Annotated in this window: 57 protein-coding genes and 1 pseudogene (2 of these 58 only partly in view); 27 read left to right on the top strand and 31 right to left on the bottom strand. The window is 71.9% G+C overall.

The window, feature by feature from the left end:
• The 5 genes from LV457_RS10545 to LV457_RS10525 form a co-directional block, all read right to left on the bottom strand.
• On the bottom strand, positions 1–319 hold the beginning of the coding sequence (locus LV457_RS10545) for a peptidoglycan D,D-transpeptidase FtsI family protein (protein ID WP_374198808.1). 1,502 nt of this gene lie to the left of the window's left edge; 319 of the gene's 1,821 nt are visible here — the first part of the coding sequence; its start codon is at positions 317–319; its stop codon lies beyond the left edge, outside the window.
• 89 nt (positions 320–408) lie between these two features.
• On the bottom strand, positions 409–1,473 hold the full coding sequence (locus LV457_RS10540) for a hypothetical protein (protein ID WP_232170788.1): 1,065 nt from the start codon (positions 1,471–1,473) through the stop codon (positions 409–411).
• Positions 1,470–2,657: a 16S rRNA (cytosine(1402)-N(4))-methyltransferase RsmH gene (gene rsmH / locus LV457_RS10535; protein ID WP_232170786.1), complete on the bottom strand. Its 1,188-nt coding sequence runs from the start codon at positions 2,655–2,657 to the stop codon at positions 1,470–1,472. Before rsmH ends, LV457_RS10540 begins: the two co-directional genes overlap by 4 nt.
• Entirely contained in the window at positions 2,632–3,063 is a 432-nt protein-coding gene (mraZ, locus tag LV457_RS10530; RefSeq protein WP_232170978.1) for a division/cell wall cluster transcriptional repressor MraZ, read from the bottom strand. Before mraZ ends, rsmH begins: the two co-directional genes overlap by 26 nt.
• Positions 3,064–3,374: 311 nt before the next feature.
• A complete protein-coding gene (locus LV457_RS10525; RefSeq protein ID WP_232170783.1) occupies positions 3,375–3,782 on the bottom strand; it encodes a DUF3040 domain-containing protein in 408 nt (135 codons plus the stop codon).
• A gap of 241 nt (positions 3,783–4,023) precedes the next feature.
• On the opposite strand from LV457_RS10525, the gene LV457_RS10520 reads away from it, so the two are divergent.
• The 4 genes from LV457_RS10520 to LV457_RS10505 all read left to right on the top strand — a co-directional run bounded on the left by LV457_RS10520 (position 4,024) and on the right by LV457_RS10505 (position 8,089).
• Positions 4,024–4,632, top strand: a complete 609-nt coding sequence (locus tag LV457_RS10520) for an N-acetyltransferase (RefSeq protein WP_232170780.1) — start codon at positions 4,024–4,026, stop codon at positions 4,630–4,632.
• A gap of 117 nt (positions 4,633–4,749) precedes the next feature.
• Positions 4,750–5,379 (top strand): DUF3153 domain-containing protein, encoded by a 630-nt coding sequence (locus LV457_RS10515; protein ID WP_232170976.1) that lies wholly within the window; start codon positions 4,750–4,752, stop codon positions 5,377–5,379.
• A gap of 135 nt (positions 5,380–5,514) precedes the next feature.
• A complete protein-coding gene (gene idsA2 / locus LV457_RS10510; protein ID WP_374198806.1) occupies positions 5,515–6,570 on the top strand; it encodes a bifunctional (2E,6E)-farnesyl/geranyl diphosphate synthase in 1,056 nt (351 codons plus the stop codon).
• 4 nt (positions 6,571–6,574) lie between these two features.
• Positions 6,575–8,089, top strand: coding sequence for an alpha-(1->6)-mannopyranosyltransferase A (locus LV457_RS10505; RefSeq protein WP_232170777.1), 1,515 nt, complete (start codon positions 6,575–6,577; stop codon positions 8,087–8,089).
• Positions 8,090–8,118: 29 nt separating this feature from the next.
• Here LV457_RS10505 and LV457_RS10500 read toward each other — a convergent pair whose 3' ends face one another.
• Positions 8,119–8,523, bottom strand: a complete 405-nt coding sequence (locus LV457_RS10500) for an Rv2175c family DNA-binding protein (protein ID WP_232170775.1) — start codon at positions 8,521–8,523, stop codon at positions 8,119–8,121.
• A 41-nt stretch (positions 8,524–8,564) separates the two neighbouring features.
• Here LV457_RS10500 and LV457_RS10495 point away from each other — a divergent pair, with 41 nt between their 5' ends.
• A complete protein-coding gene (locus LV457_RS10495; RefSeq protein ID WP_232170772.1) occupies positions 8,565–9,824 on the top strand; it encodes a protein kinase in 1,260 nt (419 codons plus the stop codon).
• Here LV457_RS10495 and LV457_RS10490 read toward each other — a convergent pair whose 3' ends face one another.
• The 3 genes from LV457_RS10490 to LV457_RS10480 form a co-directional block, all read right to left on the bottom strand.
• Complete coding sequence (locus tag LV457_RS10490) at positions 9,825–11,213, bottom strand: class II 3-deoxy-7-phosphoheptulonate synthase (RefSeq protein ID WP_232170769.1); 1,389 nt, start codon at positions 11,211–11,213, stop codon at positions 9,825–9,827.
• Between the two features lie 61 nt (positions 11,214–11,274).
• Positions 11,275–11,772 (bottom strand): polyadenylate-specific 3'-exoribonuclease AS, encoded by a 498-nt coding sequence (locus LV457_RS10485; RefSeq protein WP_232170766.1) that lies wholly within the window; start codon positions 11,770–11,772, stop codon positions 11,275–11,277.
• A gap of 10 nt (positions 11,773–11,782) precedes the next feature.
• On the bottom strand, positions 11,783–12,655 hold the full coding sequence (locus tag LV457_RS10480) for a hypothetical protein (protein ID WP_232170973.1): 873 nt from the start codon (positions 12,653–12,655) through the stop codon (positions 11,783–11,785).
• A 121-nt stretch (positions 12,656–12,776) separates the two neighbouring features.
• Between LV457_RS10480 and LV457_RS10475 the strand changes: the two genes are divergently transcribed.
• Positions 12,777–14,063 (top strand): glycosyltransferase 87 family protein, encoded by a 1,287-nt coding sequence (locus LV457_RS10475; protein WP_232170764.1) that lies wholly within the window; start codon positions 12,777–12,779, stop codon positions 14,061–14,063.
• Positions 14,064–14,065: 2 nt separating this feature from the next.
• Here LV457_RS10475 and LV457_RS10470 read toward each other — a convergent pair whose 3' ends face one another.
• From LV457_RS10470 to LV457_RS10450, 5 genes are all read right to left on the bottom strand, one after another.
• Positions 14,066–14,788, bottom strand: coding sequence for a 1-acyl-sn-glycerol-3-phosphate acyltransferase (locus LV457_RS10470; protein ID WP_232170761.1), 723 nt, complete (start codon positions 14,786–14,788; stop codon positions 14,066–14,068).
• Positions 14,789–14,901: 113 nt separating this feature from the next.
• On the bottom strand, positions 14,902–15,288 hold the full coding sequence (locus LV457_RS10465) for a hypothetical protein (RefSeq protein WP_232170759.1): 387 nt from the start codon (positions 15,286–15,288) through the stop codon (positions 14,902–14,904).
• On the bottom strand, positions 15,285–16,541 hold the full coding sequence (locus LV457_RS10460) for an ArsA family ATPase (RefSeq protein WP_232170971.1): 1,257 nt from the start codon (positions 16,539–16,541) through the stop codon (positions 15,285–15,287). The genes LV457_RS10465 and LV457_RS10460 overlap by 4 nt, the downstream gene beginning before the upstream one ends.
• Positions 16,534–16,971: an SRPBCC family protein gene (locus tag LV457_RS10455; protein ID WP_232170757.1), complete on the bottom strand. Its 438-nt coding sequence runs from the start codon at positions 16,969–16,971 to the stop codon at positions 16,534–16,536. Before LV457_RS10455 ends, LV457_RS10460 begins: the two co-directional genes overlap by 8 nt.
• A gap of 95 nt (positions 16,972–17,066) precedes the next feature.
• A complete protein-coding gene (locus tag LV457_RS10450) occupies positions 17,067–17,456 on the bottom strand; it encodes a polyketide cyclase / dehydrase and lipid transport (protein WP_232170755.1) in 390 nt (129 codons plus the stop codon).
• Between the two features lie 130 nt (positions 17,457–17,586).
• Here LV457_RS10450 and LV457_RS10445 point away from each other — a divergent pair, with 130 nt between their 5' ends.
• Positions 17,587–19,386, top strand: a complete 1,800-nt coding sequence (locus tag LV457_RS10445) for a long-chain fatty acid--CoA ligase (RefSeq protein WP_232170753.1) — start codon at positions 17,587–17,589, stop codon at positions 19,384–19,386.
• Here LV457_RS10445 and LV457_RS10440 read toward each other — a convergent pair.
• The 4 genes from LV457_RS10440 to LV457_RS10425 all read right to left on the bottom strand — a co-directional run bounded on the left by LV457_RS10440 (position 19,374) and on the right by LV457_RS10425 (position 22,863).
• A complete protein-coding gene (locus tag LV457_RS10440) occupies positions 19,374–20,516 on the bottom strand; it encodes a glycosyltransferase family 4 protein (RefSeq protein ID WP_232170751.1) in 1,143 nt (380 codons plus the stop codon). The genes LV457_RS10445 and LV457_RS10440 overlap by 13 nt on opposite strands.
• Complete coding sequence (locus LV457_RS10435) at positions 20,513–21,280, bottom strand: hypothetical protein (RefSeq protein WP_232170750.1); 768 nt, start codon at positions 21,278–21,280, stop codon at positions 20,513–20,515. The genes LV457_RS10440 and LV457_RS10435 overlap by 4 nt, the downstream gene beginning before the upstream one ends.
• A 71-nt stretch (positions 21,281–21,351) precedes the next feature.
• Positions 21,352–22,479, bottom strand: a complete 1,128-nt coding sequence (ripC, locus tag LV457_RS10430) for a peptidoglycan hydrolase RipC (protein ID WP_232170748.1) — start codon at positions 22,477–22,479, stop codon at positions 21,352–21,354.
• A gap of 156 nt (positions 22,480–22,635) precedes the next feature.
• Entirely contained in the window at positions 22,636–22,863 is a 228-nt protein-coding gene (locus LV457_RS10425) for a hypothetical protein (protein ID WP_232170968.1), read from the bottom strand.
• A 78-nt stretch (positions 22,864–22,941) separates the two neighbouring features.
• Here LV457_RS10425 and LV457_RS10420 point away from each other — a divergent pair.
• A pseudogene (locus LV457_RS10420) lies at positions 22,942–24,735 on the top strand (DEDD exonuclease domain-containing protein); the annotation flags it as partial.
• On the opposite strand, the gene trpD reads toward LV457_RS10420, so the two are convergent.
• Positions 24,673–25,743, bottom strand: coding sequence for an anthranilate phosphoribosyltransferase (gene trpD / locus LV457_RS10415; RefSeq protein ID WP_232170746.1), 1,071 nt, complete (start codon positions 25,741–25,743; stop codon positions 24,673–24,675). The pseudogene LV457_RS10420 and the gene trpD overlap by 63 nt on opposite strands.
• Positions 25,744–25,844: 101 nt before the next feature.
• On the opposite strand from trpD, the gene LV457_RS10410 reads away from it, so the two are divergent.
• From LV457_RS10410 to LV457_RS10395, 4 genes are read left to right on the top strand one after another with little or no spacing between them, the layout of a single operon-like run.
• Positions 25,845–26,456, top strand: a complete 612-nt coding sequence (locus tag LV457_RS10410; RefSeq protein WP_232170744.1) for a heme-copper oxidase subunit III — start codon at positions 25,845–25,847, stop codon at positions 26,454–26,456.
• Entirely contained in the window at positions 26,453–27,322 is an 870-nt protein-coding gene (locus tag LV457_RS10405; RefSeq protein WP_232170742.1) for a c-type cytochrome, read from the top strand. The genes LV457_RS10410 and LV457_RS10405 overlap by 4 nt, the downstream gene beginning before the upstream one ends.
• Entirely contained in the window at positions 27,319–28,560 is a 1,242-nt protein-coding gene (locus LV457_RS10400) for a ubiquinol-cytochrome c reductase iron-sulfur subunit (RefSeq protein ID WP_232170740.1), read from the top strand. Before LV457_RS10405 ends, LV457_RS10400 begins: the two co-directional genes overlap by 4 nt.
• Positions 28,557–30,272: a cytochrome bc complex cytochrome b subunit gene (locus LV457_RS10395; RefSeq protein WP_232170738.1), complete on the top strand. Its 1,716-nt coding sequence runs from the start codon at positions 28,557–28,559 to the stop codon at positions 30,270–30,272. Before LV457_RS10400 ends, LV457_RS10395 begins: the two co-directional genes overlap by 4 nt.
• A 209-nt stretch (positions 30,273–30,481) precedes the next feature.
• On the opposite strand, the gene LV457_RS10390 is transcribed toward LV457_RS10395, so the two are convergent.
• The 4 genes from LV457_RS10390 to LV457_RS10375 all read right to left on the bottom strand — a co-directional run bounded on the left by LV457_RS10390 (position 30,482) and on the right by LV457_RS10375 (position 33,580).
• Positions 30,482–31,024 carry a DUF2561 family protein gene (locus LV457_RS10390; protein ID WP_232170735.1) on the bottom strand — a complete coding sequence of 181 codons (543 nt, stop codon included), beginning with the start codon at positions 31,022–31,024 and terminating at the stop codon, positions 30,482–30,484.
• Between the two features lie 2 nt (positions 31,025–31,026).
• On the bottom strand, positions 31,027–31,914 hold the full coding sequence (locus LV457_RS10385; RefSeq protein ID WP_232170733.1) for an MmpS family transport accessory protein: 888 nt from the start codon (positions 31,912–31,914) through the stop codon (positions 31,027–31,029).
• Positions 31,915–32,107: 193 nt separating this feature from the next.
• Positions 32,108–32,527: a cytochrome c oxidase subunit 4 gene (locus LV457_RS10380; protein WP_232170731.1), complete on the bottom strand. Its 420-nt coding sequence runs from the start codon at positions 32,525–32,527 to the stop codon at positions 32,108–32,110.
• 9 nt (positions 32,528–32,536) lie between these two features.
• Positions 32,537–33,580, bottom strand: coding sequence for a cytochrome c oxidase subunit II (locus LV457_RS10375; protein ID WP_232170729.1), 1,044 nt, complete (start codon positions 33,578–33,580; stop codon positions 32,537–32,539).
• Positions 33,581–33,737: 157 nt separating this feature from the next.
• Here LV457_RS10375 and asnB point away from each other — a divergent pair, with 157 nt between their 5' ends.
• Positions 33,738–35,705 (top strand): asparagine synthase (glutamine-hydrolyzing), encoded by a 1,968-nt coding sequence (asnB, locus tag LV457_RS10370; protein ID WP_232170727.1) that lies wholly within the window; start codon positions 33,738–33,740, stop codon positions 35,703–35,705.
• On the opposite strand, the gene LV457_RS10365 is transcribed toward asnB, so the two are convergent.
• A complete protein-coding gene (locus LV457_RS10365) occupies positions 35,706–36,677 on the bottom strand; it encodes a carbohydrate kinase family protein (RefSeq protein ID WP_232170725.1) in 972 nt (323 codons plus the stop codon).
• Between the two features lie 197 nt (positions 36,678–36,874).
• Between LV457_RS10365 and LV457_RS10360 the strand changes: the two genes are divergently transcribed.
• Positions 36,875–37,507, top strand: a complete 633-nt coding sequence (locus tag LV457_RS10360; protein WP_232170723.1) for a hypothetical protein — start codon at positions 36,875–36,877, stop codon at positions 37,505–37,507.
• A 4-nt stretch (positions 37,508–37,511) separates the two neighbouring features.
• Here the strand turns inward: LV457_RS10360 and LV457_RS10355 are convergent, their stop codons facing one another.
• Positions 37,512–37,871 (bottom strand): iron-sulfur cluster assembly accessory protein, encoded by a 360-nt coding sequence (locus tag LV457_RS10355; protein WP_232170720.1) that lies wholly within the window; start codon positions 37,869–37,871, stop codon positions 37,512–37,514.
• 52 nt (positions 37,872–37,923) lie between these two features.
• On the bottom strand, positions 37,924–39,009 hold the full coding sequence (locus LV457_RS10350) for a glycerate kinase (RefSeq protein ID WP_232170718.1): 1,086 nt from the start codon (positions 39,007–39,009) through the stop codon (positions 37,924–37,926).
• A gap of 84 nt (positions 39,010–39,093) precedes the next feature.
• On the opposite strand from LV457_RS10350, the gene LV457_RS10345 reads away from it, so the two are divergent.
• Genes LV457_RS10345 through LV457_RS10330 form a run of 4 tightly spaced genes read left to right on the top strand, consistent with a single transcriptional unit; the run spans position 39,094 to position 42,127 of the window.
• Positions 39,094–39,765, top strand: a complete 672-nt coding sequence (locus LV457_RS10345; RefSeq protein ID WP_232170715.1) for a DUF3043 domain-containing protein — start codon at positions 39,094–39,096, stop codon at positions 39,763–39,765.
• 9 nt (positions 39,766–39,774) lie between these two features.
• On the top strand, positions 39,775–40,326 hold the full coding sequence (locus LV457_RS10340) for a bifunctional adenosylcobinamide kinase/adenosylcobinamide-phosphate guanylyltransferase (protein WP_232170966.1): 552 nt from the start codon (positions 39,775–39,777) through the stop codon (positions 40,324–40,326).
• Positions 40,323–41,384: a nicotinate-nucleotide--dimethylbenzimidazole phosphoribosyltransferase gene (gene cobT, locus LV457_RS10335; protein ID WP_232170712.1), complete on the top strand. Its 1,062-nt coding sequence runs from the start codon at positions 40,323–40,325 to the stop codon at positions 41,382–41,384. Before LV457_RS10340 ends, cobT begins: the two co-directional genes overlap by 4 nt.
• Entirely contained in the window at positions 41,381–42,127 is a 747-nt protein-coding gene (locus LV457_RS10330; protein WP_232170710.1) for an adenosylcobinamide-GDP ribazoletransferase, read from the top strand. Before cobT ends, LV457_RS10330 begins: the two co-directional genes overlap by 4 nt.
• Here LV457_RS10330 and LV457_RS10325 read toward each other — a convergent pair.
• The gene (locus LV457_RS10325) at positions 42,124–43,230 is read right to left on the bottom strand and encodes a branched-chain amino acid aminotransferase (protein WP_232170707.1); all 1,107 of its coding nucleotides are present in this window, start codon (positions 43,228–43,230) and stop codon (positions 42,124–42,126) included. The genes LV457_RS10330 and LV457_RS10325 overlap by 4 nt on opposite strands.
• A 53-nt stretch (positions 43,231–43,283) precedes the next feature.
• Entirely contained in the window at positions 43,284–44,387 is a 1,104-nt protein-coding gene (gcvT, locus tag LV457_RS10320; protein ID WP_232170705.1) for a glycine cleavage system aminomethyltransferase GcvT, read from the bottom strand.
• 47 nt (positions 44,388–44,434) lie between these two features.
• Between gcvT and LV457_RS10315 the strand changes: the two genes are divergently transcribed.
• The gene (locus tag LV457_RS10315) at positions 44,435–45,949 is read left to right on the top strand and encodes a leucyl aminopeptidase (RefSeq protein ID WP_232170703.1); all 1,515 of its coding nucleotides are present in this window, start codon (positions 44,435–44,437) and stop codon (positions 45,947–45,949) included.
• 7 nt (positions 45,950–45,956) lie between these two features.
• On the opposite strand, the gene LV457_RS10310 is transcribed toward LV457_RS10315, so the two are convergent.
• Together LV457_RS10310 and LV457_RS10305 are read right to left on the bottom strand one after the other, a co-directional pair.
• Positions 45,957–47,714: an SDR family oxidoreductase gene (locus LV457_RS10310; protein ID WP_232170700.1), complete on the bottom strand. Its 1,758-nt coding sequence runs from the start codon at positions 47,712–47,714 to the stop codon at positions 45,957–45,959.
• 30 nt (positions 47,715–47,744) lie between these two features.
• Positions 47,745–48,086 carry an oxidoreductase gene (locus LV457_RS10305; protein ID WP_232170698.1) on the bottom strand — a complete coding sequence of 114 codons (342 nt, stop codon included), beginning with the start codon at positions 48,084–48,086 and terminating at the stop codon, positions 47,745–47,747.
• Between the two features lie 227 nt (positions 48,087–48,313).
• Between LV457_RS10305 and sucB the strand changes: the two genes are divergently transcribed.
• The 5 genes from sucB to LV457_RS10280 are packed head-to-tail and all read left to right on the top strand — an operon-like array spanning position 48,314 to position 53,591.
• A complete protein-coding gene (gene sucB, locus LV457_RS10300; protein WP_232170695.1) occupies positions 48,314–50,221 on the top strand; it encodes a 2-oxoglutarate dehydrogenase, E2 component, dihydrolipoamide succinyltransferase in 1,908 nt (635 codons plus the stop codon).
• Positions 50,222–50,225: 4 nt separating this feature from the next.
• Positions 50,226–51,137 (top strand): TIGR01777 family oxidoreductase, encoded by a 912-nt coding sequence (locus tag LV457_RS10295; protein ID WP_232170692.1) that lies wholly within the window; start codon positions 50,226–50,228, stop codon positions 51,135–51,137.
• A gap of 25 nt (positions 51,138–51,162) precedes the next feature.
• The gene (gene lipB / locus LV457_RS10290; protein ID WP_232170689.1) at positions 51,163–51,882 is read left to right on the top strand and encodes a lipoyl(octanoyl) transferase LipB; all 720 of its coding nucleotides are present in this window, start codon (positions 51,163–51,165) and stop codon (positions 51,880–51,882) included.
• A gap of 10 nt (positions 51,883–51,892) precedes the next feature.
• Entirely contained in the window at positions 51,893–52,831 is a 939-nt protein-coding gene (gene lipA / locus LV457_RS10285; protein WP_232170687.1) for a lipoyl synthase, read from the top strand.
• Between the two features lie 7 nt (positions 52,832–52,838).
• Entirely contained in the window at positions 52,839–53,591 is a 753-nt protein-coding gene (locus LV457_RS10280; protein ID WP_232170685.1) for a DUF4191 domain-containing protein, read from the top strand.
• 39 nt (positions 53,592–53,630) lie between these two features.
• Here the strand turns inward: LV457_RS10280 and LV457_RS10275 are convergent, their stop codons facing one another.
• A complete protein-coding gene (locus tag LV457_RS10275) occupies positions 53,631–54,128 on the bottom strand; it encodes an RDD family protein (RefSeq protein ID WP_232170683.1) in 498 nt (165 codons plus the stop codon).
• Between the two features lie 127 nt (positions 54,129–54,255).
• Here LV457_RS10275 and glnA point away from each other — a divergent pair, with 127 nt between their 5' ends.
• The 3 genes from glnA to LV457_RS10260 all read left to right on the top strand — a co-directional run.
• Positions 54,256–55,692 (top strand): type I glutamate--ammonia ligase, encoded by a 1,437-nt coding sequence (gene glnA / locus LV457_RS10270; protein WP_232170681.1) that lies wholly within the window; start codon positions 54,256–54,258, stop codon positions 55,690–55,692.
• Between the two features lie 89 nt (positions 55,693–55,781).
• Positions 55,782–56,213, top strand: a complete 432-nt coding sequence (gene dtd / locus LV457_RS10265; RefSeq protein ID WP_232170680.1) for a D-aminoacyl-tRNA deacylase — start codon at positions 55,782–55,784, stop codon at positions 56,211–56,213.
• Between the two features lie 47 nt (positions 56,214–56,260).
• Positions 56,261–56,519, top strand: partial view of a DoxX family protein gene (locus tag LV457_RS10260; protein ID WP_232170678.1) — the 5' portion only. The gene runs 299 nt beyond the window's last position; 259 of the gene's 558 nt are visible here — the first part of the coding sequence; it begins with the start codon at positions 56,261–56,263; its stop codon lies off the right edge, out of view.

Here is a 56,519-nt window from a genome sequence, read left to right as displayed (position 1 = left end):
GATCGGGGGCGTCGGGCTTCTTCTGCTTGGCCGCGGCGAGCTCCTCGCGCACCCGGACGGGCTGGAACGTCAGCGCGCGCGCCTCGGTGGTGTAGGCGAGTTTGGCGTTGTTCCGGTCGACGATCGCGCCGCGCACCGCTTTCTCGACCTCGGTGACCTTGAGCTGGCTCGCGGCCTCGGCGCGCAGCTCGGCGGCCTTCGGCCCCTGCAGGTTGAACAGCTGGCCCGCCGCGAGCAGCAGCAGCGCGAAGATGACGGCGTTGCCGGCACGGTGGCGGGCGACGAACGAGGCTCCGCGGCGGCGGCCGCCCTCGACCACCGGCGCGCGGGTGCGGCGGGTCTTCGCCGGGTGCGGCCCGTCGACGGTGGTCGTGCGCCGCGGGGTGCGCGGCCTTCGGTCACGACCCGTCACGCCGGGGCGCCTGGAACGACTGCAGCCACGGCTGCGGATTCTTCTCCCGCCGGCGCGATCTGCGGCGCAACCGCGGCGCCCGGCGCGTCGCCGACGGGCGCCGGGGGCGCAGGAGCCGCCGGGGCCGCGGGAGCCGTGGGAGCGGGAGCCGCCGGGGCCGCCGGGGGCACGGGCGCGTTCACGGCCGGTGGTACGGGACCGGGCAGGGCGGGCTCGGGCAGCCGGACGAGGGCCTCCGGACCGGCCGCCGGTCCGTGTGGCGTCGCGCCCGGTGCCGGCGCGGCGCCGGGCGCGACGAGCACCGGCACCTCCACCGGCGGGCGTTCGGGCCGGGGCGGCGGCGCCGGCTCGGCCGCGGCCACCGGCGTGTTCAGCGGCGGCGGCGGAACCCCTTCGGCGGGCTTCGGCGTGCCGACGACGATCCAGGCGCCGGCGGGGTCTTGCACCAGGTGGGCGGTGTCGCGGGTGGGGATCATGCCGAGCTGGCGGGCCGCCTCGGCCAGCGCCGGCGGCGCCTGCGCGGCCAGCACGTCGCGCTCGAGCGCCTCTTTCTGCTGCGACAGCGCCTCGTTGAGCTCGTGCGCGCTGCCCAGCTGGTAGGAGCGCTCCGCGGCGTCGGTGGAGAGCCACAGCGTGACGCCGAGGCCGACGCCGAGCGCCCCGATGACGAGCACGACGAACGGGATGCGGGCGACGAGCGCGCGCGGCCGCAGGTCGATCGCGGCGATCCGGGCGGCGAGCCGTTCGCGCAGCGGCGGTCTGACGACCTTCGGTGCCTTCGCCTTGCGCGCCTTGGTGCGCGCCTTGGCCTGCTCGCGGGTCGCAGGCCGGCCGGGATGCCGGCGGGGCTCGGAGGTGCGCCGCCGGGTTCGCGGCTCGTGCGGCGGGGCGGCCGGCGCCGCCGACGCCGGCCGCTGGCGGCGCGACGCCGCGTCGGGCTCGCGCCGCCGGGCGTCCCGGGTGGGCCGGGTACCGGTGCGCCGGTCGGCGGCCGCGGCGGGGCGCTGGCGCCGCGGGGCGTCTTGCGGACGCGCCTTCGATGCGCGTGATGTGACCTTCATGAGTCCCCCTCCGACCGGCGGTGCACCTTTTCGAGCGCCCGCAGGCGCACGGGCGCGCTGCGGGGATTGCGTTGTCGTTCGACGTCGTCGGCCTGCTCGGCGCCCCGGACCAGCGCGGTGAACAGCGGTTCGTGCCCGGGCAGCTCGACCGGCAGACCGGGCGGGGTGCGCGACGCCGTGGCGGCGGCGACGGCGTTCTTGACGATGCGGTCTTCCAGGGACTGGTAGGCCATCGCGACCAGCCGGCCGCCGGGTCGCAGCGCCGCCATCGCGGCGGGCAGCGCGGCTCGCAGCGCGTCGAGCTCGCGGTTGACCTCGACCCGCAACGCCTGGAACGTCCGTTTGCCGGGATGCCCGCCGGTGCGCCGGGCGGGTGCGGGGATCGCCGCGTACAGCAGCTCGACGAGCTCGCCGGTGCGGGTGAACGGGCGCGTCGCCCGCTGCCGGATCACCGCGGAGGCGATGCGTGCGGCGAAGCGCTCCTCGCCGTAGTCGCGCAGCACCCGGGTCAGCGCCGCGTGGTCGTAGGTGTTGAGGACGTCGGCGGCCGTCAGCTCCTGGTCGGTATCCATCCGCATGTCGAGCGGTGCGTCGGCGCTGTAAGAGAAGCCGCGCTCTGGGCGGTCGAGTTGCATCGAGGAGACCCCGAGGTCGAACAGGGCGCCGTCGATCGACTCGGTGTCGGTGAGTCCGGCCGCCGCCAGCGCCGCGGCCAACCCGTCGAAGCGGGTGTGCACCAGGGTGACGCGATCGCCGAAGGGGGCGAGCCGCTCACCGGCGATGCGCAGCGCGTCGGGATCGCGGTCGAGGCCGATGAGGCGCAGTGCGGGCAGCTCGCGCAGGAAGCGGTCGGCGTGCCCGCCGGCGCCCAGGGTGGCGTCGACGAGCCAGGCGCCGGCGCCGTCGGAGCTTCGCCGGGTGAGCGCCGGCCGCAGGAGCTCGACGCAGCGGTCGGCCAGCACGGGGACGTGCCCGTGGCGGGCGTCGTCGCCGGGTTCGAGTTGCGATTGGTTCGGTGTCACCACGCCTCCGAAAGTGCCGGCGGCCGGTGCACCGAGGTCCCTGTCCGATATGAACCTGGCGTTGGGGAAGTACGCCAGGGTCAGCTCGGGCAGAGGCCACGGGGCACGGGCCGCCCGCCGGTGGGCCGCCTGCGGATCAGAAGATGTCGCGCAGGGTCTCATCGGTGGCCGCGGAGAAGTCTTCTTCGTGGGCCTCTTGGTAGGTGTTCCAGGCTTGGGCGTCCCAGATCTCCAGGAAGTCGACCGATCCGATGACCACGCACTCCTTCGAGAGGTTCGCATAGCGGCGGTGTTCGGACGACAGGGTGATCCGGCCCTGGGCGTCGGGGCGCTGTTCGTCGGTGCCCGCGGCGAGGTAGCGCAGGAAAGCCCGGGCTTCCGGGCTGCTGCGGGACGTGTTGGCCGCGCGGCGGGCCAACTGCTCGAACACGTCGCGCGGATAGACCGCGAGGCTGTGGTCTTGACCTTTGGTCACCATCAGTCCTCCTGCCAGCGCGTCGCGAAACTTGGCGGGCAGCGTGAGCCGCCCCTTGTCGTCGAGCTTGGGCGTGTAGGTGCCGAGGAACATCTCGACACCTCCTGCCACCCGCGCCGGAGTCGCCTGCCCTCCGACGAACGCCACCATACCCCACAATCCCCCACAGCGCCCCCCATTCTGCCACCAGCGCGCCCCCGGCGCGCCAACGCAGCGCACGAACGCGCGCTCGACAGCGTCGAAGGCGTCCCCGCGATCAGCTGAATTCGCAGCTCACCGCCAGCGCACCGCCCGGTGGGGCGAAGTGGGGGATGAAGTAGGGGATTTCGGCGAACCCGGCGGCCGACGGGCACAAAAAAGGGGCAACCCAAAGGCTGGGCTGCCCCGCGGAAAAGCCGGTGACGCTACTCGTCGAAGCGACGGCGGAACCGGTCCTCCATCCGACTGGTGAACGAGCCGCCGCCGCCGGTCTTGGAACGGCGCGACTTGGCGGCACCGCCGCCCGGGGCGGCGGTATCGAGTCCGGTCGAGGTGCGCGGACCGGTGATCGCGAAGATCACCCCGCCGAACATCACGAGGAAACCGACGACGGAGAGTACCGGCAGGCTGCCGATCCAAGTCGCCCGGAGGGCCACGCCGGCGACGAGCAACGCCAGACCGACGACGAACAGCGCTCCGCCCTGCACCCGGCGTCGCGTCGAGGGGGCACGCAGGTTCCCCCCGCGGACGCTCGACGCGAACTTCGGGTCCTCGGCATAGAGCGCGCTCTCGATCTGGTCGAGCATGCGCTGCTCATGATCGGAGAGTGGCATTCCGTCCCTCCCTCTTGCCGATACGGCCGTCAGTCCGGTGGCCCGTGGGTTACGGGCATTCGACGACCATGATACGAGCACTCACAGTGCCGTACCACCTATTCACCACCGGATTGTATCCGCCCGCGCGCGCGGGCAAGCGCGTCCGCGGATCTATGCCGCGGGCGTTTCGCGGGCGGCGGAATAATGGCGGCAACAGCGGCCGGCCACCGGGTGCGCGAGCCGACGGGAAAGGGGACGCGTGACCGCAGTTCTCGTCGATCTGACGCCCGAGGACATGCACCGCCGGCTCGGCGACGCCCTGGCGGTGTACGTCGACGCGATGCGTTACCCGCGGGGCACGTCCGAACAGCGAGCGTCGATGTGGGTGGAGCACAGCCGGCGGCCGGGGTGGCGCGCCGTCGCCGTCTTCGACCTCGGCGGCGCGCAGCGGCCGGCGCCCGAGGTGCTCGCGGGCGCCCCGATGCTCGGCGTCGCCTACGGCTACGGCGGCGGACCGGACCAGTGGTGGCAGCAGCAGGTGGTGGCGGGGCTGCGGCGCGCCGGGCTGCCGGCCGGCGACATCACGGCGCTGATGTCGAGCTATTTCGAGCTGACCGAACTGCACATCCACCCGCGGGCGCAGGGACGCGGACTCGGCGAGGCCCTGGCGCGGCGCTTGCTCGCCGGCCGCGCGGAGTCGCACGTGCTGCTCTCGACACCGGAGATCTCCGGCGAGGACAACCGGGCCTGGCGCCTGTACCGGCGGCTCGGCTTCTTCGACGTCATCCGCGGCCACCACTTCGCCGGGGACCCGCGGCCCTTCGCCATCCTGGGCCGGCGACTGCCGCTCGACGACGCGGCGGGCTAGCGGCTCGTCGGCACCGCGGCGCGGACGGGGGTCTGGCACCATCGAGGCGTGCTGAACCCGCAGGTCGCCTCGCCCCGGACGCGGCGAACCCGTCTCGTCGCCACCGCGCTGCTGCTGATGCTGGTCCCGTTGGCCGCCGGCTGCGTGCGGATCGACGCGAACATCACCATCTCCCCCGACGACCTGGTGTCCGGCCAGATCACGGCGGCCTCCAAACCACGCAACGCCGACGACACCGGGCCGCAGTTCAGCCCGAACCTGCCGTTCTCCCAGAAGGTCGCCATCTCCGAGTACGAGCGCGACGGCTACGTCGGCTCGTCGGCGGTGTTCTCCGACCTGACGTTCGCCGAGCTGCCACAGCTGGCCAACATGAACTCCGACGCGGCCGGGGTCGACCTGTCGCTACGCCGGGCCGGCGACCAGGTGGTGCTGGAGGGTCGCGCCGATCTGACCGCGCTGACCGACGCGAGCGCCGACATCGGCCTGTCGGTGGCCTTCCCCGGTGAGGTGACCGCCACCAACGGCAACCAGGTGGCGCCCGAGGTCGTCGAATGGAAGCTGCAGCCCGGCGTCGTCAGCACCATGACCGCCCAGGCCCGCTACACCGACCCCAGCGCCCGTTCCTTCACCGGCGCGGCGACCTGGATGGCGGTGGGGACGTTCATCGTCGCCGGCGTGATCGCGCTCCTGGCGTGGTCCAACCGGGACCGCTCGCCGAAGGTCGGCGACGAGGCCGACGCGGGCTGAGAGTCCGGCTGCCGCCCGCCCGCCACCGGCCTCTACGCTGGCCTGTCGAATGAGCTTCACGTGCACCGGGCGAACAGAGAGGGGCGTGCGCTGAGCCTCGAAGCAACAGCACCGGCCGCGCCGTCCGCGACGGAGCTGGCGGGCGCCGTCACCGAGCAGCTGCGGGTGTACCTGCGCGGCCGGCGGGCTGACGCCGCCCCCATCGGCACCGACTACGCCGAGCTGACCGAGGTGCTCGAAGGGTTCGTGCTCACCGGCGGCAAGCGGCTCCGCCCGGCGTTCGCCTACTGGGGATGGCGCGCCGTCGCGCCGCCGGACCGCGCCGACGACCCGGCGGCCCTGCGGTTGTTCGCCGCCCTCGAGCTGCTGCACGCGTGCGCGCTGGTGCACGACGACGTGATCGACGACTCGGCCACGCGGCGGGGCCGGCCGACCGTGCACCGGCACTTCGCGGACCTCCACCGCAGCCGCGGCTGGCGGGGCGACAGCGGCCAGTTCGGGCTGTCGGCGGCCATCCTGCTCGGCGACCTCGCGCTGGTGTGGGCCGACGACATCGTCGGCACCTCGGGCCTGCCGGCCGACGCGCAGCACCGGGTGCAGCGGGTGTGGGCCGACATCCGGACCGAGGTGCTCGGCGGCCAGTACCTCGACATCGTCGCCGAATCCAGCGGCGCCGACTCCATCGAGTCCGCCCTGCGCGTCAACACCTACAAGACCGCGTCCTACACCGTGTCCCGGCCGCTGCAGTTCGGTGCCGCCGCCGCGGCCGACCGGCCCGACGTGGCCGAACTCTTCCACCGCGTCGGCACCGACCTCGGGATCGCGTTCCAGCTGCGCGACGACGTGCTCGGCGTGTTCGGCGACCCCGCCGTCACCGGCAAGCCGTCCGGCGACGATCTCCGGTCGGGCAAGCGGACGGTGCTGCTCGCCGAGGCGGTCGCCGCGGCCGAACGCACCGACCCGGCCGCCGCCGAGCGGTTGCGGTCACACGTCGGCTCCGAGCTCACCGACGACCAGGTTCGCGAGCTCTGCGGCCTCATCGAGTCGGTCGGGGCGCTGGCCGCCGTCGAGGACCGCATCGGCACCCTGACGCGCCGGGCAGTCGACGAGCTGACCGCCGCGCCGATCACCCCGCAGGCCAAGGCGGGTCTTGGCGAACTGGCCCGATTGGCGTCCAACCGGTCCGCCTGAAGACATGTCGACCTCCACTCCGACGCCGGACACGACCCCGCAGGTCGCGCCGCTGCAGCGGCTGGGCGCCTTCCTGCACTGCGGGGCCGGGCGGCCGGCGCTCCTGGGGTGCGGCGGTGCAGTGTTCATCACCGTCGGCGGCCTCGGCGCGGGCAGCATCCGGGTGCACGACCCGCTGCTGGAGTCCCTGCACCTGTCGTGGCTGCGCTTCGGGCACGGGCTCGTGCTGTCGTCGGTGGTGCTGTGGCTGGGGGTGCTGACCCTGCTTACAGCGTGGATCTGGCTGGGCCGGCGGGTGCTGCAGCGATCCGCCGACGAATACACGATGCGGGTGTGCACCGCCTGCTGGCTGGCGCCGCTGCTGCTCAGCGTGCCGGTGTTCAGCCGCGACACCTACTCCTACCTGGCGCAGGGCGCGTTGCTGCGCGACGGCTTCGACCCCTACGCGGTCGGCCCGGTGGAGAACCCGAACGGTCTGCTCGACGACGTGAGCCCCATCTGGACGACCACCACCGCGCCCTATGGCCCGGCGTTCATCCTGGTCGCGAAGCTCGTCACGATGGCCGTCGGGGACAACGCCGTCGTCGGCACCATGGTGCTGCGGCTGTGCATGCTGCCGGGCCTGGCGCTGCTGGTGTGGGCGGTGCCGCGGATCGCGCGCAGCATCGGCGCGGACGGCGCGACCGCGCTGTGGATCTGCGCGCTCAATCCGCTGGTGATCATCCATCTGATGGGTGGCGTGCACAACGAGATGCTGATGGTCGGCCTGCTCGCGGCCGGGATCGCGTTGACGCTGCGCCACCGCCCGGTGGTGGGTTTCGCGGTGGTGACGGCGGGGGTCGCGGTCAAGGCCACCGCGGGGATCGCGCTGCCGTTTTTGGTGTGGGTGTGGGCCAACCAGCTCCGCGACCGCCGCGACATCCGTCCGCTCGCGGCGTTCGCGCGCGCCACCGCCGGCTGCGTGGCCACCTTCGTCGCGGTGTTCGCACTGTTCTCGCTCTTGGCCGGGGTCGGGCTGGGCTGGCTCACCGCCATCGCCGGCTCCGCGGTGAAGATCATCAACTGGCTGACCCTGCCGACGGCCACCGCGAACCTGGTGAACGTGGTCGGCGGCCTGTTCGGCGGCGTCAACTTCTATGCGGTGCTGGAGGTCGCGCGCATCGTCGGTATCGGGGTGATCGTGGTGGCGCTGCCGCTGCTGTGGCTGCGGTTCCGGCACGACGACCGCGAAGCGCTCACCGGCATTGCGCTCGCCATGGCCGTGGTGGTGCTGTTCGTCCCGGCGGCGCTGCCCTGGTACTACACCTGGCCGCTGGCGGTGCTGTCGGCGCTCGCGCAGTCACCGACGGCGATCGCCGTGATCGCCGCGTTCTCCACCTGGATCATGGTGATCTTCAAGCCCGACGGCTCCCATGGCATGTACTCGTGGCTGCACGTCGCGCTGGCGACCGCCGCTGCGGCGCTGGCGTGGTACGGCCTGCGGCGCAGGACCACTCCGGCGCCCGAGCCGGTCGACTGACGCCTCAGCAGGCCGCGACCGCCTTGCGGTCAGTATGCCGAAGCCTGCGCGCGGCGCAGCACCTCGCGCGCCTGGTGGGAGTGCAGCGCATCCACCGGCCGGGCGCCGTCCACCGGCTCGCGGCGGCCGTCGAAGGTGATGGTGAGGGACGGGTCGGGCGTGAACAACCACCGCAGGATCTCCGGGTCGCGGTAGCCGCCGTCGCGCAACACGGCGAGCAGCCCCGGCAGCGCCTTGACGACCTGGCCGTCGGCGGTGAAGAACACCTGCGGCACCACGAGGATGCCCCCGCGGCGGATCGCGACGAGTTGGCCGTCCTTGAGCTGTTGGTGCACCCGCGTGACGGGGATCCCCAGCAGTTCGGCGACGGTCGGGAGGTCATGGACCGGCTCGTCCGGCGCGAGGACATCCTCAGCTGCGGGAACGCTGCTCACCGCGTCGATTCTAGGGCCTGCGGCTGGCTACCATGAACGCGATGGACGCCCCGCTGCACCGGACGGCCGCCGCGCTCGATCCGCTGGTGGGTGCGGCGCTCGACGGCCGCTACCGCGTGGACACCGTCATCGCGACGGGCGGCATGTCGGCGGTGTACCGCGGCCTCGACCTGCGGCTGGACCGGCCGGTTGCGATCAAGGTGATGGACCGGCGGTACGCCGGCGACCGGCAATTCCTCACCCGCTTCCAGCGGGAGGCGCGCGCCGTCGCGCGATTGAAGGATCCGGGGCTGGTGGCCGTCTACGACCAGGGCCTGGGAACCCCGGGCGGGTGGCCGCCCTATCTGGTGATGGAGCTCGTCGAGGGCGGGACGCTGCGCGAGCTGCTCGACGAACGGGGCCCGATGCCGCCGCACGCCGTCGCCGCGGTGCTGCGCCCGGTGCTGGGAGGGCTGGCGGTGGCGCATCGCGGCGGGTTGGTGCATCGCGACGTCAAACCCGAGAACGTGTTGATCTCCGATGACGGCGAGGTCAAGATCGCCGACTTCGGCCTGGTGCGGGCGGTCGCGGAGGCGCAGATCACCTCGGCCAGCGTCATCCTCGGCACGGCGGCGTACCTGTCGCCCGAGCAGGTCAGCACCGGTGAGGCCGACCCGCGCAGCGACGTCTACGCGACCGGCATCATGGTGTTCGAATTGTTCACGGGCACGGTGCCGTTCACCGGCGACACCCCGCTGTCGGTGGCCTACCGGCGGCTCGAGGCCGACGTGCCGCCGCCGAGCACCCGGATCACCGGCGTGCCCACCGCATTCGACGGCTTCGTGCTGCGCGCCACCGCCCGCGAGCCCGGGCGGCGGTACGCCGACGCCGACGCCATGGCCGACGACCTGGACGCGATCGTCGACGACCTCGGGCTGCCGCCGTTCCGCGTTCCCGCGCCCCGCAATTCGGCGCTGCACCGATCCGCGGTGGCGCCGCGCCCGGACGCGACGACGGCAATGCCGGTGCCGATCGGGCCGCAGCCGGCACCGCCGCGCGGACCGCGGGCCACCCGGCAGTTCACCCGCGGCCCGGCCGACTGGGAACCGGAAGATGGGGAACCGGAAGACTCGGACGACGAATGGCCCGGCGGCACAGCGACGTTCGCGGGCATCGGCATCGAAGAGTTCGCCTGGGATCGGCAACGCAGCCGCCGGTCGGCGCTACTGTGGCTGGCCGTCGTGCTCGTCCTCACCGGCGCCGTGGGCGCGGGCGGCTGGTTGGTGGGCAGCAACCTCGACGGGCTGCTGACGCTGCGCTGATCAGTCGCGCAGCATCTCCGCGACGAGGAACGCCAGCTCTAGGCTCTGCTGGGTGTTGAGCCGCGGGTCGCACGCCGTCTCGTAGCGGCCGGCCAGGTCGGTGTCGGAGATGTCCTGGGCGCCACCGAGGCATTCGGTGACGTTCTCGCCGGTGATCTCGACGTGGATGCCGCCCGGATGGGTGCCCAGCGCGCGGTGCACCTCGAAGAAGCCTTGCACCTCGTCGACGATGCGGTCGAAGTGCCGCGTCTTGTAGCCGGTCGACGATTCGTGGGTGTTGCCGTGCATCGGATCGCACTGCCAGATGACCTGGTGGCCGGTGGCCTGCACCTTTTCGATGATCGGGGGCAGCAGGTCGCGCACCTTGCCGTTGCCCATCCGGGTCACCAGGGTCAGCCGGCCGGGCTGGTTGTGCGGATCGAGGCGCTCGACGTACTCCACCGCGAGCTCGGGTGCGGTGGTCGGGCCCAATTTCACGCCGATCGGGTTGGCGATGGTCTCGACGAACGCGATGTGGGCGCCGTCGAGCTGGCGGGTGCGCTCCCCCACCCACACGTAGTGCGCAGACAGGTCGTAGAGCGCGGTGTCACCGGCGCCGTTGTCGGCGAGCCGCAGCAGGGCGCGTTCGTAGTCGAGCACCAGCGCCTCGTGGCTGGCGAAGATCTCGGCGGTCTGCAGGTTGCGGTCGTTGACCCCGCACGCGCTCATGAAGCTCAGCGCGCGGTCGATCTCGCCGGCCAGGGCCTCGTAGCGGGCCCCGGCGGGCGACGTCCGGACGAACTCCCGGTTCCAGTCGTGCACCAGGTGCAGCGACGCCATGCCCGACGACGTGAGCGCGCGCACCAGGTTCATCGCGGCACTGGCGTTGGCGTAGGCGCGCACCAGCCGCGACGGGTCGTGCTGGCGGACCGCGGCGTCCGGCGCGAAGCCGTTGACCATGTCGCCGCGGTAGGACTTCAGGCCGAGCGCGTCGACGTCGGACGACCGCGGCTTGGCGTACTGGCCGGCGATGCGGGCCATCTTGACGACCGGCATGCGGGCGCCGTAGGTCAGCACCACCGCCATCTGCAGCAGCGTGCGGATGTTGGCGCGGATGTGCGCCTCGGTGTTGTCGACGAACGTCTCGGCGCAGTCGCCGCCCTGCAGCAGGAACGCCTCACCGCGGGCCACCTGCGCCAGCAGCTCCTGCAGCCGCGCCACCTCGGCCGACACCGTCACCGGGGGCACGCTCTCCAGGACCGTCCGCATGGCCTGCGCCTGATCGGCCGGCCAACTCGGCTGCTGGGCGGCCGGTTTGGCCAGCGCAGCGTCCAGCTGCGCACGCAGGTCCGCGGGGAGCGGGGGAAGCGGCGGCAACTGGTCGATGGGTACGTCTACGGTCCAGTTCACCTCTTCATGGTAACCGGGCAAGCCTCGTGCTCCTGACCGCCCGAAGTGCCTGCGCCGCAGCTCACGGCGTTGCGGCCGGCGTGCGGCCGGTCATCAGTTGCCATCGGAGCAGGTTGTGCCGGGCGTCGACGAGGGCGTCGTGGGTGTCGCGCGGCCGCGGCGGCATGCGGGGCGACCCGTGGTCCTCCCAGAACTGCCGCAACTCCCGGGTGAACCGCGGGATCTGCGGCGGGAGGTCCGTCATCGGTCCCCACAGCTGGCACAGCGCGACGTGGTCGTAGGCGGCCACCCAGGCCCACAGCTCGATCGGTTCCTCGGAGTCGACACCGAAGAAGTCCTCGAGCTCCTCGCGGATCTGCCGCCGGGACCGCCACCGCTGCGACGACGGCGGCGGCAGCTTGGGCAGCACGTGCTTGCGCACCCAGGGGCCGGCCTGGTCGGGATTGAACTCGGTGGACACCGCATAGTATTCGCGGCCGTCCTCGGCGACGACGCCGATGGAGATCAGTTCGATGGTGCGCCCGTTGTCGATGAACTCCGTGTCGTAGAAGAAGCGCACGCCCGCGACCTTACGCAGCGGCGCCGTCGGTGACCGGCTGGCGCTCCGGCGGCGGCGCCGGACGGATCTCGGCGTCGAGCTGCGCGTCGACCTCGCGGTCGTCGGGGAACTGCGGCTCGCCGGCGACGACGTGTTGCAACCAGAGCTTCGCCTGCACCACGGGCCGGCGCAGCCGGCGTTCCCGTTCCAGCGCGCGGTGCATGCGCTTGGGCTTGTCGGTGTAGCGCCACCGCGCCCACGGCGCGTGCGGACGGGACAGTCGCAGCGCGCCCACCACCAGCAGCGGGGTGACGAACATGCCGACCAGCCCGGTCCACACCTTGCCCTTGAGCAGCACGACCACCGCCAGCGCCAGCGTCGCGGCGGCCATCGCGAGCACCGTCGCGCGGGCGACGACGCTGTGGTCGTCCCGCCAGATCCCGACGTCGAAGAACGACAGCGGGTTGAGCCCGAGCACCAGCAGCCCCGCCACCGCGACCGCCGCGAACACCGCGTCCACCGAGGTCCGGCCGTCCTCGGCCCAGTACACGTCCTCCAGGTGCAGGATCAGCGCGAACTCGTCGAGCACCAGCGCCGCCCCGACGCCGAAGAACACCGCCGCCACGGTGAACTCGGCCAGGCCGCCGTCGACGGCGAGGGTGACCATCGTGACGCCGGACAGCAGCACCAGGATGACCCCGAAGACCACATGGTGGATGTGGGTGTCCCCGTGCCCGATGTTGCGCGGCTGGTACCACTTGCGGGGGGCGTCGCTCCCGGCGTGGGCGCGGATGTAGCGGACGATGGTGCGGGTGACGAAGAAGGTCGCCATGAAGGCGACCAGGCAGCACAGCAGCGGAATCCGGCTGCGGCTGACGAAGTCGAGGTGGATGGTGAGCGGCAGCCCGGTGTCCAGCTCGGTCGCCACAGCGGAGGTCACGGCGCAGAACTTACGCCCACGCCGTCACCGGGGCGCCGGTACGCCGCCGGTGGCCCGGGAACGACCCCGTTAGTCTGACGGCACCATGAGCAAGCGGCGATCGCCCGACGGCGGCCGACGGGCGGATCGCGCCGGGTCACGGGCCTGGTGGCGGGTCTTCCAGGTGGCGGTGCTGGTCGGCTGGCTGTGGAGCGGCTGGCAGGTCGTCATGCGCGCCGGCTACCGCATCGACATCGACGTCTACCGGATGGGCGGCCGGGCGTGGCTGGCGGGCGTGCCGCTCTACGGCGGCACCACCTTCCCGACGCCGCTGGGTCTCGACCTGCCGTTCACCTATCCCCCGCTGGCGGCGGTGCTGTTCGCGCCGTTCGCCTGGCTGTCGCTGCCTGCCGCGAGCGCGGCAATCACCGTCGTCACGCTGGCGCTGCTCGTGGTGTCGACGGCCGTGGTGCTCACCCGGCTCGACGTGTGGCCGGCCTCGGAGGCGGCGCCCGGCCCGGCGTGGCGGCGGCGGGCGTGGCTCGCCGCGGCGCTGGTGCTGCCGGCGATGTGGCTGCTGGAGCCGGTCCGGTCGAATCTGGAGTTCGGGCAGATCAACGCGGTGCTGATGACGCTGGTGGTCCTCGACTGCGTCCCGCGCCGCACCCCGTGGCCGCGGGGGCTGCTGGTCGGGCTGGCGATGGCGCTGAAGCTGACGCCCGCGGTGTTCCTGCTGTACTTCCTGCTGCGACGCGACGGGCGGGCAGTGCTGGGCGCCGTCGCCGGGGCGGCGGCCGGGGTGGTGGCCGGCTTCGCGGCGGCGTGGTCGGATTCCTGGACCTACTGGACCGAGACCGTGCACCACACCGGCCGGATCGGCAGCGCCGCCCTCAACACCAATCAGAACCTCGCCGGCGCGCTGGCCCGCCTCGGGCTGCCCGACGGCGTCCGGTCCGCGCTGTGGGTGCTGGCCTGCGTCGGGGCGCTCGCGTTGACCAGCTGGGCGGCGCAGCGGCTGCTGCGCGCACGCCACGAGCCGGCCGCCGTCAGCTGCGTCGCGCTGCTCGGCCTGCTCGTGTCACCGGTGTCGTGGTCGCACCACTGGGTGTGGGTGCTGCCCGCGCTGCTGGTGCTGGGCGTCACGGCGTGGCGGGCGCACCACCGCACGCTGCTGACGCTCACGCTCGCCGGCGCGGCGCTGTTCGTGGTGGAGCCGCTGCAGCTGTTGCCGAAGAACGGCGAGGTCGGCGCGGACTGGTGGCGTCAACTCGTCGGGATCTCATACGTGTGGTGGGCGCTCGCGGTGATCGCCGTCGCGGGGGCGATGGCCGCGGCCGGCGACCGGGCCGACACCGACGCGCGCGACGCCGAACTCGCGGTGCCGGCGCGCTGAGGTCAGCCGGCCGCGCGGTCCGGGAGCCGAGCCGGCGGTTGCGCCGCGGCCTCGTTGCGCTCCTTGACGTCGGCCGCGTAGAGGTCGACGTACTCCTGGCCGGACAGCTCCATCAGCTCGTACATCACCTCGTCGGTGACCGCCCGCTCGATGAAGCGGTTCCCGGCGAGCCCGTCGAACCGCGAGAAGTCCAGCGGCGCACCGATGCGCACCGTCACCGACCCGAAACGCCACATCTTGCTGCCGGGCGGGTTGACCACGTTCGTGCCGATCATCGCGACGGGGATCACCGGCACGCCGGTCTCCAGCGCCAGCCGGGCCAGCCCGGTCTTGCCCTTGTACAGCCGGCCGTCGGGCGACCGGGTGCCCTCGGGGTACATGCCCAGCAACTTGCCTTGGTCGAGGATCCGCTTGGCGGTCTCCAGCGCGGCCTGGGCGGCGTCGGCGTTAGAGCGGTCGATGGGCACCTGCCCCGCGACCGTGAAGAACCACCGTTTGAACCAGCCCTTCAGGCCGGTGCCGGTGAAGTACTCGGCCTTCGCGAGGAAGGTGATGCGGCGGCGGACCACCAGCGGCAGGTAGAAGCTGTCGGCGACGGCGAGGTGGTTACTGGCCAGGATCGCCGGACCGGAGTCCGGAATGTGTTCCAGCCCTTCGACTTTCGGCCTGCCGAGCAGCGACAGCAGCGGGCCCATGAAGATGAACTTGAACAGCCAATACCACATGGACCCTCCTGATTCGGGCGCCTCGCCGAATGCGTCGCCCCGACTCTACCGACCCCCGGTGGGCGCGACCACACTTCGCGGTGGGCGTGACGCAGCACGCCCGCGCCGCCCGCTCACTCTTGCACAGTGACCGGAATGTGCTGATATCTGCCCCGCTGCGGCGGGGTCGGCTCGGGCGCCGGACCGGCCGGATCGCCCCCGGGCGGGGGCGGCGGGGTCGCCGCCGGCGGCGGCTGCCCGGCGCTGTCGAGCAGCGCCCGCACCACGGCCAGCAGGGTGACGCTGTGCTCGGCCACCACCGTCAGCAGCGGATGCTGCTCGCCGCCGATGAGCGCTGCGAGAGCGCACACCGGACACCACACCTGGGTGCAGCGCCCGGATCCCTCACCGCCGCGCACGGCGGCCGCCGCGGCGGCACGCACCGCGGGATCGAGCGTGTCCAGAATCGCCTGCGCCAGGGCACGGAGCTCGGGCCCCAGGTCGGAGTGGGCGCCGGTCATGTCGGCCACACCATCGGATCAGGTCGGAATCGCACGGTCAGCTCGGTACCACGGAGCCGGGCGTCTGAAACGACGCATCGGCGCAACACCGATGCCAGCCGGACCCGCCGGCGCTGGCCGCCGGCACCGATGATCAGGTCGTCGTCGACGCGGCCCAGGGTCAGCGTCCCGGGGTCGACGTGCGGCAGCTGCACCCGCAGGCGATAGACAGCCTCCAACCCGGTCCCGCCCTCACGGTCGACGACCGGACGCAACGGTCCCGGCGGTGGGGTGCCGTCCTGGTGTCGCACCGTGTCGAGCAGCGCGGCGAGCGCCTTGGGGCCGACCGGCTCGCGGGCCAGGTGCGGCGCGAGCAGCAGCTCCACATCACCGATCCTGCCGCTCAGCTCCCCGAGGACGGCCTCCTGCTCCCGGATGCGTTCGGTGTACCAGTCGAACGCGGGATGCTCGGGCAGGTTCGTGTAGGCGAATGAATCGTCGTGTACCAGCACCTTATTGACAATCAGCTCGGCCACCCGCACGCCCATCAGCGCCAGCGAGCCGAGTGTGCGCACGGCTTCGGCGGCCACCACCCGCTCCGCGGTGAGCACCAGGTGGGTGCTCACGCGCCGGCCGTCGCCCAGCAGCGCACCCAGCTCCTCGACGCCGCACGCGATGCGCTCGAAAAGCGCGACGACGGCGGCCGACCGGGCGTCGTCGGACGCGGCGACCAGGCGGCGGTGCCGGGGCCAGGCGCGCTCCAGGTACAGCCCGAAGGTGTGCGGCAGCGTCAGCATCCGCAGCGCGTCGGCGGTCGACGCGCAGTCCACGACCACCAGGTCCCACGCGCCCGCGGCGGCCAGCGCGCCGACCTCGTGCAGGCCCAGCACCTCCTGCACGCCCGGCAGCGCCGACAGCTCCTCGGGCGCCACGTCGCCGAGGTCGGAGGACTCGAAGCGGTCGGCCAGCACGCCGGCGACCTGCGCCCAGCGCTCCTCCAGCACTGCCAGCGTGTCCAGGCACAGCGCGTCGAGGAAGCCGCCACCGGCGTCGGCGGCGTCCGACAGGATCCGGGTCGGGGCCCGCTCGCCGGTCGGCGGCACCGGCGTGCCCAACACGTCCCCCAGGGAGTGCGCCTGGTCGGCGGAGACCGCGAGCACCCGCTGGCCGGCCCGCGCGGCCCGCACCGCCGTGGCGGCCGCCAGCGTGGACTTGCCTACCCCGCCCTTGCCGACGAACAGGCTGATCCGGGCGGGTGCACCGCTCTCACTCAGCCTCGACTCGTTTCTTCAGGTCCTTGAGCGCGGTGTCGGTGAGTTTGCGCTCCGCCTTGCGCTTGAGCAGGCCGATCATCGGGATGTTCAGGTCGACCGACAGCTCGTAGGTGACGTCGGTGCCCGCGCCGTTGGGCTCCAGCCGGTATGCGCCGTGCAGCGATCTGAGCAGTGAGCTCGACACCAGGCTCCACCGCACCGAGGTCCGATCCGCGGGCCAGTCGTAGGCCAGCACCATCGTGTCCTTGAGCACCGCCGCCTCCAGCACCAGGCGGGCCTTGAGCGGATAACCCTGCTCGTCGGCCTCCAGGACCTCGGTCTCCCGGTACTCGGACACCCACTGCGGATAGGACTCGATGTCGGCGATGACGTCCATCACCGTGGCCGGATCCGCGGCCATGAAAATGGTCTGCGTCGTACTGTCCGCCACGTCGTCGCTACCTTCGATCGTTGTCGTCTCGCCCGAGCGTCTGCCTGCCAGAACGGTACCGTGCCCCGGCGGCGAGTCCCAGGGGCAGCGGCCGGTCAGCCGCTGCGCGACACGCCGATCGGTCGGCCCCGCTCCAGCCGCTCCTTGACCTCGAACGTCATCGCCCGGCCCGCGGCCCGCCGGCGGTGCGTCAGCTTCGGCAGGTCGAGTTTGGCGAGCTGCCACGCCGCGATCCCGGACGGTTCGGCATGCAGGAAGTAGTGCGCGACGACGCCGTCGAGCATCGGCTCGAGCCACACCTCCATCGTGCCGGTCAACGCACCGGTCACGGTCCACCGGATGCCCTTATGGCCGCGGTCCTCGACGACCGTGAGGTGCAGGTCGGGCCACCACCGCTGCCAGCTCCCCGGATCCGCGATCGCCCGCCCGACGTCCGCCGCGTCGGCGGCGATGAACGTCATGTCGGCGATCTGGATGCTGTTCATGACCTCACAGCTTCACACACGGCGGAGGCAGGCCGCCTTGGACCGCCGGTACCGGGTTCCTGACCGGTGATCGGACGCTGCCACTAGGCTGTGCCTCACCATCAGCGACCATCTGAGAGGTCAAACACACGTGCGTGAGTTCAGTGTTCCCGCGTCCTTCACCGTCGGCGAGCACGACACCATCGTCAGCGCAGTCTTCGACCACGAGCGCGACGACCCCGACCATGTGAGCTTCCAGCGGCTCGTCGACGGCGAGTGGAAGGACGTGACCGCACGGCAGGCGGCCGCCCAGATCCGCGCCGCGGCGCTCGGCCTGATCGCCGAGGGCGTGCAGGCCGGCGACCGGGTGGCCATCTTTTCCGCCACCCGCTACGAGTGGGCGATCCTCGACTTCGCGATCCTGGCGATCGGCGCCGTGACCGTGCCGATCTACGAGACGTCCTCGGCCGACCAGGTGCGGTGGGTGATGCAGGACTCCGGCGCGGTGATGCTGTTCGCCGAGACCGACGAGCACGCCGCGACGGCCGGGAAGGTGCGCGACGATCTGCCCGACCTCCGCCGGATCTTCGTCATCTCGGGTGCGGACGGCGAGGCGCTCGACGAGCTGGGGACGCTGGGTGAGGGCACCGACGCCGGCGAGGTGACCGCTCGGCTGTCGGCCATCCGGTCCGCGGACCCCGCGACCCTGATCTACACCTCGGGCACCACCGGGCGGCCCAAGGGCTGCCAGCTGACGCATTCCAACCTGGTCTACGAGACCCGGGGCGCCAAGGCCGCCTTCCCCACTCTGCTGGACTCCGACGAGCGGATGCTGGTGTTCCTGCCGCTGGCCCACGTGCTGGCCCGCGCGATCACGATGGGCGCGGTGATCAACAAGGTGACGCTCGGGTTCACCTCCGACGTCAAGAACCTCGTGCCGATGTTCGCGGTGTTCAAGCCGACGCTGGTGGTGTCGGTGCCGCGCGTGTTCGAGAAGGTCTACAACACCGCCGAACAGAACGCCCGCAACGACGGCAAGGGCCGCATCTTCGCGATCGCCGCCGAGACGGCGATCGACTACAGCAAGGCGCAGGACGACGGCGGGCCGGGACTGCTGCTGAAGGCCAAGCACGCGGTGTTCGACCGCCTGGTCTACGGCAAGTTGCGGGGCGCGCTGGGCGGCGACTGCCGGGCCGCGATCTCCGGCGGCGCGCCGCTGGGCGCCCGGCTCGGCCACTTCTACCGCGGCGTCGGGCTGACCATCTACGAGGGCTATGGGCTCACCGAGACCAGCGCCGCCATCACCGTCAACAAGGTGGGCGACGTCAAGATCGGCACCGTCGGCAAACTGCTGGAGGGCAACAGCATGCGCATCGCCGACGACGGCGAGCTGCAGGTGCGTGGCGGCGTGGTGTTCAACGGCTACTGGAAGAACGAGGAGGCCACCGCCAAGGAGTTCGTCGACGGCTGGTTCCGCACCGGCGACCAGGGCCAGGTGGACGAGGACGGCTTCTTGACCATCACCGGTCGCATCAAGGAGCTCATCGTCACCGCCGGCGGCAAGAACGTCGCGCCGGCGGTGCTCGAAGACCAGCTGCGGGCGCATCCGCTGATCAGCCAGGCCATGGTGGTCGGCGACAACCGGCCGTTCGTGGCGGCGCTGATCACCATCGACCCGGAGGCCTTCGACGGCTGGAAGGAGCGCAACAGCAAGGACTCCGGCGCGTCGGTGGCCGACCTCGTCGACGACTCCGACCTGCGGGCGGAGATCGAAGGGGCGGTCAAGCAGGCGAACCAGGCGGTGTCGAAGGCGGAATCGATCCGCAACTTCCGCATCCTGGGCGCCGACTTCACCGAGGAGACCGGCGAGCTGACGCCGTCGATGAAGATCAAGCGCAAGGTGATCGCCGAGAAGTTCGCCGACGACATCGAGGCGCTCTACTCGAAGTGAGCGGCCAGCAGCTCCCCGAGCCGGGCGCCGTGGTGTTCCCACCGCCAGCGCTCGCTCACCCAGCGCCGGCCGGCGGCTCCCAGCTCGGCGGCGCGCACCGGATCGGCGAGCAGCTCTGACACCGCCGCGGCGATCGCCGGTACCGCGCGGCCGTCGACCACGGTGCCCGTGACACCGTCGCGGACGCTCTCCGGGGCGCCGCCGGACCGTCCGGCGACCACCGGCACACCGGTTGCGGACGCCTCGAGGTAGACGATGCCGAGGCCCTCGACGTCGAGCCCGGCGCCGCGGGTGCGGCACGGCATCGCGAACACGTCGGCCATCGCGTGGTGGGCGGGCAGCTCCTCGGACGGCACGCCGCCGGTGAACACGACGTGATCGGCGACGCCCGCGCCCGTCGCGAGCTTGCGCAGCGTGGGTAGGTACGGACCGCCCCCGACGATCACCAGCGCCGCCCCGGTCACGCGGCGGCGGATCTCCGGCAGCGCGCGGATCAGCATGTCCTGCCCCTTGCGCGGCACCAGCCGCGAGATGCACACGACGAGCGGACGGTCGCCCAGGCGGTAACGGGCCCGCAGCTCCGCGCGCGCCGCGGCGTCGGGTGCGAAGCGGTCGGTGTCCACGCCCGGCGGCAGGTGTTCCAGCGCGGCGTGCGGCCCGAAGGCGGCGGCGAACCGGTTGCGGGTGTAGCGGCTGACGTAGGTGAGGACGTCGGTGTGGTCGCCGATGCGGCGCAATGCCCGACGAGCCACCGGGAGCATCGACCAGCCGACCTCGTGGCCGTGGGTGCTGGCCACGATCCGGGCGGCTCCGGCGCGCCGCGCCCGCGGCGCCAGCAGGGCCAGCGGAGCCGCGGCGCCGAACCAGACCGTCTCGACGTCGCGCTCGGCGACGAGGCGCCGCATGCGGGCGTCGACGCCGGGTTCGGGCACCATCAGCGTGCCCGGATGCCGGACGATCTCGACGCTCGCGGCGCGGTCGTAGGCCTGCGCGCCCTTCCAATCTGGGGCGTACACCGTCAGCGTGTGGCGGCCTGCGCGCTCCAGCTCGCCGACGAGCGCCTCGAGGTAGGACTGGATGCCGCCGCGGCGTGGCGGAAAGTCGTTGGTGACGAGCAGGATTCGCGTCACGTCGAGGCTCCGGCGAGCGCCCATTGCCGTTGCAGTCCCGCGGCGTCGGTGTGCAGCACGTCGCGGGCCGCGGCGTCGAGCGGCTGCCGGGCCGGCCCGGCCATGTGGACGTACAGCGCCCGCAGCGCGGGCGGGCCGTACCGGTCGGCGACGAAGCATGCGAACCGCCAGGCCCGGTCGTAGGCCGCGGACCGACCGGGGCCGGCGAGCTCCGCATCCGAGGGCAGCGTCGGCGCCGTGTCACCCGTCGGCTCGTCGTCGCGCGCTTCGTCGGCGCGCGCCACGAAGTCGGCCACCCCTTCGGTCAGCCACTGCGGCGCGTCGGCCGCGGTGTCGGCGCGGGCGGCGTAGTGGAACAGCTCGTGGCGCAGGACGGTGCGCAGCGCGGTGTCGGACATCGCGGCCGCGCCGGGGGCGAACAGGATTCGCCGCGCCGTCGCGACACGGCCCACGGGATCGACGCGGTCGGCCAGCGTGACGGCTGCGACCCCGGTCCACCGCGACACCGGCCCGCCCGCCGACGCGGCGAAGGCGGCGTCGTCCGCCGCGATCTCGATGGCGACCTCGCGGGGCCAGTCCGCACCCCAGAACGCGGTGACGGCGGCCACGGCGGGATCGAACTGCGCGCGGATGCGGCCGACGAGCACGACGGCGCGGGGATCCGACGCGGTGATGCGGGCGGTGTGTGCCGCGGTCACGGTCACCCGGTCAGGCGGCCGGACGTCCGATGCCACCACGCCGGCGCCGACCACCGCCTGCGCCACGAGGACGCCGGCGAGCGCAGCGGTCAGCCGGGCGCGCCGGGCGGTGGGCGTGACGCGCAGGAGCGGCGGACTCAGTAGCGGCGAATGTTGTAGATCGGCGCGTTGGCGACGGGCGCCACCTTGACCGGTGTGCCGTAGGTCGAGGCGTGCACCATCATGCCGTCACCGATGTAGATCGCGGTGTGGGAGGCGTCCGAGTAGTAGTTCACGACATCGCCGGGCTGGATCTGGTCCATCGAGACCGGCTGACCGCCGCGGGCCAGCGCTTGGCTGGAGTGCGGCAGGCTGATGCCGGCCTGCTGGAACGACCACATGACGAGCCCCGAGCAGTCGAATTGGCCTGGTCCGGAGCCACCCCACGAGTAGGGCGACCCGATCCGGGTCAGCGCGGCCTGCACCGCGATCGCGCCGGCGGGGCTACCGCCACCGGTGGGCGGCGGCGGCGCCAGGTCACCCGGCGGCACCGCGTTCGGGGCGGCCGCCAGCACGGCGGGGTCGCCCGGCGGCGGCGGTGGCGGGCCGGGCAGCGGGCCCGGTTCGGCCAGCGCGGTGCGCTGCTGCGGGGTCAGCGCCTCGTATTGCGCGCGCACGATCGCAATCTTGCGCTGCAGTTCGCTCTGCTTGCCCTGTACGTCGGCACGCACCGCGGCGGCCTGCTCGGCGGCGGTGCGCGCGGCGGCGGCGGACTCGGCGGTGGTCTTCTCCGCCGCGGCCGCGCGGGCGGACAGTTCCCGGAACCGGGTCATCTGGTCGACCATCTGCGTGCCCATGGCGTCCTGGGCGGACAATTCGTCGATGAGACGCTGCGGGGAGTCGGCGGTCATGATGGCGCTCAGGCCATCGGTGCGACCACCCATGTACATGGCGCCCGCGAGCTTGTCGACGCGTCGCTGATAGGTGGCCAGCTGACCCTTCGCCTCGTCGAGCTCGGCGCGGGCGGCGGCGCTGCGGTCCTCCGCGGCCTTCTGCTCGGCGAGCTTCTTGTCGAGGTCCAGCTCGGCGGTGTGCATGAGCTCGGTGGTCTGTTCGGCCTGCCGCGACAGCTCGTTGAGCTTTGCCAACGCGTCGTCTGCAGGATCGGCCGCCACGCTCGCGGCGCCCGCCCCGAGGATCGCCGCCAGCATCGCCAATGTTCCGACCACACCTATTGCCTTGCGCCGCAGGGTGCGGGTGAGCAAGTGAGCGCGGTCTGGAGTCAAGACTCTGATCCTCTTACTGCCGTGGTGGTTCTGGAGAACCCGGCCGTGCCGCCGAAGGTCTCAGATAGGTTACGAAATGGCATCGGCCTTGTCCAACACCGGCGCGGAATTAACCAGATTCGCGGCGCCCGGGCCGGACAACGGCTGACCGGTGACTCACGCTACACCGGGATCCGCCCGCCGACGGACAGGAACGAGCCGTAAGCGTGGCGCCAGCCCGACCTCCGCGAGCGCTTCGAGCGCCGCGCGTTCGTCGTCACGCAAAGTCTTCGGGACCCCCAGCAGCACGCTGACGACGCAGTCGTCGCACGCCGGTCCACGCACCGCACAGTCGTTGCAGTCGATGATCACGCCGCGTCCGTCCTCTCCAATGTCTGGAGCGATCCGCTCCTGCGGTGGACGGTAACGCGGGGTCCCGACAAGTCGGCCGGGCTGTCGGTGGGGGTCCCTACGGTGCTCACCATGGCGACCGCGCAGCAGCTGACGTTCGGCGACGCCGATCCGGCCGCCGAGGTGTCGCTGCGGGAGACGACTTTCGTGGTGGTCGACCTGGAGACGACGGGCGGGCGCGCCAACGGCGAGGCCGGCCGCGCCGACGCCATCACCGAGATCGGGGCCGTCAAGGTGCGCGGCGGGGTGGTGCTCGGCGAGCTCGCGACGCTCGTCGACCCGCAGCGCGACATCCCGCCGCAGATCGTCCAGCTCACCGGCATCACGTCGGCGATGGTGCACGACGCGCCCACCATCGACGCCGTCTTGCCGGCGTTCCTCGAGTTCTCCCGCGGCGCGGTGCTCGTCGCCCACAACGCCCGGTTCGACATCGGCTTCCTCAAGGCTGCGGCACGGCGCTGCGACATCAGCTGGCCGCGGCCGCCGGTGCTGTGCACGGTGCAGCTCGCGCGGCGCGTGCTGTCGCGCGAGGAGGCGCCGAGCGTCCGGCTCGCGGCGCTCGCGAAACTCTTCGCCGTCGCCACCCAGCCGACGCACCGCGCGCTCGACGACGCGCGAGCCACGGTCGACGTCCTGCACGCGCTCATCGAGCGGGTGGGCAACCAGGGCATCTCGACGCTGAACGACCTGACCGCCTACCTCCCGGACGCGACCCCGGCGCAGCGCGAGAAGAAGGTGCTGGCCGCCGGGCTTCCGCACCGGCCCGGCGTCTACCTGTTCCGCGGACCGGGCGGGGAGGTGCTGTACGTCGGCACCGCGGTCGACCTCAAGCGGCGCGTCGGGCAGTACTTCACCGGCGCCGACCCGCGCACCCGCATGAAGGAGATGGTGGCGCTCGCCGAGGGCGTCGACCACGTCGAGTGCGCGCACGAGCTGGAGGCGGGGGTGCGCGAGCTCCGGCTGCTGGCCGCGCACGCGCCGCCGTACAACCGGCGGTCGAAGTTCCCGCACCGCTGGTGGTGGGTCGTCCTCACCGACGAGGCCTTCCCCCGCTTCTCGGTGGTCCGCACCCCCCGCCACGACCAGGTGATCGGCCCTTTCCGGGCGCGCGCGGATGCCGTGGAGACCGCCGACCTGCTGGCTCGGTTCACCGGGCTGCGCACCTGCACCACCCGGCTCGGCCGCCGCGCCGTCCACGGCCCCGCCTGCCCCGAACGTGAGCTGTCGCCCTGCCCGGCCGCCCGCGGCTGCAGCGCCGACGACTATGCGGCGGCACCCGCGCTGGCACGCGACCTGATGGCCGGGCGCACCGCGGCGCCGCTGTCGGCGGCGGTGCGCCACCTGGCCGAGCTGGCGGAACGCCGCCGCTACGAGACGGCCGCCCGGCTGCGCGACCACACCGCCGCGGCCATCGACGCGCTGTGGCGTGGGCAGCGGCTGCGGGCGCTGTGCGCGGTCGGCGAGCTGGTGGCCGCCGCACCCGACGGCCGCGGCGGCTGGCACCTCGCCGTGGTGCGGCACGGCCAGCTGGCTGCCGCGGGGACGGCCCGGCGCGGCGTGCCGCCCATGCCGGTGGTCGACGCGCTGTGTGCGGCCGGACAGCGCGTGCTGCCGGCCGACGCGCCGATGGGTGGCGCGCTCGTCGAGGAGACGGCGCTGATCGCCCGGTGGCTGGCGCAACCCGGGGTGCGCATCGTCCGGTCGGAACCGGGCTACGCCACGCCGCTGGCGGCGGCCGGCCGGTGGACCGCCTGGGCGGCCGCCGCCCGATCGGCACGGCTGGCCGCCGCGCAGCTCGACGACTCAGCGCTGCTGGGTGAACCGCACCCAACGCGAGAGCAGCTGTTCGGCCGCTCCGGAGTCGATGGCCGTGGTGGCACGCTGCAGCGCCGACTCCCAGGCCGGCAGCCACTTGGCGTCGCTGGCTAGGCCCGCGTGGGCCACCATCGCACCGGCGGCGTTGAGCAGGACGGCGTCGCGCACGGCGCCCTTGTCGCCGGCGAACACCGACCGTGCCTCGGCGGCGTTGGCCTCGGCGGTGCCGCCGACCAGCTCCTCGATGCGGGCGCGGGCGAACCCGAACGCCGCCGGGTCGAAGGTCAGCCGGTCGACCGTGCCGCCCTGCACCCGCCAGATCGTGCTCGTCGTGGTGGTGGTGAGCTCGTCGAGGCCGTCGTCGCCGTGGACCACCAGCACGCTGGAGCCGCGCGCCGCGAACACCCCGGCCATTACTTCGGCGAGGTCGGCGAACGCGCAGCCGATGAGGCCGGCGCGCGGCGACGCCGGATTCGTGAGCGGGCCGAGCAGATTGAACACCGTCGGGATTCCGATCTCGCGGCGCACGCCGGACGCATAGCGGTACGACGGATGGAACTGCGGCGCGAAACAGAAGCCGATGCCCACCTCGGTGACGCTGCGCGCGACCTCGTCGGCCGACAGGTCGATCCGGACGCCCAGCGCCTCCAGCGTGTCGGCGCCGCCGGACAGCGAGGACGCCGCGCGGTTGCCGTGCTTGACCACCGGCACACCGGCCGCCGCGACCACCACCGACGCCATGGTCGACAGGTTCACGGTGTTGGCGCCGTCGCCGCCGGTGCCGACGATGTCGACCGTGGCGGTGCCGATGACATCGGTCGGCACCCGCCGGGCGTGCCGGAGCATGGTGTCGGCAAGCTCACGCACCTCGCCGGAGGTCGGCACCTTCATCCGCATCGCCACGCCGAACGCGGCGATCTGCGCCGGCGTCGCGGCACCGGTCATCACCTGGTCCATGGCCCACGCCGCCTCGCCCGGGCGCAGCTCGACGCCGCTGGTCAGCCGGCCCAGGACCTGCGGCCAGGTGGGTTCCTCGGGGCGTGGGGAGATGTCGGGCACGCGCCGATGCTGCCACGCGCGCGCCCGCCCGCGAGATCCGGCGTGACGAAGTCGTGACCCCGGGTGGCTTCGACCAACTACAAAGCGTCATACTTCTAGATGTGACGAGTGCTGTAGGGACCTCGGGAACCGCGATCACGTCGCGAATCCATTCGCTGAACCGTCCCAACATGGTCAGTGTCGGCACCATCGTGTGGCTGTCGAGCGAGCTGATGTTCTTCGCCGGGCTGTTCGCGATGTACTTCACCGCGCGGTCGCAGGCCGGCGGGGTGTGGCCGCAGCCGCCCACCGAACTGAACCTGGCGCTCGCCGTGCCGGTGACGCTGGTGCTCATCGCGTCGTCGTTCACCTGCCAGATGGGGGTGTTCGCGGCCGAGCGCGGCGACGTGTTCGGGCTGCGCCGCTGGTACCTGGTCACCCTGGCGATGGGCGCCTTTTTCGTCGGCGGCCAGCTGTACGAGTACTCGCACCTGGTCCACGACGGCACCACGATCTCGAGCACCGCCTACGGCACGGTCTTCTACCTGACCACCGGGTTCCACGGCCTGCACGTCACCGGCGGCCTGGTGGCCTTCGTGTACCTGCTGCTGCGCACCCGGATGAGCAAGTTCACCCCCGCCCAGGCGACGGCGGCCATCGTCGTCTCGTACTACTGGCACTTCGTCGACATCGTGTGGATCGCGCTGTTCGCGACCATCTACTTCGTCCGATGAGCAACCGTCGCGTCGGCGGTGAAGGGAGCAAGGGCTTGTCCAGTCCGGGTTCGCAGGACAGCAGCCGGTCGCGCCGGCGGCTGCGGCGCCGCCTCACCGGCGGTCTGCTGCTGCTGATCGCGTTGGCGTTCGCCGGCGGCATGGCCGCGGTGTTCACCCCGACGCCGCAGGTCGCGGTGGCCGACGAGAACGACTCCGCGCTGCTGCGCACCGGCCAGCAGCTGTTCGACACCTCCTGCGTGACGTGTCACGGCGCCAACCTGCAGGGTGTGGCCGGGCGCGGACCGAGCCTCATCGGTGTCGGCGAGGCCGCCGTGTACTTCCAGGTGTCGACGGGCCGGATGCCCGCCATGCGCGGCGAGGCGCAGGCGCCGGACAAGCCGGAGAACTTCGACGAGGCGCAGATCGACGCGCTCGGCGCCTACGTGCAGGCCAACGGCGGCGGCCCGACGGTGGTCCGCAACGCCGACGGCACCATCGCCCAGGAGTCGCTGATCGGTGACGACGTGGCGCGCGGCGGCGACCTGTTCCGGTTGAACTGCGCGTCCTGCCACAACTTCACCGGCAAAGGCGGCGCGCTGTCGTCGGGCAAGTACGCGCCCTACCTCGGTGACGCGAACCCGCAGCAGATCTACACCGCGATGCTCACCGGGCCGCAGAACATGCCGAAGTTCTCGAATCGCCAGCTCGACCCGGAGGAGAAGAAGGACATCATCGCCTACGTCCGGATGTCGAACGAGTCGCCGGATCCCGGCGGCTACGGGCTCGGTGGTTTCGGGCCGACCTCGGAGGGCATGGCCGCGTGGATCATCGGCATGGTGGGCATCATCGCGGCCGCGTTGTGGATCGGAGCACGCGCATCATGACCAGCGGCGGACCGCAGCACACCCCGGGCACCGACCCGCAGCACACCCCCAAGGGCACCGACGCGCCCGGCCAGGCGGGCGTGCCCGATCAGCCGACCGACGCCGAGCTGGCGCAGATGACGCGCGAGGAGCTCGTGGAGCTCGGCGGCCGGCTCGACGGCGTGCAGACCGTCTTCAAGGAGCCGCGGTGGCCCGTCGAGGGCACCAAGGCCGAGAAGCGCGCCGAGCGCCAGGTGGCGCTGTGGCTGATGATCGGTGGCCTCGCCGGGCTCGCCCTGCTCGTGGTGTTCCTGTTCTGGCCGTGGGAGTACCAGCCCTTCGGCTCCTCGGGCGAGTTCGTCTACAGCCTGGCGACGCCGCTCTACGGACTGTTCTTCGGGCTGTCGATCCTCGCGATCGGCATCGGTGCCGTGCAGTACCAGAAGAAGTTCATTCCCGAGGAGATCTCGATCCAGGACCGCCACGACGGCCGGTCGCCCGAGATCCACCGCAAGACCATCGTCGCGATGCTCGGCGAGTCCCTCGAGGGCTCGACCATCAAGCGTCGCAAGATGATCGGCGCGACGCTCGGGATCGGCCTGGGCGCCTTCGGGCTCGGCACGCTGGTCGCCTTCGTGGGCGGATTGATCAAGAACCCGTGGAAGCCGGTGGTGCCCACCGCCAACGGCAAGGAAGCCGTGCTGTGGACCTCGGGCTGGACGCCGCGCTACGAGGGCGAGACCATCTTCCTGGCGCGCGCCACCGGATCCCCCGGGTCGTCGCCGTTCGTGAAGATGCGGCCCGAGGACCTCGACGCCGGCGGCATGGAGACCGTCTATCCGTGGCGTGAATCCGACGGCGACGGCACGACGGTCGAGTCGCACCACCACCTCGAAGAGATCACGATGGGTGTGCGCAACCCGGTGATGCTCATCCGCCTGCGGCCGTCGGACATGGACCGCGTCGTCAAGCGGGCGGGGCAGGAGAGCTTCAACTACGGCGAGTTCTTCGCCTACACCAAGATCTGCTCCCACCTGGGCTGCCCGGCGTCGCTGTTCGAGCAGCAGACCTACCGCATCCTGTGCCCGTGCCACCAGTCGCAGTTCGACGCGCTGGAATACGCCAGGCCCATATTCGGTCCGGCCGCCCGCGCCCTGGCGCAGCTGCCGATCACCGTCGATCAGGACGGGTATCTTGTTGCCAACGGCAACTTCATCGAACCCGTGGGACCCGCATTCTGGGAACGGAAGACGACATGAGTCCACAAACCTCGAGACTGGCCGCCCTCGCCGCGAAGCAGGGCGACGACATCGACTCGCGGTATCACCCGTCGGCTGCGGTGCGCCGCCAGCTGAACAAGGTCTTCCCGACCCATTGGTCGTTCCTGCTGGGTGAGATCGCGCTCTACAGCTTCATCGTGCTGTTGCTCACCGGCGTGTACCTCACCCTGTTCTTCGACCCGTCGATGCAGGAAGTCGTCTACGACGGCGTGTACCAGCCGCTGCGTGGCGTCTCGATGTCGCGTGCCTACGAGACGGCGCTGGACATCAGCTTCGAGGTCCGCGGCGGGCTGTTCGTCCGGCAGGTCCACCACTGGGCGGCGCTGCTGTTCGCGGCGTCGATCATGGTGCACCTGGCGCGCATCTTCTTCACCGGTGCCTTCCGGCGTCCGCGCGAGGCGAACTGGGTCATCGGGTCGCTGCTGTTGATCCTGGCGATGTTCGAAGGCTTCTTCGGCTACTCGCTGCCGGACGACCTGCTGTCGGGCACCGGCATCCGGGCAGCGCTGTCGGGCATCACGATGGGCATCCCCGTGGTCGGCACCTGGATGCACTGGGCGCTGTTCGGCGGCGACTTCCCGGGCGACATCCTCATCCCCCGGCTCTACGCCATCCACATCCTGCTGTTCCCCGGCATCATCCTGGCGCTGATCGGCGTGCACCTGGCGATGGTGTGGTTCCAGAAGCACACCCAGTTCCCCGGGCCGGGCCGCACCGAGACCAACGTCGTCGGCGTGCGCGTCATGCCGGTGTTCGCGGTGAAGTCGGGCGCGTTCTTCGCCATGACGGTCGGCATCCTCGGCCTGATGGGCGGACTGCTGCAGATCAACCCCATCTGGGTGCTGGGCCCGTACAAGCCGTCGCAGGTCTCTGCCGGGAGCCAGCCCGACTTCTACATGATGTGGACCGACGGCCTCATCCGCATCTGGCCGCCGTGGGAGTTCTACATCGGCAACTACACCATCCCGCAGCCGGTGTGGATCGCCCTCCTCATGGGTCTCATCCTGGGCCTGCTGACGATCTACCCGTTCATCGAGCGGCGGCTGACCGGGGACGACGCCCACCACAACCTGCTGCAGCGGCCCCGTGACGCCCCGGTGCGCACCGCGGTCGGCGCGATGGCGATCAGCATCTACATCTTGCTGACGTTCGCCTGCATGAACGACATCATTGCGCTGAAGTTCCACATCTCGCTGAACGCGACGACGTGGATCGCCCGCATCGGGCTGGTGGTCTTGCCGGCGATCGTCTACTTCGTCGCCTACCGCTGGGCGATCTCGCTGCAGCGCAGCGATCGCGAGGTGCTGGAGCACGGCATCGAGACGGGCATCATCAAGCGGCTGCCGCACGGTGCCTACATCGAGCTGCACCAGCCGCTGGGGCCGGTCGACGAGCACGGTCATCCGATTCCGCTGGAGTACCAGGGCGCGGCGCTGCCCAAGCGCATGAACAAGCTCGGTTCGGGCGGCGCTCCGGGCACCGGTGGCTGGCTCTTCGCCGATCCGCCGGCCGAACACGAGGCGATCACGGAGGCCGCGCACGCTGCCGAGCGCCGCGCGATCACGGCCCTGGCCGAGCACCAGGGGAACGGATCCCGCAACGGCCACACCAACGGCCACGGGGCCAACGGCCATGGCAGCAACGGCCATTCGGCCAACGGTCACGGCAACGGCAACGGGCAGCGCCACTAGCCCCGCTGAACACGACGAGGGCCCGCATCCGAGAGCACGCGGATGCGGGCCTTCGTCGTCGGTCGAGACGGCCGGCCGTCGACGCGCGTCCGGGCCCCGCCGTCACACTTCCCCGCCGCCTGTGACGCTGGGGTCACCGAGCGCGGATCGCTCCGCCGCGCGGTGGGTGCCGATGGTGGCGGTGGCGTCCCGTTCGCCCGAGGTGCCGTTCAGCCGTAGCGGCGGCGCAGCCGGCGCAGCAGCAGCGGCGTCAGGACCGGCAGCACGAGCATGACGGCGCCGGCCAGGCCGTAGCAGACCCACGCCGCGCCGTCGCTGTCGGTGGCGAGCAGATAGGTCGCGACGGCGCTGAAGAAGGCGGCGAGCCCGATCCCGCCGCCGATGGCCGACGCGGAGCGCAGCCAGATGCGGTCGACCGCCGATCCGCGGCCCAAGCGGGACATCCGCCGGCCGGCGGCCGGTTCGCCGCCACGGCACGTCGCCGGCGTGCCCGCCGAGGCGCGCCGGGCGCGCAGCAGCAGCGGGACGGCCGCCGCGATGACCACCGCGGACACCGCGATGACGGCGTACAGCGCCGCCGGTACCCCGCCGCCCGATCCGCCGGAGGCCAGCCGCACGACGGCCACCCCCGCCGTCACCGCGGCGCCCAGTGCCGCCAACCAGACGACGGCGCAGCCGCCGATCGCGAGCCGGTCTGCCGTGTCGGGCGCGGCCTGCAGCCGGGCCGCCGCTTCCTGCCATGGACGCTTCATGATCAGCAGCTGGTCTGCGGGCCGTTGTTGTTGTTCGCGGTCAACGTCTGGCCGTCGCTGGTGGTGATGGAGCAGTTCAGCCTGCTCACGAGGAACAGGCTGGACGCCTGTACGGAGCCGACCTCGGACTGCGAGATCGGCGTGACGGTGATGGACCACGGGATGAACACGTTGCGCAGGGTGCGGCTGCGGCCCGACGCATCGGTGTAGGTGACCGTGATGATGTCTCCGGGCGCCTTGGTGCCGGTGACCCGGTAGGTGATCTGCCGCGGACCCGCCGGGGTCGTCGTGGTGGTCGGGGTCGTCGTCGGCGGCACGCTACTCGTCGGCTCCGGGGACGGCGCCTCGGATGGCGGCGGGGGCGGCGGAGGTGGCGGCTCGGGCGTCACCGTCACCGTCTCGGTGGGCGGCGGCGGTGGTGGTGGCGGCGGCTCGCTCGTGGGCGACGGTGGCGGAGGCGGCGGGGTCGTCGTGGTGATCTCGTCCTGCACCGGCGGGCGAGGCGTCGTCGTGGTGGTGAGATTGGCCAGGTTGGACGTCTCGGAGTTCACGACCAGCGCGGCGACGGACGCGACGAGCGCCACGGCCGCGACGATGGCGGCGATCCCGACCACCCAGGGCCAGCGCGGCGGTGGCGGCTGCTCGACGAGCTCGGTGGCGTCGTAGTCGTCGTACTCGTAGAGGTGCGGATCGGCCGGGATGTAGGGCCCGCTGGTGAATTGCTCGGATTCGGGCGCGGAGTAGGCCTGGGAGAACGGCTCGTGCTCGTAGGCCGCGGCGTCGGCGGCGGCGTGTGCGCCACCGGGGTCGACCGCGTCGGATTCGTCGGGTCCGAATTGCCGGGTGTCGTCGCCGGGTTCGGACGGTCCGGAGGAAGTCGGCCCGCTCATATGCCTGCTACCTCTCCACCACGCCCGGCGGCCAGCTGCGGCACTCCGGGTCCCCATCCGCTGGGCGCGCCGGTACCCCGGCGGCCTGCATCCGGGGACACCCTACCGAACGAGCTGCACCGGATCCGCGACCTGCACGCCGGTGGGCGGGCGCAGCGTCGCGCGATCGCGACCTTCGCCGCCACGGCAGCGGTCAGTGCTTCTCCGGACCGATGTAGTACTCGAAGACCAGCCCCGCCACGGTGGCGAGGATGAAGCAGACACCGGCGAACATCAGCCACGGCAGCCACAGCGCCGTGCCGACGGCCGTGACCGAGCCGGACAGCGCGATGGAGATCGGCCACCAGCTGTGCGGGCTGAAGAAGCCGAGCTCCCCGGCGCCGTCGGCGATCTCGGCTTCCTCGTAGTCCTCCGGCCGGGTGTCGAGCCGGCGGGCGACGAAGCGGAAGAACGTGGCGATGATCAAGGCCAGGCCGGTCGTCAGCACCAGCGCGGTGGCTCCCGCCCACTCGACGCCGCCCGGGCTGAACAGTGCGGTCAGCACCGCGTACACCACGGACGCCAGGGCGAAGAACGCGGTCAGGATCTCGAAGAGCCGGGCCTCGATGTTCATGCTCGCCTCCTACTTAGACGCCTGCGACGCCAGCTCGCCGCGCTGGGCCGGGAACGGCTTGGTGGTGGTGGCGTAGGGTTCCTCGCCGATCAGGTCGAGCGCCTGCGCGTTGGTGAGCCCTCGCTCGCGGCCCTCCAGGTAGGTGACGAACAGGTTCGGCTCCACGACGCGGACCTCGAAGTTCATCATCGCGTGGTAGGTGCCGCACAGTTCGGCGCACCGGCCGACGAACGCGCCGGTCTTGTCGATCTTCTCGACTTGGAAGACGTTCTGTGAGTTGTTCTGTTTCGGGTTGGGCATCACGTCGCGCTTGAAGTTGAATTCGACGGGCCAGAACGAGTGGATGACGTCGGCCGACGCCAGCTGGAACTCGATCCGCTTGCCGACCGGGAGCACCAACACCGGGATCTCCTGGGTGGTGCCGACGGTCTCCACCCGGTCCCAGTTCAGGTAGCTGCGGTCCTCGGGGTTGCGGCCGGCGATGGCACCGACGCGCTCGTGACCGGAGTCGCCGCTGCCCTCGGCCCCCTCGGCGGGCGGCCGGGACTCGGCCTGGGGTGGATCGGGAACGAGCCCCTCCCACGGCCCGAAGGTGCCGTCGTTGAAGTTGACCTTCTGGTAGCCGAACTTCCAGTTCCACTGGAACGCCGTCACGTCGACGACCACTTCCGGGTCCTTCTCGATGGCCGTGACCCGCTCCTGGACCAGCACCGTGAAGTAGAAGAGCACCGAGATGATGAGGAAGGGAATGACCGTCAGCACGATCTCGAGCGGCATGTTGTAGCCGAACTGCCGGGGGAAGTCGGTGTCGGTGGCCTTCTTGCGGTGGAACGCCGCCGTCCAGAACGTGAGGCCGAACACGATGACGCCGACGACGAGCGCGGCGACCACCGAGCCGATCCACAGCTCGCGGTTGACGCGGCCTTCGGGGGTGATGCCCTGCGGCCAGCCGAGGCCCAGCGCCTCCGACCACGAGCAACCGCTCAGCGTCAAGGCCAGCACCCCCAGCGTGGCGGCCGTCGCCAGCGCACGGAACCGACGGGAGCGTGTCACGGTGGCGCCTCCTCAAGTCACCGCTGGGCAGATGAAAACCATCGCCAGTCGAATACTACGCAGCGTAGACCACCGCCCGGCGGGGCTCACGGCACACCTGCCGCCGGGCTGCTCGCCGGCTGCGGCCCGCCCGCGGTGGTGCGGCATACTGAGCCCGGTGTGCGGACTGCTGGCCTTCGTTTCCGACCCGTCCGCCCCGGTCTCGACGGCCACCGAGCGCGCCGTCGGGGACGCGACGCGACACATGCGGCACCGCGGCCCCGACGAACCGGGCACCTGGTCGGACCTGACCCCGAGCGGCGCCGGCACCGACGTCGAGGGCGCCGGCGTCGTGTTCGGGTTCAACCGGCTCTCGATCATCGACATCGCGCACTCGCACCAGCCGCTGCGCTGGGGCCCGCCCGAGGCGCCCGACCGCTATGTGCTGGTGTTCAACGGCGAGATCTACAACTACCTGGAGCTGCGCGACGCACTGCGCTCGGAGTTCGGCGCCGTGTTCGCGACCGATGGCGACGGGGAGGCGATCGTCGCGGCCTACCACCACTGGGGTCCCGAGGCGCTGCACCGGCTGCGCGGCATGTTCGCGTTCGCGCTGTGGGACACCGGGGCCGGCGAGCTGTTCGTGGCGCGGGACCCGTTCGGCATCAAGCCGCTGTTCCTCGCGACCGGACCGGGCGGCACCGCCGTCGCCAGTGAGAAGAAGTGCCTGCTCGTCCTCGCCGACGTGATCGGCTTCGACACCGCCCTCGACGTGCGCGCCGTGCAGCACTACACCGTGCTGCAGTACGTGCCCGAGCCGGAGACCCTGCACCGCGGCGTCCGGCGGCTCGAATCGGGCAGCTACGCCGTCATCCGGCCCGGCGCGGCACCGGCGGTCACCCGCTACTTCCGGCCCCGGTTCGCCGCCCAGCCGATCGCCGCGGGCGAGGAGCAGCGCCGGTTCGACGAGATCACCGCCGCGCTGGAGGACTCCGTCGCCAAGCACATGCGCGCCGACGTGACCGTCGGCGCGTTCCTGTCCGGCGGCATCGACTCGACGGCCATCGCCGCGCTGGCGATCCGCCACAATCCGCGGCTCATCACCTTCACGACCGGCTTCGAGCGGGAAGGTTTCTCCGAGGTCGACGTCGCGGTGGCGTCCGCGGAGGCCATCGGCGCCCGCCACGTCACCAAGGTGGTCAGTCCGGCGGAGTTCGTCGAGGCGCTGCCGGCGATCGTCTGGTATCTGGACGAACCCGTCGCGGACCCGGCGCTGGTGCCGCTGTATTTCATCGCCCGCGAGGCGCGCAAACACGTCAAGGTGGTGCTGTCGGGCGAGGGGGCCGACGAGCTCTTCGGCGGCTACACGATCTACCGCGAGCCGCTCTCGCTGCGGCCGTTCGAGTACCTGCCGCCGCCGCTGCGCCGGTCGATGCGCCGGGTCGCCGCCCCGCTGCCGGAGGGCATGCGCGGCAAGAGCCTGCTGCAGCGCGGCTCTCAGCCGCTGGAGGAGCGGTACTACGGCAACGCCCGCAGCTTCAACGACGACCAGCTGCGCGCGGTGCTGCGCGAGTTCCGGCCCGAGTGGACCCACACCGACGTCACCGCCCCGATCTACGAACAGTCCCGCGGCTGGGATCCGGTGGCCCGGATGCAGCACCTCGACCTGTTCACCTGGCTGCGCGGCGACATCCTGGTGAAGGCCGACAAGATGACCATGGCGAACTCCCTCGAGCTGCGGGTGCCGTTCCTGGACCCCGAGGTGTTCGCGGTGGCGTCCCGGTTGCCGCTGGACGCCAAGATCACCCGGACGACGACCAAGTACGCGCTGCGCCGGGCGCTGGAGCCGATCGTGCCCGCTCACGTCCTGCACCGCCCCAAGCTCGGGTTCCCGGTGCCGATCCGGCATTGGCTGCGGTCCGGCGAGCTGCTCGACTGGGCGCAGCAGCTCATCGCGCAGTCGCAGACCGACGAGCTGATCGACCGCGCCGGGGTGCGCCGCATGCTCGACGAGCACCTGACCGGCGACATCGACCACAGCCGCCGGCTGTGGACGGTGCTGATCTTCATGCTGTGGCACGCGATCTTCGTCGAGCGCAGCATCGAGCCGTCGATCAGCGAGCCGCAGTACCCCGTGCAGCTGTAGCTACAGCACCGCGCCGATCTCGGCGCCCGCGTCGTCGCCGTAGGCGTCGGTGATGCGCCGGATTGCGACGTCGCGGTCGAAGCTCCACTCCTGCGGGCCGGGCGCCTCGAACACCAGCACCGCGACCAGCGACGCGAGCTGCGCCGCCCGCTCGAGCCCCAGCCCGGCGCTTCGGCCGGTGAGGAAGCCGGCGCGGAACGCGTCGCCGATGCCGGTCGGGTCGTTTTTGCGGGTCTCGGGAACCACGCCGACGTGGATGAACGTGCCGTCGTTGCCGACCAGGTCGACGCCCTTCGGCCCGAGGGTCGTCACCCGGAGCTGGATCTGGCTCATCACCTCGGCCTCGCTCCAGCCGGTCTTCTGCAGCAGCAGGTCCCACTCGTAGTCGTTGGTGAACAGGTACTGGGCGCCGCCGATGAGCTGCCGGATCTCGTCACCGGAGAGCCGGGCGAGCTGCTGGGAGGGATCGGCCGCGAACGGCAGGCCGAGGCTGCGGCACTCCTGGGTGTGGCGGAGCATCGCCGCCGGGTCGTTGGCGCCGATGATCGTGAGCTCCGGCGCGCCGACCCGCGCCACCACGTCGGCGAGCGAGATGTCGCGGGCCTGCGACATCGCACCCGGATAGAAGGACGCGATCTGCGCCATGGCCTCGTCGGTGGTGCACAGGAACCGGGCGGTGTAGGCGGAGTCGGAGACCAGCACGCTCTGGCAGTCGACGCCGTGGGACTCCAGCCACGAGCGGTAGTCCCCGAAGTCCGACCCGACGGCGCCGACGAGGGTCGCGCTGCCGCCCAGCAGGCCGATGGCGTAGGCCATGTTGCCCGCCACGCCGCCGCGGTGGATGACCAGCTCGTCGACCAGGAAGCTCAGCGACACCTTCTCCAGGTGCTCGGCCAGCAACTGTTCGGAGAAGCGGCCCGGGAAGCGCATCAGATGGTCGGTCGCGATGGAACCGGTCACAGCAATCGTCAAGAAAGTCGCCTCTCGTTCAGCACGCGGCACCGCCGGTGCGGCCTCGAAAGCCTACCCGGGTCGCGCGGCCCGACGCCGACCGGCGGGTGCGCTAACCTGCCTTCACGTGCTCGTCGCCGACGACAGACGGTCCGGCGCAACAGCCATCGGTGGCCGCACGGCGTCGCCCGCGACGACTACGGAAAGAGCCTTCTGTCATGGCCGGTGAGAACTCGCCCGATCCCGAACCGACCGCCGTCCCGCCCGCCTACGACGACCACGCCCCGCAACCGGGGCAGCCGGCGTTCGATGCCGGCGGCGCGGAGTATCCGGGCGTGCTGCCGCCGCCGGTGGAATACCCGCAGCGGCCGCGACGCCGCTGGCCGGCGGTGGCGATCGCGACGGTGGCGGCGCTCGCGGTGGTCGGCGCGGCGGCGTTCTTCGCGGTGGTCGACAGGCGCGGTGACGGCGGCGGCGAGCGGCTGACGCCGGACAACGCCCGGGCCGCGATCCAGCACTACCTCGACGCGCTGCAGGACGCCGACATCGACGCGATCACGCGGAACATGCTGTGCGGGATCTACGACGAGGCGAAGGACCGCCGCGCGGACGAACAGCTCGCGAAGCTCAGCAGCGACGCCTACCGCAAGCAATTCGAGAGCGCGCGCGTGGTGTCGGTCGACAAGATCGTCTACTCGTCACCACGGACGGGCCAGGTGCTGTTCACCATGGCGGTGGTGCCGTTCGACGGCGCCGACGAAGAGGAGGTCCAGGCGGTGGCACAGCTGCTGTCCCAGGACGGTGAGGTCCTGGTGTGCTCCTACCTGCTGCGCCCCGCCGGGCAGTTCTGACGGGTCAGTTGAACGAGTCGCCGCAGGCGCAGGAGCCGGTGGCGTTCGGGTTGTCGATCGTGAAGCCCTGCTTCTCGATGGTGTCGACGAAGTCGATGGTGGCGCCCTGCACGTAGGGGGCGCTCATCCGGTCGACGGTCAGCGTGACGCCGCCGAAGTCGGCGGTCAGGTCGCCGTCGAGTGAGCGGTCGTCGAAGAACAGGTTGTAGCGCAACCCGGCGCAGCCGCCGGGCTGCACGGCGATGCGCAGCGCGAGGTCGTCACGGCCCTCCTGGTCGAGGAGCGCCTTGGCCTTGGCCGCCGCGGCGTCCGTCAGCAGCACGCCGTGGGTCGCCGTGGTGGTCGACTCGTCCTGAACAGTCATTGCATCTCCCTCGTGCTGGTCCTCCGGCGTGACCGGAAGTGCTCCCCGACTCTCAACGGTACCCGCTGGGGTCGCTATTCCCGACCTGTGCGGCGGTCACCGCCGCCAGGCTCTCGAGCTGGTGGCGCGCGTCGGCCATGGCGGTCGCCACCGAGCCGGCATGGTCGGTCAGCGACCGGGCCGCGGTGATCCCGGCCGCCGTCAGCTCTTCGGGCGACAGCGCCACCTGACCGGCGAGCACCAGCACGCGCGCCCGGCCGTCGCGGGCCGCGGCGGCGAGCGCGCCCACGACCTTGCCGTGCAGCGACTGGTGGTCGAGGCGGCCCTCGCCGGTCACCACGACGTCGGCTGCCGCAATGTCCGCGGCGAGCCCGGTGTGCCCCGCGATCACCGCCGCGCCGGATTCCCGGTGCGCGCCCAGCGCGAGCAGCGCGGCGCCGAGCCCACCGGCCGCGCCGGCGCCGGGCAGCTCGGCGACGGCCCGGCCGGCGGCCGCGTCCAACTCCGCACCCCACCGTCGCAGCCGGTCCTCCAAGAGCGCCACGGTCGGCGGGTCGGCACCCTTCTGCGGCCCGAACACCGCCGCCGCACCCATCGGCCCGAGCAACCGGTGTTCGACGTCGGAGGCGGCGATCAGTTCGACGCCGGCGACGCGCCGCCGGGCCGTCGCGGGGCTGCCGTCGGGTGCGAGGGCCCCGACCATGCCCCGGCCGCCGTCGGTGGTGGCGCTGCCGCCCAACCCGACGACGATGCGGCCCGCGCCCGCGTCGAGCGCGGCGGCGATCAGCTGGCCGACCCCGTAGGTGGAGCCCGCGAGCGCGGTCTGCGGCGTGGGCGGGCCGTCGAGCAGCGCGAGCCCGCAGGCCTGCGCGCACTCGAGGTACGCGGTGCCGCCGACGGCGTCCAGCAGCCACTGGGCGTCGACCTCGCCGGTCACCGGGCCGCGCACCCGGGCGCACTGCCGCCGGCCGAGGCGCGTCGCGAGCACGTCGACGAAGCCTGGGCCGCCGTCGGATTGGGGCGCCAGGGTCAGCTCGTCGCCGGGCCGCGAGCCCGCCCAGCCGGCCGCGATGGCCTCGGCGGCCGCCACGGCGGTCAGGCTGTCGCCGAAACTGTCCGGCGCGATGAGCACCCGCATCCTTCGGAACAGTAGGCGCGGACCGGGTGTGTCGCATGCCGGGCCGCGAACCGCCCGGCCGCCAGCCGGCAGTAATCTGGCAGCGTGAACCCGCTGGGCCGCAAGAAGGGCAGTGACGCCGCGCCGTCGACCGTCGAGTCCACCGCGGCGGCGCCGGCCGGCGTCGAGACCGAGCCCCGCCGCACCACGGCCCCGAAGGGCCGGCCCACCCCGAAGCGGGACGCCAGCAGGCGGCGCGGACCGGTCGCCCCGGCGCCGATGACCATGGCCGAGGCCCGCAGGCGGCGCAAGGAGCTCGGCGGGCCGAAGCTCTCCCGCGAGGAGCGGCGGGCGGTGCGCTCGGAGCGACGCTCGGCGATGTCCGAACGCCGCGAGCGCATGATGGCCGGCGAGGAGGGCTACCTCCTCCCCCGCGACCGCGGACCGGTCCGGGAGTTCGCCCGCGACTACGTCGACTCGCGGCGCAATCTGCTCGGCCTGTTCATGCCGTCGGCGCTCGGTCTGCTGTTCCTGATGCTCGCCATGCCGCCGCAGCTCTACGCCTACACCCAGCCCGCGCTGCTCGCGCTGATCGTGCTGATGGCGATCGACGGGATCCTGCTCGGGCGGCGGGTGAACCGGCTGGCGGACGAGAAGTTCCCCGGCCATACCGAGGGCCGGTGGCGGCTCGGTTTCTACGCCGCGAGCCGGGCGTCGCAGTTGCGCCGGATGCGGGCGCCGCGGCCCCGGGTGAACCGCGGCGACGACGTCGGCTGACCGCCGGTGGTGCGCACTCTGGTGCTGGGCGGGATCCGGTCCGGCAAGTCCCGGTGGGCGGAGACTGCGGCGGCGTCCGCGGTCGGTGTCGACTCCCCCGTGCGTTACCTCGCGACGGGCTGGTGCCCGGATCCGGGAACCGACGCCTCCTGGGAGGAGCGGGTGCATGCCCACCGGCTGCGACGCCCGGCGCACTGGTGCACCGTGGAGACCACCGGTGTGCCGCAGCAGCTGCGCGACGCGCCCGGGGTCGCCACGCTGGTGGACGACGTCGGCGGCTGGCTGACGGCCGCCTTTGATCGGCGGGTGGCGTGGGACGACGACGCCCGGACCGCGGCCGTGCGCGCCGACGCCGACGACTTCGTGGCGGCCGTCACCGCGTTCGCCTCGCCGCTGGTGCTGGTCAGTCCCGAGGTGGGGTTGAGCGTGGTCCCGGCGTTCCGCGCGGGACGGCGCTTCGCCGACGAGCTGGGCGCCCTGAACCAGCGGCTGGCCGCGATCTGCGACCGGGTGGTGCTGGTCGTCGCCGGCATCCCGGTGCCCATCAAGGACGCGTCGTGACCGATCCCGTCGAGTTCCCCGCCGTAGGGCCGCCCGACGAGGCGGCCGCCGCGGACGCCCGCGCCCGCCAGGGCACGTTGACCAAACCGGCGGGCGCCCTGGGCCGGTTGGAGGAGCTGTCGGTGTGGGTGGCGGCCTGCCAGGGCCAGTGCCCGCCGCGCCGGTTCGAGCGGGCGCGGGTGGTGGTGTTCGCCGGCGACCACGGGGTGGCGGCAGCGGGGGTGTCGGCCTATCCGCCGGAGGTGACCGCGCAGATGGTCGCCAACATCGACCGCGGCGGCGCGGCGATCAACGTGCTCGCCGAGGAGGCCGGGGCGACGGTGCGCGTCGCCGACATCGCCGTCGACGTGGACGAACCGCTCACCCCGGCGATCGGCGCGCACAAGGTGCGGCGCGGCAGCGGGGACATCACCACCCAGGACGCGCTGACGGCCGACGAGGCGGTGGCGGCGGTGCGGGCGGGCCGGCGGATCGCCGACGAGGAGGTCGACGCCGGGGCGGACCTGCTGATCTGCGGCGACATGGGCATCGGGAACACCACGGCGGCAACCACTCTCATCGCCCTGCTGACCGACAGCGAACCCGTTGCGGTGGTGGGGCGCGGTACCGGCATCGACGACGCGGGCTGGATGCGCAAGACCGCCGCGGTGCGCGACGCGCTGTACCGCGGCCGGCACGCCGCCGGCGACCCAATGGCGGCGCTGCGGACGTGTGGCGGCGCCGACCTCGCCGCGATGGCGGGCTTCTGCGCGCAGGCCGCGGTGCGCCGGACGCCGCTGCTGCTCGACGGGGTGGTGGTGACGGCCGCCGCGCTGGTCGCCGAACGGCTGGCGCCCGGCGCCCGGCGCTGGTGGCAGGCCGGTCATCGCTCACCGGAGCCGGCGCACGCCGTGGCGCTGGCCCGCCTCGATCTGGCGCCGATCGTGGACTTCGGGATGCGGCTCGGCGAGGGGTCGGGGGCGGCGGTGGCGCTGCCGGTGTTGCGGGCCGCGGTGGCCACCCTGGCCTCGATGGCGACGTTCTCCGATGCGGGCGTGTCCTCCCCCGACTCGCCGTGATGCGTTCGCTCGCCGCGGCGTTCGCGTTCGGCACGGTGCTGCCGGTGCGCGGCCGGATGCCGCCGCCGGGCCGCGGCATGATGACCGCCCTGCCCGTCGTGGGGCTGGTGGTCGGCGGTGCGGTCGCCGCGGTGTGGTGGGTGGGCTCGCTCGCGTTCGGCGCCGGGTCCGCGCTCGCCGGCGTGCTGGCGGTGGCCGCGGCGATGCTGCTCACGCGGGGGCTGCACGTCGACGGGCTCTGCGACACCGTCGACGCGCTGGGCTGCTACGGCGCACCCGAGCGCGCGCTGCAGGTGATGCGCGACGGGAGCGCCGGCCCGCTCGGCGTCGCGGCCGCGGTGACGGCGATCCTGGTGCAGGCGCTGGCGATCGCCGCGCTACCCGCCCCGCCGCACGGGGTGGCCGCGATCGTGGTGGCCGCGCTGGCGGGCCGGGTGGCCGCGGTGTCGGCGTGCCGCCGCGGCGTGCCCGCCGCCGCTGGCAGCGGTTCGGGCGCCGCGGTCGCCGGCACCCAACCCGCCGTCGTCGTCGCGCTGTGGTGCCTGACGGCGATCGGGTTGTCGACGGTGGCCACGGCGCGGCTGTGGCAGGGCCCGGTCGCGGTGCTGGTGGCCTTTGCGGCGGGCGCGGTCCTGGTGCGCCACTGCGTGATTCGCTTCGGCGGGATCACGGGCGACGTGCTGGGCGCGGCGATCGAGGTCACCGCCGCGCTCACGCTGGTCGGGTGCGTGGTGGGCGCCTAACCCAGCCGCGTCATCCAGCCGTGGGTGTCGGCGAACGTGCCGCGCTGGATGCCGGTGAGCGTGTCCCGCAGCGCCATGGTGACCTCGCCCGGCTCGCCGTCGGCGACGGTGTACTCGCCCTCGGCGTACTTGACCCGCGACACCGGCGTGATGACGGCCGCGGTGCCGCAGGCGAACACCTCGGTGATCTCCCCGGCCGCGACGCCTTTGCGAAGTTCCTCGATGTCGATCTTGCGTTCCTCGACGCCGAAGCCTGCGTCGGACGCCAACTGCAGCAACGAATCTCGCGTGATGCCGGGCAGCAGTGAACCGGTCAGTTCGGGCGTCACCAGCCGGGCCGACGCGCCGCTGCCGAACACGAAGAACAGGTTCATGCCGCCCATCTCCTCGATGTAGCGGCGTTCGGCGGCGTCGAGCCACACGACCTGGTCGCAGCCCTGGGCGGCGGCCTCGGCCTGCGCGAGCAGCGATGCTGCGTAGTTGCCGCCGAACTTCGCGGCCCCGGTGCCGCCGGGACTGGCCCGCACGTACTCGGTGGAGAGCCACACGCTGACCGGCTTGATGCCGCGCGGGAAGTACGCCCCGGCCGGCGACGCGATCACCAGGTAGCGGTACTCCTTGGCCGGTCGCACGCCCAGCCCCGGCTCCGTGGCGAAGATGAACGGCCGCAGGTACAGCGACTCCTCGCCGCCGGCGGGCGGCACCCATTGCCCGTCGACCGCGATGAGCTGGCGCAGGGATTCCAGGAACAGCTCGTCGGGCAGCTCGGGGATGGCGAGCCGGCGCGCCGAGGAGCGCAACCGCGCCGCGTTGGCTTCCGGCCGGAACGACACCACCGCACCGTCGGCCCACCGGTAGGCCTTCAGGCCTTCGAAGACCTCCTGCGCGTAGTGCAGCACGATCGCCGACGGGTCGAGCTGGATCGGGCCGTAGGGCAGCACCTGCGCGTCGTGCCAGCCGCGGCCCTCGGTGTAGGAGATGGACACCATGTGGTCGGTGTGGTGCTGACCGAACGGCGGGTTCGTCATGATCGCCGCGCGCTCGACGTCGGTCGCCGGATGCTCGTTGGGCACGACGGTGAACTCGAGGGAGGCGCTCGTCATGGGCAAATCCTAGCCGCCGGCGCCACCGGGTTTTCGGGGTCGCGAAGGGCGGCTCAGCGCGTCTTCGCGGGAACGAACGGCGGGAGCACCACCTCGCACGGCAGCCGGCGGCCGCGCACGTCGACGTCCACCAGCGCGCCGTCGTCGATGCCCGCGGCGGTGTCGATGAGCGCCAGCGCGATGCCCGCCTTCAGCGTCGGCGAGAAGGTGCCGGAGGTGGTGACACCGACCGGGCGATCGCCGTCGAGCACGGTCAGATCCGGCCGCAGCACCCCGCGGCCCGTCGCCTTGAGCCCACGCAGCAGCCGTCGCGGCCCGGCCTCCTTTTCCGCGAGCAGCGCCTCGCGGCCCCAGAACGCCTCCTTGCGCCAGCCGACCGCCCAGCCGCAGCGGGCCTGCAGCGGCGAGATGTCGGCCGACAGCTCGTGGCCGTTCAGCGGATATCCCATCTCGGTGCGCAGGGTGTCGCGCGCGCCCAGCCCGGCGGGCTGGCCGCCCTCGGCCTGCACCGCAGCCAGCAACGCGTCGAACACCTCGCCCGCGGCGTCCCACGGCGGCAGCAGTTCGTAGCCGAGCTCGCCGGTGTAGCCGGTGCGGCACACCCGCACGCTCACGCCGGCGAATTCGGCGTCGGCGTAGCTCATGTAGGCCATGTCGGCCGGCAGCCCGAGCGCCGCCAGCACCCGCGGGGACCTCGGTCCCTGCACCGCCAGCACCGCGTAGGCGCGGTGCAGGTCGGTGACGGTGACGCCGGCGGGGGCAGCGGCCCGCAGCGCCGCCACCACCGCCGCGGTGTTGGCGGCGTTGGGCACCAGGAACACCTCGTCCTCGGCGACGAAGTAGGCGATCAGGTCGTCGATCACCCCGCCGGTCTCGGTGCAGCACAGCGTGTACTGCGCCCTGCCGGGGCCGATGCGCCGCAGATCGTTGGTGAGCGCGCGGTTGACGTACTCGGCGGCGCCCGGCCCGCTCACCGACGCCTTACCGAGGTGGCTGACGTCGAAGAGCCCGACCGCGGTGCGGGTGGCGATGTGCTCGCCGACGGTGCCGGCGTACGCCACCGGCATCAGCCAGCCACCGAATTCGGCGAAGGTCGCGCCGAGTGCGCGGTGGCGATCTTCGAGCGGGCCGTGCAGCGGCTCGGCGGTTCCGGTCACCCCGTCGACCCTAGTGGCGTCGGTGCGGCGGATTAGGGTGGGCGCTCGTGAGCCCCGCCATCGGATACCAGCCACCGGCCGTCGCTTCCGCCACGTCGATCCCCAAGCGGGGCGTGTCGGACGCGGTGCTCGTCGTGCCGGTGAGCAGCCGGGGCGACGACCGTGCGGCCGTGCTGGCCGCGGACTCCTATCTGAGCGGCGACGCCGTCACCGAGATCGAGTCGGCGCTGGCGGCGCTGGGCGCGACCGGCGCTGTCGACCAGGTGCACCGGATCCCCGTCTCGTCGCTGCCGGTGGCCAGCGTGCTCACCGTGGGCGTCGGCACCACCGGCGACTCCTGGCCGGCCGACACCGTGCGACGGGCGGCCGGCGTCGCGGCCCGCTCGCTGGACAAGGCCACGGCCGTCGTCACCACGCTCACCGCGCTCGACGTCGAGGCCGCCATCGAGGGGCTCATCCTCGGGGCGTACCGCTTCCCGGGGCTGCGCAGCGCGAAGACGGCGCCGAAGACCGACGGCCTGCGCACCATCACCGCGCTGGTGCCGGACGCGAAGTCGGCCAAGGCTGCCGTGCAGCGCGCCACCGACGTCGCCGCGGCCGTCGCGACCGCCCGGGATTTCGTCAACACCCCGCCCAGCCACCTGTTCCCCGCCGAGTTCGCCGACCGCGCCGCGGCGTTGGGCAAGGCGGCCGGGCTCACGGTCGAGGTGCTCGACGACAAGGAGCTGGCGCGCAAGGGCTACGGCGGCATCGTCGGCGTCGGCAAGGGCTCGTCGCGGCCGCCGCGGCTGATGCGGCTGACGCACCAGGGCGGCAAGCGAGGCTCGAAGAAGGTGGCGCTCGTCGGCAAGGGCATCACGTTCGACACCGGCGGCATCTCCATCAAGCCCGCCGCCAACATGCACCACATGACCTCCGACATGGGCGGCGCCGCGGCGGTCATCGCGACCGTGATCCTCGCCGCGAAGCAGCAGCTGCCCATCGAGGTGACCGCGACCGTGCCGATGGCCGAGAACATGCCCTCGGGGACGGCGCAGCGGCCCGGCGACGTGCTGACGCAGTACGGCGGCATCACCGTCGAGGTGCTGAACACCGACGCCGAGGGCCGGCTGATCTTGGCCGACGCCATCGTGCGGGCCTGCGAGGACAACCCGGACTACCTGATCGAGTGCTCGACGCTGACCGGCGCGCAGACCGTCGCGCTGGGCGCCCGCACCCCGGGGGTGATGGGCAGCGACGCGTTCCGCGACCGGGTGGCCGCACTGTCGCGGGAGGTCGGCGAGCACGGCTGGGCGATGCCACTGCCCGAAGAACTGAAGGACGACCTCAAGTCGCAGGTCGCCGACCTCGCCAACGTCAGCGGCTCGCGCTACGCCGGCATGCTGGTGGCGGGCACCTATCTGCGCGAGTTCGTCGCCGAAGGCGTGCAGTGGGCGCACATCGACATCGCCGGGCCGGCCTACAACACCGGCGGGCCGTGGGGCTACACCCCCAAAGGCGGCACCGGTGTACCCACCCGCACGCTGTTCGCGGCGCTGCGCGACATCGCCGAGAACGGCTGACGCACCCCTACAGCACCCGGCCGCGCGCGGTGCTGCGCAGCACCTGCGGCGCCAGCTTCGACGTGCCGTAGAGCAGGTAGGCCTCCGGCGCGACGGGGCGGATCGGCTTGTCCTTGCGCACCGCCGACACGATGGCTTTCGCGACCTTGTCGGGTCCGTAGCCGCGCAGCTCGAAGACCTTCTGCAGCTGCGCCCGCCGCGGGGCGACGGCCTGATCCTTACCCGTCGGCGCGTCGATGCGTGTCCGGGTCACGATCCCGGTGTCGATCACGCCCGGACAGATGGTCGTCACCCCGACGCCCGCCTCGGCGAGTTCGGCGCGCAGGCAGTCGCTGAACATGAAGACGGCGGCCTTGGACGTGCAGTAGGCGTTCATGGACTGCAGCGGCGCGTAGGCGGCCATGGACGACACGTTGACGAGGTGGCCGCCGGTGCCGCGCTCGACGAGCCGCCGCCCGAAGGACCGGCAACCGTTGACGACGCCGGAGAAATTCACCTCGAGCACCCGGTCGAACTCCGCGGGCGGGGTGTCGAGGAAGCGGCCCGCGTGGCCGACGCCGGCGTTGTTGACGACGACGTCGGGCACGCCGTGCCGGTCGCAGACCTCGGCGGCGAAGCGCTCGACGGCGTCGGCGTCGGAGACGTCGACCCGATACGGGTGCGCTGCGCCGCCACGCGAGATGATCTGTGCCGCCGTCTCTTTCGCGCTCCCCTCGTCGATGTCGCTGACGACCACCTCCGCGCCCTCGCGGGCGAACAGCAGCGCCGTCTCGCGGCCGATACCGCTGCCCGCGCCGGTCACCACCACCAGCGTGTCGCCGAACGGGCCCCGCTCGCGACCGACCTCGGCGCGCAGCAGGGCGCGCGGGGCCGGGCCGCCGGACAGGTGGTCGACGAGCTCGCCGACGGCCTGGGCGATCACCTGGGGGTGGGAGAACGGCGACCAGTGGCCGGCGCGGATGTCGCGCCGCCACAGCCGGGACACCCAGCGCGACTCGAAGTCCAATCCGTAGGGCATGACGACCGGGTCGCCGGTGTTGACGAGCAGCTGCACCGGCGTCGTGACGTAGTGGTCAGAACGCACCTTCACGCCGGACCGCAGCGCGTTGGCGCGGTAGATCCGCAGCGAGTTGGCCGCGTCGACGTTGACGTTGCCGAGGTGGATCTGGTCCTTCGGAACCCCGCGGGCGTTCGCCAGCTGCACGATGCGTCCGAACCCCGCCCGCATCGCCAGCGGCATCAGCAGCGGGACCGAGAACGGAATCCAATAGGACAGCCGCGCAACGAGGTTCAGCGTCTTCAGGAACTGGATCGGCCGGTAGGGCCGCGCCAGGCCCTCGCGGATCACGGTGGCGTAGTGGTCGGTGCTCGGGCCGGAGATGGAGGTGAAGGACGCGACGCGGTCCTGCGCGCCGGGCCGCGACAGGTACTCCCACACCGCCACCGACCCCCAGTCGTGGGCCAGCACGTGCACCGGCTCGCCCGGGCACAAGTCGGTGATCACGGCGTCGAAGTCGTCGGCGAAGTGCGGCATCGTGTACGCGCCGACCTGCTTGGGCACGGTGGACTCGCCGGCGCCGCGGTTGTCATAGGTGATGATGCGGAACCGGTCGCGGAGCCGGGACACCACGCCGTCCCACATCACGTGTGAGTTCGGCCAGCCGTGCGCCATCACCAGCGGTGGGCCGTCGGGATTTCCCTGCTCGAAGGCGGCGATGCGCACGCCGTCGGTGCTCTCGACGAATCGCTTCTCGACCGGTGTCATGTGCTTCCTCCCGTAGCTCCCGGGAAAACGCTAGCCGTCTTCGAGTTCGCGGTGGGCGGCCCGTCGCCGTTCGACCCGCCGGCGCGCGTCGTAGTCGCGCATGCGCTGCGGATATCCGACCTTCTGCACGTCGTAGACCGGGATTCGTAAGACGTCGGAGAGCCGGCGGGCGCCCGCCGCGCCACCGGCCCGCCGCCGGGTCCATTCGCCGTCGGCCGCCACCAGCACGACCGTGACGTCGGTGACGGTGGTCTGGGGTTCGACGAATGCCTCGACGCCGGTGCGGGCGGCGGTCCACTCGCGCAGGTACTTCAGGTCCGCGGCGGGGTCGGGACCGGCGCCGCGCCGCCGCTTCCTGCCGAACACACCCACCGGTCGCTCCTCGCCTGACCTGATCCGATCCCCTCGACCGATAGTGCCAGAGCACACGACGCTGTCGTTTTCGCTGCGACGCCGCCTGGGTAGCCGGTGGGCGGCAAGTGTGCCGGGCGCGGTGTTTGTCCCTCGCCTGACCCACTTGCGGCAGCGCGCTGTGGTAAGCCAGAGGTCGACCGGCCCGACGCTCACCCAGACCGACCGCTACGAGGGAGTCAACTGACATGGCCCACTCCGTCCAGATGCCCGCACTCGGCGAGAGCGTGACCGAGGGGACCATCACTCGGTGGCTCAAGCAGGAGGGCGACACCGTCGAGGTGGACGAGCCGCTGCTCGAGGTGTCGACGGACAAGGTGGACACCGAAATCCCGTCTCCCGCTGCTGGAGTGCTCAAGAAGATCGTCGCGCAGGAGGACGACACGGTCGAGGTGGGCGGTGAGCTCGCGGTCATCGGCGACGCCGACGAGGACACCGGCGACTCGGACGACTCCGACGATGCGGGCGGCGAGCAGGACTCCGGTGACGACGAGCCGGCCGACACGTCCGAGGACGACTCGGGCGACGACTCGCGCGACGACTCAGGCGACGACTCAGGCGAGGACGACGACTCGGCGGACCAGGAGCCCGAACCGCAGCCCGCGCAGAAGTCGTCCGGCGGTTCCGGCGACGCGACGTCGGTGAAGATGCCCGAGCTCGGCGAATCGGTGACCGAGGGCACCGTCACCCGCTGGCTGAAGAAGGTCGGCGACAGCGTCGAGGTGGACGAGCCGCTGCTGGAGGTGTCGACCGACAAGGTGGACACCGAGATCCCGTCCCCGGTCGCCGGCACCCTGCTCGAGATCATCGCCGAGGAGGACGACACCGTCGAGGTGGGCGGTGAGCTGGCCAAGATCGGCGACGGGCAGGCGGGCGAAGAGCAAGACAGCGATCCGGAGCCCGAACCCGAGTCCAAGCAGGGGAAGGAACCCGAGCCCGAGCCCGAGCCCGAACAGGAGCCCGAACCCGAACCCGAACCGAAACAGGAGAAGGAACCCGAACCCGAGAAGAAGCCCGAGCCGAAGCCGGAGGCCGAGGACAAGGCCGAGCAGCCCGGGGACACCGCCGAGCAGAAGCCCGAGCCGCGCGAGCCGCGCAGCGACGACGGCAGCACCGGCCCCTACGTCACGCCGCTGGTGCGCAAGCTGGCAGCAGAGCACGGCATCGACCTGTCGACGGTGAAGGGCACCGGAATCGGCGGCCGCATCCGCAAGCAGGACGTGCTCGCGGCGGCCGAGCAGAAGCAGCGGCCCACCGACGAGCGCCAGGGCGGCACGTCCGACACCGAGCAGGCCGCCGAGGCGCCGGACAAGGCCCCCGCGGCGGCGATGGCGCCCGCGAACGCCAATACCGCCGACGCGCCGCTGTCGCATCTGCGCGGCACCACGCAGAAGGCGAACCGCATCCGCCAGCTGACCGCGAAGAAGACCCGTGAGTCGCTGCAGGCCACCGCCCAGCTGACGCAGACCCACGAGGTCGACATGACGCGCATCGTGGCGTTGCGCGCGCGGGCGAAGAACGACTTCGCCGAGCGCGAGGGCGTGAACCTGACGTTCCTGCCGTTCATCGCCCGCGCCGTGATCGACGCGCTCAAGGCGCACCCCAACGTCAACGCGAGCTACAACGAGGACACCAAGGAGATCACCTACTACGACGCCGAGCACCTGGGCATCGCGGTCGACACCGAGCAGGGCCTGCTGTCGCCGGTGATCCACAACGCGGGCGATCTGTCGCTGGCCGGGCTGGCCCGGGCGATCTCCGACATCGCCAACCGCGCCCGCTCGGGCGACCTCAAGCCGGACGAGCTGTCGGGCGGCACGTTCACCATCACCAACATCGGCAGCCAGGGCGCCCTGTTCGACACCCCGATCCTGGTGCCGCCGCAGGCGGCGATGCTGGGCACCGGCGCCATCGTCAAGCGGCCGCGGGTGATCGTCGACGAGCTGGGCAACGAGTCGATCGGCGTGCGATCGATCTGCTACCTGCCGCTGACCTACGATCACCGGCTCATCGACGGTGCGGACGCCGGGCGGTTCCTCACCACCATCAAGCGCCGGCTCGAAGAGGGAGCGTTCGAAACCGACCTGGGGCTCTAACCGCATGCCCGCCGAGGTGGTCGCCGTCGCGGGATCCTCCGGGCTGATCGGCACCGCGCTGGTGTACGCGCTGCGCGCCACCGACCGGCGGGTCGTGCGCATCGTGCGCCGCACCCCGGCGAACGCCGACGAGGTGCACTGGAACCCCGAGACCGGCGAGTTCGACCCCGACGCCCTGCGCGGCGTCGACGCGGTGGTGAACCTGTGCGGCGTCGGTGTCGCGGACAGGCGGTGGTCGGGGGCGTTCAAGCAGCAGCTTCGCGACAGCCGCATCCCGCCCACCGAGGTGTTGTCGGCGGCGGTGGCCGAAGCGGGTGTGCCGGTGTTCCTCAACGCCAGCGCGGTCGGCTACTACGGCGACACCCGCGATCGGGTGACCGACGAGACCGCGCCTCCCGGCGAGGGATTCCTCGCCGGGCTGTGCGTCGACTGGGAGGCCGCCGCCACGGCGGCACAGCAGGCCGGCGCGCGGGTGGTGCTGGCCCGCACCGGGCTGGTGCTCGCGCGCGACGGCGGGCTACTGGGCCGGCTGCGGCCGCTGTTCTCCCTCGGGCTGGGCGCGCGACTCGGGAACGGCCGGCAGTACATGTCGTGGATCAGCCTGGAGGACCAGGTGCGGGCGCTGCTCTTCGCGCTCGACGCCGACGACCTCGCCGGACCGGTCAACGTCACCGGACCGGCGCCGGTGACCAACGCCGAGTTCACGTCGGCGCTCGGCCGCACGGTCAACCGGCCCACGCCGCTGATGGTGCCCGGTTTCGCCATCCGCGCCGCCCTCGGCGAGTTCGCCGACGAGGGTCTGCTGATCGGCCAGCGGGCGATTCCCGCCGCGCTCGAGCGGGCGGGATTTGCGTTCCACCACAACAGCATCGGCGCCGCGCTGTCCTATGCGACCGCGCGCGGCGAGGAGTCCTGACCCCTCCGCGGGTACCGTCGGCCTCATGGCCCGCTCGATCCGCGCGTCGTCGGACGCCGTCGACGTCCGCCACCTCGGCGTCATCGACTACACCGACGCCTGGGAGCTGCAGCGCCGCATCGCCGACGCCCGGGCGGCGGGCGGCCCCGACGCGCTGCTGCTGCTGCAGCACTCCCCCGTCTACACCGCGGGCCGGCGCACCGAACCGCACGAGCGTCCCGTCGATTCGGCGATCCCGGTGGTCGACACCGACCGGGGCGGCAAGATCACCTGGCACGGCCCCGGACAGCTCGTCGGCTACCCGATCGTGCGGCTCGCCGACCCCGTCGACGTCGTGGACTTCGTCCGCCGGCTCGAAGCGGCGCTGATGGCGGTGTGCGCCGGGTTCGGCCTGGCCACCGTGCGCGTCGAGGGCCGCTCCGGGGTGTGGTTGCCGGCCGACGCGGCCCGGTCCGGCGCGGCGGCGGGCCGACCGGCCCGCAAGATCGCGGCCGTCGGCATCCGGGTGGCGCGGGCCACCACGCTGCACGGTTTCGCGCTGAACTGCGACTGCGACCTGGGCGCGTTCGGCGGCATCGTGCCCTGCGGCATCAGTGACGCCGGGGTGACGTCGCTGAGCGCCGAACTGGGTGGCCGGGTGGGTGTCGACGAGGTCCGCGCGCAGGTCGCGGCGGCGGTGTGCGACGCGCTGGACGGCCGACTGCCGCTGTCGCCGCAGCCGGTGGCCGACGCCGCCCCGGCGTAGCATCGATGCGGTGAGCGTGCTGCCGGAGAACCGCAAGCTGTTGCGTCTGGAGGTCCGGAACGCGCAGACGCCCATCGAACGCAAACCGCCGTGGATCAAGACCCGCGCGAAGATGGGGCCCGAGTACACCGAGCTCAAAGGGCTGGTCAAACGCGAAGGCCTGCACACGGTGTGCGAGGAGGCGGGCTGCCCCAACATCTTCGAGTGCTGGGAGGACCGCGAGGCCACCTTCCTCATCGGCGGCGAGCAGTGCACCCGTCGCTGCGACTTCTGCCAGATCGACACCGGCAAGCCCGCCGAGCTGGACCGCGACGAGCCGCGCCGCGTCGCCGAGAGCGTGCAGGCGATGGGGCTGCGCTATTCGACGGTCACCGGGGTGGCGCGCGACGACCTGCCCGACGGTGGCGCCTGGCTGTGGGCCGAGACGGTCCGGCAGATCAAGGCGCTCAACCCCCGCACGGGCGTCGAGCTGCTCATCCCCGACTTCAACGGCCGACCGGAGTTGCTCGCCGAGGTTTTCGCGACGCGACCGGAAGTGTTGGCGCACAACGTCGAGACGGTGCCGCGCATCTTCAAGCGCATCCGGCCGGCGTTCACCTATCAGCGCAGCCTCGACGTCATCACCGCCGCCCGCGACGACGGCCTGGTGACCAAGAGCAACCTGATCCTCGGGCTGGGCGAGACCCCCGCCGAGATCCGCGACGCGCTGCGCGACCTGCACGCCGCCGGCTGCGACATCGTCACCATCACGCAGTACCTGCGGCCCTCGGTCCGCCACCACCCGGTCGAGCGCTGGGTGCGACCCGAGGAGTTCGTCGAACATCAGCAGTTCGCCGAGGAACTCGGCTTCGCCGGCGTCCTGGCCGGGCCGCTGGTGCGGTCGTCCTACCGTGCGGGCCGGCTCTACGAGCAGGCCAGCAAGCGGTCCCTGGGGTCACCCGTATCCTGAGGGCGTTATGGCGAAGACCCGTGATCCCGCAGCGCTGAAGGCCGCGAAGGCCGAGGCGAAGGCGGCCCGCAAGGCCGCATCGAAGCAACGCCGCAGCCAGCTGTGGCAGGCGTTCCAGATCCAGCGCAAGGAAGACAACCGGCTGCTGCCGTACATGATCGCGGCCTTCGTGGTGATCGTCGCGGTGGCGGTGCTGCTGGGCGTCCTCGTCGGCGGCATTGCGAAGTACATGTTCATTCCGCTCGGCGTCGTGCTCGGCCTGTTGGTGGCGTTCATCGTGTTCGGCCGCCGGGCGCAGAAGTCGGTGTACCGCAAGGCGGAGGGGCAGACCGGCGCGGGCGCCTGGGCGTTGGAGAACATGCGCGGCAAGTGGCGGGTCACCCCCGGTGTGGCGGCGACGGGTCACCTCGACGCGGTGCACCGGGTCATCGGGCGTCCCGGCGTCATCCTGGTCGGCGAGGGCGCGGCGCACCGCGTGAAGCCGCTCTTGGCGCAGGAGAAGAAGCGCACCGCGCGGCTGATCGGCGACACCCCGATCTATGACGTCATCGTCGGCAACGGCGACGGCGAGGTGCCGCTGGCCAAGCTGGAGCGCCACCTGAACCGGTTGCCCGCCAACATCAACGCCAAGCAGATCGATGCGCTCGAGTCGCGGCTGGTGGCGCTCGGGTCGCGGGTCGGTACGGCCGCGATGCCGAAAGGTCCGCTGCCGAACGCCGGCAGGATGCGGGGGATGCAGCGCACGGTGCGGCGCCGATGAGCGCTTGCGCGAAGAGCAACAGCAGCCGCTGAACCGCGGTCAGGTGCGCCGCAGCACCGCGGTGCCGGTGAGCCGGTCCTGCAGGCCGCGGCCGTCGGAGTCGGTGAACAGCGGCGGTACGACCAGCGTGATGAGCAGCATCCGCATCACCGCGCGGCCGAGACCGACGTGCATCCGGTGGTCGACTGACGCCACCTGCATACCGAGCAGCAGTTGCCCCGGTGTGAACGAGAACAGCCGCACCGACAGCGCGCTGAGCACGAACCACACCACGAGCACCGCCGTGGAACCCTGCCAGCCGTAGCGGAACTCGTCGGACGTCAGCAGACCGAAGCCGGCGATGAGCGCCGCCAGCCCGTAGGCGATGAACCAGTCGACGAACAGCGCCGCGATGCGCCGGCCCGTGCGAGCCAGCGACCCCGGACCCGATTCGGGCAGGCCGAGCCGCTGTCCGGGATAGTGGTCGGGGCCCCGCGCCGGATCGCCGGACTCGCCGAGGTGGGGTCCGGACAGCCATCCGCCGATCATTCGGGCCATGGTTCCCAGGATAGGCAACCGCTGATTGCGTAACGTCGGCGCAACATCGGCTTGACTGCCGTGCAACATCGCCTCCATAGCGTCTGTCCCCGGGTTACCCAACTCATGTCTGCAATAAGGAGCATCAGTGGCAGAAAAGACGGCCGACGACATCTTCAAGCTGATATCGGACGAGGGTGTCGAGTACGTCGACATCCGGTTCTGCGATCTGCCCGGTGTCGTCCAACACTTCTCGATTCCCGCCTCGGCGTTCGATGAGAGCGTCTTCGAGGACGGCCTGGCCTTCGACGGCTCGTCGGTGCGCGGATTCCAGTCGATCCACGAGTCGGACATGATGCTGCTGCCCGATCCCGAGACCGCGCGCATCGACCCGTTCCGCAAGGCGAAGACGCTCAACCTGAACTTCTTCGTCCACGATCCGTTCACCCGCGAGGCCTACTCGCGTGACCCGCGCAACGTCGCCCGCAAGGCGGAGAACTACCTGCGCGACTCGGGGATCGCCGACACCTGTTACTTCGGCGCCGAGGCCGAGTTCTACATCTTCGACTCGGTGGCCTTCGACTCGAAGATGAACGGCACGTTCTACGAGGTCGACTCGGAGTCGGGGTGGTGGAACTCCGGCGAGCCGGCCGAACTCGACGGCTCCCCGAACCGCGGCTACAAGGTGCGCCCCAAGGGCGGGTACTTCCCCGTCGCGCCCTACGACCACTACGTCGATCTGCGCGACGACATGGCCACCAACCTGATCAACGCCGGCTTCACCCTCGAGCGCGGCCACCACGAGGTGGGCACCGCCGGCCAGGCCGAGATCAACTACAAGTTCAACACGCTGCTGCATGCGGCCGACGACGTGCTGCTGTTCAAGTACATCGTCAAGAACACCGCCTGGGCCGCCGGCAAGACGGTCACGTTCATGCCCAAGCCGCTGTTCGGTGACAACGGCTCCGGTATGCACTGCCATCAGTCGCTGTGGAAGGACGGCGAGCCGCTGTTCTACTCCGAAAGCGGCTATGCCGGGCTGTCGGACACCGCCCGCCACTACATCGGCGGCATCCTGCATCACGCGCCGTCGCTGCTGGCGTTCACCAACCCGACGGTGAACTCCTACAAGCGCCTGGTGCCGGGCTACGAGGCCCCGATCAACCTGGTGTACAGCCAGCGCAACCGGAGTGCGTGTGTGCGCATCCCGATCACCGGCAACAACCCGAAGGCCAAGCGCCTGGAGTTCCGCTGCCCCGACAGCTCGGGCAACCCGTACCTGGCGTTCTCGGCGATGCTGATGGCCGGCCTGGACGGCATCAAGAACAAGCGCGAGCCGGGCGATCCCATCGACAAGGACCTCTACGAGCTGCCGCCGGACGAGGCCGCCAGCATCCCGCAGGCGCCGGTGCAGCTGTCCGCGGTGATCGACAAGCTCGAAGAGGACCACGAATACCTCACCGCCGGTGGGGTGTTCACCGAGGACCTGATCGAGACCTACATCGCCTACAAGCGGGAGAACGAGATCCTGCCCGTGCAGATCCGGCCGCACCCGTACGAGTTCGCGCTCTACTTCGACGTGTAAGCCGCTGCACGTTCGCCGAAATCGAATTCCCGGTCGTGATTTCGCAGAATTCACGACCGGGAATTCGGTTTCGCGGGGGTGCTGACCACATGCGGGTGCTGCTGCAGCGGGTCACGTCGGCTTGTGTGCTGGTCGACGACGAGGTGGTCGGCGAGATCCGGCCGACGAGCCAGGGGTTGTTGGCGCTGGTCGGGGTGACACACTCCGACGACGCCGCCGTCGCCGCCGCACTGGCCGAAAAGATCTGGCGGTTGCGCATCCTCGACGGCGAGCGGTCGGCCGCCGACGTCGACGCCCCGGTCCTGGTGGTCAGCCAGTTCACGCTCTACGCCAACACCACAAAGGGCCGGCGGCCGTCGTGGAACGCCGCGGCTCCCGGCACGGTCGCCGCGCCGCTGGTCGAGGCGTTCGCCGACGCGCTGCGCGGTTTGGGCGCGACGGTGGCGCAGGGCCGGTTCGGCGCTCACATGCGGGTCGAGTCGGTCAACGACGGGCCGGTAACGCTGATGGTCGAACTTTGAGGTTGGAAGTCATTCCTCGGACCGCGGGTTCGTCGTAAGGTCAGCGCATGACCAGTCTCGATGCTCGGCTCGCGCCGCATTCCCCCAAGGTGCTCAGCATCTTCCGGATCATCTTCGGGCTGCTGTTCACGCTCTACGGCACCTCCAAACTCTTCGGATGGCCGATGGCTCTCGAAGTTCCGGTGGGCGACTGGCCCGTATGGTGGGCCGGACTCATCGAGTTCGTCACCGGCATTCTCATCACCGTCGGATTCCAGACCCGCCTTGCCGCGTTCATTGCCTCCGGCGAGATGGCCGTCGCCTACT

The sequence above is a fragment of the Mycobacterium sp. MYCO198283 genome (assembly GCF_021213805.1).
Classification (GTDB): domain Bacteria; phylum Actinomycetota; class Actinomycetes; order Mycobacteriales; family Mycobacteriaceae; genus Mycobacterium.
Note: the sequence above shows the minus strand (reverse complement) of the source record. Positions and strands in the feature narration are given on the sequence as shown.

Coding starts and splice junctions, on each gene's coding strand:
- LV457_RS10400 (WP_232170740.1), top strand. CDS start 27,319: ATGACCAGCGGCGGACCGCAGCACACCCCGGGCACCGACCCGCAGCAC.
- lipB (WP_232170689.1), top strand. CDS start 51,163: ATGGCCCGCTCGATCCGCGCGTCGTCGGACGCCGTCGACGTCCGCCAC.
- LV457_RS10515 (WP_232170976.1), top strand. CDS start 4,750: ATGCTGGTCCCGTTGGCCGCCGGCTGCGTGCGGATCGACGCGAACATC.
- LV457_RS10395 (WP_232170738.1), top strand. CDS start 28,557: ATGAGTCCACAAACCTCGAGACTGGCCGCCCTCGCCGCGAAGCAGGGC.
- LV457_RS10470 (WP_232170761.1), bottom strand. CDS start 14,788: ATGTGGTATTGGCTGTTCAAGTTCATCTTCATGGGCCCGCTGCTGTCG.
- LV457_RS10385 (WP_232170733.1), bottom strand. CDS start 31,914: ATGAGCGGGCCGACTTCCTCCGGACCGTCCGAACCCGGCGACGACACC.
- LV457_RS10450 (WP_232170755.1), bottom strand. CDS start 17,456: ATGAACAGCATCCAGATCGCCGACATGACGTTCATCGCCGCCGACGCG.
- LV457_RS10355 (WP_232170720.1), bottom strand. CDS start 37,871: ATGACTGTTCAGGACGAGTCGACCACCACGGCGACCCACGGCGTGCTG.
- LV457_RS10360 (WP_232170723.1), top strand. CDS start 36,875: ATGGCCGGTGAGAACTCGCCCGATCCCGAACCGACCGCCGTCCCGCCC.
- dtd (WP_232170680.1), top strand. CDS start 55,782: ATGCGGGTGCTGCTGCAGCGGGTCACGTCGGCTTGTGTGCTGGTCGAC.
- LV457_RS10280 (WP_232170685.1), top strand. CDS start 52,839: ATGGCGAAGACCCGTGATCCCGCAGCGCTGAAGGCCGCGAAGGCCGAG.
- LV457_RS10475 (WP_232170764.1), top strand. CDS start 12,777: ATGAGCAAGCGGCGATCGCCCGACGGCGGCCGACGGGCGGATCGCGCC.
- LV457_RS10325 (WP_232170707.1), bottom strand. CDS start 43,230: ATGACGAGCGCCTCCCTCGAGTTCACCGTCGTGCCCAACGAGCATCCG.
- sucB (WP_232170695.1), top strand. CDS start 48,314: ATGGCCCACTCCGTCCAGATGCCCGCACTCGGCGAGAGCGTGACCGAG.
- LV457_RS10380 (WP_232170731.1), bottom strand. CDS start 32,527: ATGAACATCGAGGCCCGGCTCTTCGAGATCCTGACCGCGTTCTTCGCC.
- LV457_RS10275 (WP_232170683.1), bottom strand. CDS start 54,128: ATGGCCCGAATGATCGGCGGATGGCTGTCCGGACCCCACCTCGGCGAG.
- LV457_RS10405 (WP_232170742.1), top strand. CDS start 26,453: ATGAGCAACCGTCGCGTCGGCGGTGAAGGGAGCAAGGGCTTGTCCAGT.
- LV457_RS10540 (WP_232170788.1), bottom strand. CDS start 1,473: ATGAAGGTCACATCACGCGCATCGAAGGCGCGTCCGCAAGACGCCCCG.
- LV457_RS10505 (WP_232170777.1), top strand. CDS start 6,575: ATGTCGACCTCCACTCCGACGCCGGACACGACCCCGCAGGTCGCGCCG.
- LV457_RS10495 (WP_232170772.1), top strand. CDS start 8,565: ATGGACGCCCCGCTGCACCGGACGGCCGCCGCGCTCGATCCGCTGGTG.
- LV457_RS10350 (WP_232170718.1), bottom strand. CDS start 39,009: ATGCGGGTGCTCATCGCGCCGGACAGTTTCGGCGACAGCCTGACCGCC.
- LV457_RS10525 (WP_232170783.1), bottom strand. CDS start 3,782: ATGCCACTCTCCGATCATGAGCAGCGCATGCTCGACCAGATCGAGAGC.
- LV457_RS10465 (WP_232170759.1), bottom strand. CDS start 15,288: ATGACCGGCGCCCACTCCGACCTGGGGCCCGAGCTCCGTGCCCTGGCG.
- mraZ (WP_232170978.1), bottom strand. CDS start 3,063: ATGTTCCTCGGCACCTACACGCCCAAGCTCGACGACAAGGGGCGGCTC.
- LV457_RS10310 (WP_232170700.1), bottom strand. CDS start 47,714: ATGACACCGGTCGAGAAGCGATTCGTCGAGAGCACCGACGGCGTGCGC.
- LV457_RS10295 (WP_232170692.1), top strand. CDS start 50,226: ATGCCCGCCGAGGTGGTCGCCGTCGCGGGATCCTCCGGGCTGATCGGC.
- LV457_RS10390 (WP_232170735.1), bottom strand. CDS start 31,024: ATGAAGCGTCCATGGCAGGAAGCGGCGGCCCGGCTGCAGGCCGCGCCC.
- rsmH (WP_232170786.1), bottom strand. CDS start 2,657: ATGAGACCCTGCGCGACATCTTCTGATCCGCAGGCGGCCCACCGGCGG.